Source organism: Sphingomonas parapaucimobilis NBRC 15100 (assembly GCF_000787715.1).
In the GTDB taxonomy this organism is placed as follows: domain Bacteria; phylum Pseudomonadota; class Alphaproteobacteria; order Sphingomonadales; family Sphingomonadaceae; genus Sphingomonas; species Sphingomonas parapaucimobilis.
In genome coordinates this window covers 1-51,373 of sequence record NZ_BBPI01000099.1, presented here as the reverse complement: position 1 = coordinate 51,373, position 51,373 = coordinate 1, and the positions used below count along the sequence as shown (strand labels likewise).

The 51,373-nt window shown below is 62.5% G+C and carries 53 protein-coding genes; 36 read left to right on the top strand and 17 right to left on the bottom strand.

Annotation, left to right across the window (positions count from 1 at the left end):
• The first annotated feature begins 62 nt into the window (after nucleotides 1–62).
• From SP5_RS17450 to SP5_RS17425, 7 genes are all read left to right on the top strand, one after another.
• Nucleotides 63–659 carry a recombinase family protein gene (locus SP5_RS17450; protein ID WP_042491119.1) on the top strand — a complete coding sequence of 199 codons (597 nt, stop codon included), beginning with the start codon at nucleotides 63–65 and terminating at the stop codon, nucleotides 657–659.
• A 74-nt stretch (nucleotides 660–733) separates the two neighbouring features.
• A complete protein-coding gene (locus tag SP5_RS19365; protein ID WP_157013795.1) occupies nucleotides 734–1,417 on the top strand; it encodes a hypothetical protein in 684 nt (227 codons plus the stop codon).
• 223 nt (nucleotides 1,418–1,640) lie between these two features.
• A complete protein-coding gene (locus SP5_RS17445) occupies nucleotides 1,641–2,219 on the top strand; it encodes a recombinase family protein (protein WP_042491116.1) in 579 nt (192 codons plus the stop codon).
• Complete coding sequence (locus tag SP5_RS17440) at nucleotides 2,216–3,322, top strand: DNA adenine methylase (protein WP_217995714.1); 1,107 nt, start codon at nucleotides 2,216–2,218, stop codon at nucleotides 3,320–3,322. Before SP5_RS17445 ends, SP5_RS17440 begins: the two co-directional genes overlap by 4 nt.
• Nucleotides 3,322–4,155 carry a DpnII family type II restriction endonuclease gene (locus tag SP5_RS17435; protein ID WP_042491113.1) on the top strand — a complete coding sequence of 278 codons (834 nt, stop codon included), beginning with the start codon at nucleotides 3,322–3,324 and terminating at the stop codon, nucleotides 4,153–4,155. Before SP5_RS17440 ends, SP5_RS17435 begins: the two co-directional genes overlap by 1 nt.
• A gap of 24 nt (nucleotides 4,156–4,179) precedes the next feature.
• Nucleotides 4,180–4,701 (top strand): KwaA family protein, encoded by a 522-nt coding sequence (locus tag SP5_RS19835; protein WP_042491110.1) that lies wholly within the window; start codon nucleotides 4,180–4,182, stop codon nucleotides 4,699–4,701.
• Nucleotides 4,701–5,567 carry a Kiwa anti-phage protein KwaB-like domain-containing protein gene (locus tag SP5_RS17425; protein WP_042491109.1) on the top strand — a complete coding sequence of 289 codons (867 nt, stop codon included), beginning with the start codon at nucleotides 4,701–4,703 and terminating at the stop codon, nucleotides 5,565–5,567. The genes SP5_RS19835 and SP5_RS17425 overlap by 1 nt, the downstream gene beginning before the upstream one ends.
• A gap of 388 nt (nucleotides 5,568–5,955) precedes the next feature.
• On the opposite strand, the gene SP5_RS17420 is transcribed toward SP5_RS17425, so the two are convergent.
• The 4 genes from SP5_RS17420 to SP5_RS17405 form a co-directional block, all read right to left on the bottom strand.
• Nucleotides 5,956–7,041, bottom strand: a complete 1,086-nt coding sequence (locus SP5_RS17420) for an ATP-binding protein (RefSeq protein WP_042491106.1) — start codon at nucleotides 7,039–7,041, stop codon at nucleotides 5,956–5,958.
• A 168-nt stretch (nucleotides 7,042–7,209) separates the two neighbouring features.
• Nucleotides 7,210–7,602, bottom strand: a complete 393-nt coding sequence (gene uraH / locus SP5_RS17415) for a hydroxyisourate hydrolase (RefSeq protein ID WP_042491104.1) — start codon at nucleotides 7,600–7,602, stop codon at nucleotides 7,210–7,212.
• Nucleotides 7,603–7,788: 186 nt separating this feature from the next.
• Nucleotides 7,789–9,138 (bottom strand): flavin monoamine oxidase family protein, encoded by a 1,350-nt coding sequence (locus tag SP5_RS17410; RefSeq protein WP_042491102.1) that lies wholly within the window; start codon nucleotides 9,136–9,138, stop codon nucleotides 7,789–7,791.
• A gap of 59 nt (nucleotides 9,139–9,197) precedes the next feature.
• Entirely contained in the window at nucleotides 9,198–9,800 is a 603-nt protein-coding gene (locus tag SP5_RS17405; protein ID WP_042491100.1) for an outer membrane protein, read from the bottom strand.
• A gap of 242 nt (nucleotides 9,801–10,042) precedes the next feature.
• On the opposite strand from SP5_RS17405, the gene SP5_RS17400 reads away from it, so the two are divergent.
• Together SP5_RS17400 and SP5_RS17395 are read left to right on the top strand one after the other, a co-directional pair.
• Nucleotides 10,043–10,429 (top strand): hypothetical protein, encoded by a 387-nt coding sequence (locus tag SP5_RS17400; RefSeq protein ID WP_042491099.1) that lies wholly within the window; start codon nucleotides 10,043–10,045, stop codon nucleotides 10,427–10,429.
• The gene (locus SP5_RS17395; protein ID WP_157013794.1) at nucleotides 10,423–10,677 is read left to right on the top strand and encodes a hypothetical protein; all 255 of its coding nucleotides are present in this window, start codon (nucleotides 10,423–10,425) and stop codon (nucleotides 10,675–10,677) included. The genes SP5_RS17400 and SP5_RS17395 overlap by 7 nt, the downstream gene beginning before the upstream one ends.
• Here SP5_RS17395 and SP5_RS17390 read toward each other — a convergent pair.
• Complete coding sequence (locus SP5_RS17390; protein ID WP_084220751.1) at nucleotides 10,649–11,707, bottom strand: ATP-binding protein; 1,059 nt, start codon at nucleotides 11,705–11,707, stop codon at nucleotides 10,649–10,651. The genes SP5_RS17395 and SP5_RS17390 overlap by 29 nt on opposite strands.
• Nucleotides 11,704–12,393 (bottom strand): response regulator, encoded by a 690-nt coding sequence (locus tag SP5_RS17385; RefSeq protein ID WP_042491094.1) that lies wholly within the window; start codon nucleotides 12,391–12,393, stop codon nucleotides 11,704–11,706. The genes SP5_RS17390 and SP5_RS17385 overlap by 4 nt, the downstream gene beginning before the upstream one ends.
• 140 nt (nucleotides 12,394–12,533) lie before the next feature.
• Here SP5_RS17385 and SP5_RS17380 point away from each other — a divergent pair, with 140 nt between their 5' ends.
• The 4 genes from SP5_RS17380 to SP5_RS17365 all read left to right on the top strand — a co-directional run bounded on the left by SP5_RS17380 (nucleotide 12,534) and on the right by SP5_RS17365 (nucleotide 19,563).
• A complete protein-coding gene (locus SP5_RS17380; protein WP_042491092.1) occupies nucleotides 12,534–13,673 on the top strand; it encodes an efflux RND transporter periplasmic adaptor subunit in 1,140 nt (379 codons plus the stop codon).
• 13 nt (nucleotides 13,674–13,686) lie between these two features.
• On the top strand, nucleotides 13,687–16,815 hold the full coding sequence (locus SP5_RS17375; RefSeq protein WP_042491090.1) for a multidrug efflux RND transporter permease subunit: 3,129 nt from the start codon (nucleotides 13,687–13,689) through the stop codon (nucleotides 16,813–16,815).
• A gap of 5 nt (nucleotides 16,816–16,820) precedes the next feature.
• Nucleotides 16,821–18,251, top strand: a complete 1,431-nt coding sequence (locus SP5_RS17370; protein ID WP_042491088.1) for an efflux transporter outer membrane subunit — start codon at nucleotides 16,821–16,823, stop codon at nucleotides 18,249–18,251.
• A 79-nt stretch (nucleotides 18,252–18,330) separates the two neighbouring features.
• The gene (locus SP5_RS17365; protein ID WP_167334736.1) at nucleotides 18,331–19,563 is read left to right on the top strand and encodes an MFS transporter; all 1,233 of its coding nucleotides are present in this window, start codon (nucleotides 18,331–18,333) and stop codon (nucleotides 19,561–19,563) included.
• A 125-nt stretch (nucleotides 19,564–19,688) separates the two neighbouring features.
• Here the strand turns inward: SP5_RS17365 and SP5_RS17360 are convergent, their stop codons facing one another.
• Nucleotides 19,689–21,008, bottom strand: coding sequence for a tetratricopeptide repeat protein (locus SP5_RS17360; RefSeq protein WP_042491082.1), 1,320 nt, complete (start codon nucleotides 21,006–21,008; stop codon nucleotides 19,689–19,691).
• Nucleotides 21,009–21,490: 482 nt separating this feature from the next.
• Between SP5_RS17360 and SP5_RS17355 the strand changes: the two genes are divergently transcribed.
• From SP5_RS17355 to SP5_RS17350, 3 genes are read left to right on the top strand one after another with little or no spacing between them, the layout of a single operon-like run.
• Nucleotides 21,491–22,138, top strand: coding sequence for an AAA family ATPase (locus tag SP5_RS17355; protein WP_042491079.1), 648 nt, complete (start codon nucleotides 21,491–21,493; stop codon nucleotides 22,136–22,138).
• 2 nt (nucleotides 22,139–22,140) lie between these two features.
• Entirely contained in the window at nucleotides 22,141–22,434 is a 294-nt protein-coding gene (locus tag SP5_RS20020) for a ribbon-helix-helix domain-containing protein (protein WP_369386101.1), read from the top strand.
• A gap of 46 nt (nucleotides 22,435–22,480) precedes the next feature.
• A complete protein-coding gene (locus tag SP5_RS17350; protein ID WP_042491076.1) occupies nucleotides 22,481–23,434 on the top strand; it encodes a replication initiator protein A in 954 nt (317 codons plus the stop codon).
• Between the two features lie 40 nt (nucleotides 23,435–23,474).
• On the opposite strand, the gene SP5_RS17345 is transcribed toward SP5_RS17350, so the two are convergent.
• On the bottom strand, nucleotides 23,475–26,444 hold the full coding sequence (locus SP5_RS17345; RefSeq protein WP_042491074.1) for a Tn3 family transposase: 2,970 nt from the start codon (nucleotides 26,442–26,444) through the stop codon (nucleotides 23,475–23,477).
• A 129-nt stretch (nucleotides 26,445–26,573) separates the two neighbouring features.
• On the opposite strand from SP5_RS17345, the gene SP5_RS17340 reads away from it, so the two are divergent.
• The gene (locus SP5_RS17340) at nucleotides 26,574–27,212 is read left to right on the top strand and encodes a recombinase family protein (RefSeq protein ID WP_037527897.1); all 639 of its coding nucleotides are present in this window, start codon (nucleotides 26,574–26,576) and stop codon (nucleotides 27,210–27,212) included.
• 74 nt (nucleotides 27,213–27,286) lie between these two features.
• Here the strand turns inward: SP5_RS17340 and SP5_RS18615 are convergent, their stop codons facing one another.
• Genes SP5_RS18615 through SP5_RS17325 form a run of 3 tightly spaced genes read right to left on the bottom strand, consistent with a single transcriptional unit; the run spans nucleotide 27,287 to nucleotide 29,161 of the window.
• Nucleotides 27,287–27,820, bottom strand: coding sequence for a DUF4142 domain-containing protein (locus tag SP5_RS18615; protein ID WP_052811626.1), 534 nt, complete (start codon nucleotides 27,818–27,820; stop codon nucleotides 27,287–27,289).
• A gap of 40 nt (nucleotides 27,821–27,860) precedes the next feature.
• A complete protein-coding gene (locus SP5_RS17330) occupies nucleotides 27,861–28,814 on the bottom strand; it encodes a DUF1259 domain-containing protein (protein ID WP_245613537.1) in 954 nt (317 codons plus the stop codon).
• A complete protein-coding gene (locus tag SP5_RS17325; RefSeq protein ID WP_042491069.1) occupies nucleotides 28,796–29,161 on the bottom strand; it encodes a Rap1a/Tai family immunity protein in 366 nt (121 codons plus the stop codon). The genes SP5_RS17330 and SP5_RS17325 overlap by 19 nt, the downstream gene beginning before the upstream one ends.
• 86 nt (nucleotides 29,162–29,247) lie before the next feature.
• Here SP5_RS17325 and SP5_RS17320 point away from each other — a divergent pair, with 86 nt between their 5' ends.
• The 7 genes from SP5_RS17320 to SP5_RS17295 all read left to right on the top strand — a co-directional run bounded on the left by SP5_RS17320 (nucleotide 29,248) and on the right by SP5_RS17295 (nucleotide 35,015).
• Nucleotides 29,248–30,195: a chromate resistance protein ChrB domain-containing protein gene (locus SP5_RS17320; RefSeq protein ID WP_245613536.1), complete on the top strand. Its 948-nt coding sequence runs from the start codon at nucleotides 29,248–29,250 to the stop codon at nucleotides 30,193–30,195.
• A 17-nt stretch (nucleotides 30,196–30,212) separates the two neighbouring features.
• Entirely contained in the window at nucleotides 30,213–31,439 is a 1,227-nt protein-coding gene (gene chrA / locus SP5_RS17315; protein WP_042491066.1) for a chromate efflux transporter, read from the top strand.
• Entirely contained in the window at nucleotides 31,367–31,999 is a 633-nt protein-coding gene (locus SP5_RS19360; protein WP_157013796.1) for an MFS transporter, read from the top strand. Before chrA ends, SP5_RS19360 begins: the two co-directional genes overlap by 73 nt.
• Nucleotides 32,000–32,131: 132 nt before the next feature.
• Entirely contained in the window at nucleotides 32,132–32,854 is a 723-nt protein-coding gene (locus SP5_RS17305; protein ID WP_042491065.1) for an SIMPL domain-containing protein, read from the top strand.
• 229 nt (nucleotides 32,855–33,083) lie between these two features.
• Nucleotides 33,084–33,731, top strand: coding sequence for a division plane positioning ATPase MipZ (locus tag SP5_RS17300; RefSeq protein WP_042491062.1), 648 nt, complete (start codon nucleotides 33,084–33,086; stop codon nucleotides 33,729–33,731).
• A 2-nt stretch (nucleotides 33,732–33,733) separates the two neighbouring features.
• On the top strand, nucleotides 33,734–34,015 hold the full coding sequence (locus SP5_RS20015) for a ribbon-helix-helix domain-containing protein (RefSeq protein ID WP_369386100.1): 282 nt from the start codon (nucleotides 33,734–33,736) through the stop codon (nucleotides 34,013–34,015).
• Nucleotides 34,016–34,061: 46 nt separating this feature from the next.
• A complete protein-coding gene (locus tag SP5_RS17295) occupies nucleotides 34,062–35,015 on the top strand; it encodes a replication initiator protein A (RefSeq protein WP_042491059.1) in 954 nt (317 codons plus the stop codon).
• Nucleotides 35,016–35,661: 646 nt separating this feature from the next.
• Here the strand turns inward: SP5_RS17295 and SP5_RS19585 are convergent.
• Nucleotides 35,662–35,910 carry a helix-turn-helix domain-containing protein gene (locus tag SP5_RS19585; RefSeq protein WP_042491057.1) on the bottom strand — a complete coding sequence of 83 codons (249 nt, stop codon included), beginning with the start codon at nucleotides 35,908–35,910 and terminating at the stop codon, nucleotides 35,662–35,664.
• Nucleotides 35,911–35,985: 75 nt separating this feature from the next.
• Between SP5_RS19585 and SP5_RS19580 the strand changes: the two genes are divergently transcribed.
• Both SP5_RS19580 and SP5_RS17280 read left to right on the top strand, forming a co-directional pair.
• The gene (locus SP5_RS19580) at nucleotides 35,986–36,267 is read left to right on the top strand and encodes a hypothetical protein (RefSeq protein WP_042491054.1); all 282 of its coding nucleotides are present in this window, start codon (nucleotides 35,986–35,988) and stop codon (nucleotides 36,265–36,267) included.
• Complete coding sequence (locus SP5_RS17280; RefSeq protein WP_157013793.1) at nucleotides 36,260–36,853, top strand: hypothetical protein; 594 nt, start codon at nucleotides 36,260–36,262, stop codon at nucleotides 36,851–36,853. Before SP5_RS19580 ends, SP5_RS17280 begins: the two co-directional genes overlap by 8 nt.
• 463 nt (nucleotides 36,854–37,316) lie before the next feature.
• Here SP5_RS17280 and SP5_RS17275 read toward each other — a convergent pair whose 3' ends face one another.
• A complete protein-coding gene (locus SP5_RS17275; protein ID WP_042491045.1) occupies nucleotides 37,317–37,583 on the bottom strand; it encodes a hypothetical protein in 267 nt (88 codons plus the stop codon).
• Between the two features lie 2 nt (nucleotides 37,584–37,585).
• A complete protein-coding gene (locus SP5_RS17270) occupies nucleotides 37,586–38,011 on the bottom strand; it encodes a helix-turn-helix transcriptional regulator (RefSeq protein WP_167334735.1) in 426 nt (141 codons plus the stop codon).
• A 116-nt stretch (nucleotides 38,012–38,127) separates the two neighbouring features.
• Here SP5_RS17270 and SP5_RS17265 point away from each other — a divergent pair, with 116 nt between their 5' ends.
• Both SP5_RS17265 and mobF read left to right on the top strand, forming a co-directional pair.
• Nucleotides 38,128–38,925, top strand: coding sequence for a hypothetical protein (locus SP5_RS17265; protein WP_042491041.1), 798 nt, complete (start codon nucleotides 38,128–38,130; stop codon nucleotides 38,923–38,925).
• Nucleotides 38,922–42,284, top strand: a complete 3,363-nt coding sequence (gene mobF / locus SP5_RS17260) for a MobF family relaxase (protein ID WP_052811624.1) — start codon at nucleotides 38,922–38,924, stop codon at nucleotides 42,282–42,284. The genes SP5_RS17265 and mobF overlap by 4 nt, the downstream gene beginning before the upstream one ends.
• A gap of 50 nt (nucleotides 42,285–42,334) precedes the next feature.
• On the opposite strand, the gene SP5_RS19355 is transcribed toward mobF, so the two are convergent.
• Complete coding sequence (locus SP5_RS19355; protein WP_157013792.1) at nucleotides 42,335–42,508, bottom strand: hypothetical protein; 174 nt, start codon at nucleotides 42,506–42,508, stop codon at nucleotides 42,335–42,337.
• A gap of 251 nt (nucleotides 42,509–42,759) precedes the next feature.
• Between SP5_RS19355 and SP5_RS17255 the strand changes: the two genes are divergently transcribed.
• From SP5_RS17255 to SP5_RS17245, 3 genes are read left to right on the top strand one after another with little or no spacing between them, the layout of a single operon-like run.
• On the top strand, nucleotides 42,760–44,202 hold the full coding sequence (locus tag SP5_RS17255) for an SIR2 family protein (protein WP_042491038.1): 1,443 nt from the start codon (nucleotides 42,760–42,762) through the stop codon (nucleotides 44,200–44,202).
• 34 nt (nucleotides 44,203–44,236) lie between these two features.
• Nucleotides 44,237–44,719: a TIR domain-containing protein gene (locus SP5_RS17250; RefSeq protein ID WP_042491036.1), complete on the top strand. Its 483-nt coding sequence runs from the start codon at nucleotides 44,237–44,239 to the stop codon at nucleotides 44,717–44,719.
• Nucleotides 44,720–44,733: 14 nt separating this feature from the next.
• Nucleotides 44,734–45,294 carry a toll/interleukin-1 receptor domain-containing protein gene (locus tag SP5_RS17245; RefSeq protein WP_076711807.1) on the top strand — a complete coding sequence of 187 codons (561 nt, stop codon included), beginning with the start codon at nucleotides 44,734–44,736 and terminating at the stop codon, nucleotides 45,292–45,294.
• Nucleotides 45,295–45,448: 154 nt separating this feature from the next.
• Here the strand turns inward: SP5_RS17245 and SP5_RS17240 are convergent, their stop codons facing one another.
• The gene (locus SP5_RS17240) at nucleotides 45,449–46,345 is read right to left on the bottom strand and encodes an NYN domain-containing protein (RefSeq protein WP_052811621.1); all 897 of its coding nucleotides are present in this window, start codon (nucleotides 46,343–46,345) and stop codon (nucleotides 45,449–45,451) included.
• Nucleotides 46,346–46,432: 87 nt separating this feature from the next.
• Between SP5_RS17240 and SP5_RS17235 the strand changes: the two genes are divergently transcribed.
• The 5 genes from SP5_RS17235 to SP5_RS17215 all read left to right on the top strand — a co-directional run bounded on the left by SP5_RS17235 (nucleotide 46,433) and on the right by SP5_RS17215 (nucleotide 50,798).
• Nucleotides 46,433–46,621 (top strand): ribbon-helix-helix domain-containing protein, encoded by a 189-nt coding sequence (locus SP5_RS17235; RefSeq protein WP_167334734.1) that lies wholly within the window; start codon nucleotides 46,433–46,435, stop codon nucleotides 46,619–46,621.
• A complete protein-coding gene (locus SP5_RS17230; protein ID WP_042491033.1) occupies nucleotides 46,621–47,790 on the top strand; it encodes a DNA cytosine methyltransferase in 1,170 nt (389 codons plus the stop codon). The genes SP5_RS17235 and SP5_RS17230 overlap by 1 nt, the downstream gene beginning before the upstream one ends.
• 49 nt (nucleotides 47,791–47,839) lie before the next feature.
• Nucleotides 47,840–48,703 carry a NotI family restriction endonuclease gene (locus tag SP5_RS18890; protein ID WP_167334733.1) on the top strand — a complete coding sequence of 288 codons (864 nt, stop codon included), beginning with the start codon at nucleotides 47,840–47,842 and terminating at the stop codon, nucleotides 48,701–48,703.
• A gap of 68 nt (nucleotides 48,704–48,771) precedes the next feature.
• Nucleotides 48,772–49,827 (top strand): ParB/RepB/Spo0J family partition protein, encoded by a 1,056-nt coding sequence (locus SP5_RS17220; protein ID WP_052811619.1) that lies wholly within the window; start codon nucleotides 48,772–48,774, stop codon nucleotides 49,825–49,827.
• Entirely contained in the window at nucleotides 49,827–50,798 is a 972-nt protein-coding gene (locus SP5_RS17215; protein ID WP_042491030.1) for a hypothetical protein, read from the top strand. Before SP5_RS17220 ends, SP5_RS17215 begins: the two co-directional genes overlap by 1 nt.
• A gap of 7 nt (nucleotides 50,799–50,805) precedes the next feature.
• Here the strand turns inward: SP5_RS17215 and SP5_RS17210 are convergent, their stop codons facing one another.
• Nucleotides 50,806–51,372 (bottom strand): recombinase family protein, encoded by a 567-nt coding sequence (locus tag SP5_RS17210; protein ID WP_042491027.1) that lies wholly within the window; start codon nucleotides 51,370–51,372, stop codon nucleotides 50,806–50,808.
• Between the last annotated feature and the right edge of the window lies 1 nt (nucleotide 51,373).

Sequence of the window (51,373 nt, the reverse complement as noted above, 5' to 3'; positions counted from 1 at the left end):
TCTCACATAGATAGTACCATATGTTTTGCGGTGACGGGGCCTTTTACGTTACACTTCGGTCTATGACGCAAACGCTGATCGGCTATGCCCGATGCTCGACCGACAAACAGGACCTTGCCGCCCAGCAGGAGGCGCTTGTGAAGCTCGGCGTCGCGGCCGATCGCATCTATACCGACAAGGGGTTCACCGGCACGAGCCGGGATCGGCCCGGCCTCGACCAGGCGCTGGCGGCGGTGCGCAGCGGCGACACGCTGGTGGTGCCAAAGCTCGACCGTCTCGCCCGATCGGTGCCGGACGCGCGCGCGATCGGTGACAGCCTTGCCGCCCGTGGAGTGAAGCTCCAGGTCGGCGCCAGCGTCCATGATCCGGCCGATCCAATGGGCAAGCTGTTCTTCAACATCCTCGCCACCTTCGCCGAGTTCGAGGCGGACCTTATACGGATGCGGACCCGCGAGGGCATGGCGGTCGCGCGCGCCAAGGGGAAGCTACGCGGCAAGAAGCCCAAGCTGTCCGATCGGCAGCAGAAGGAGCTACGCCGCATGTACGACACCGGCGACTACTCGATCAGCGATCTCGCCGAGGTGTTCTTGATATCACGGCCAACCGTGTACCGGACTCTAAGTCGCCAACCCGCCGTGCCTGCGGCTAAAGCGGCATGATCCACCGCAAGCATCGGTTTAAGATGGAAGCAACCCTCGGACGTCAAACAGTATCGCAGACAAGGGAGACTTAAATGGCGGAGAAAATAAAATCTTTGGCTATTCGCCAAATTTCTATCTGCGCAGTTCTTCTAAGCACGCTGTTGATGACTGAGGCGGGATACGGGCAATTACCCGGTCAGGGCTATGAGCCCCCCAGCTTTGACGATGGAAAAACGCACTATGAAAAGAGCGAGGATCATTTTGGCCAGTTTACCGTGGTACGTTATATTGAGGACTGTCGGGCCGTTCCCATGCTCGATTTTGGCTGTTGGCTAACGAAAGAAGCCAAGCTTGAGTGGCATGACAGTTCGGGCGCTATCGGGTTTTCATTTGTCGATAACGGCGCAAGCGTTAGATTTAAAGCCGAGGGCCAGAGCGCTGATGGTAAAACGATATGTATCAGTCAAGGCGTGCTTGTTGGATACGATCCCAAGCCAAGCCGAAGCGACAACTGGTACAAGCTCCAGCCCTTCATCCGCCAGCAGCTTCTTGCCTGTACAGCAATTGCGCCTGCCAGCATGATCCAAGCTACGAAGGAAATGGAGGCTTCCGGGACAGACTATGAATCGGCAGCGAACTCGTGGAAACGAGTTTCTGTTGAACTATTTGGGTCAAGTGGACGCCGTTGCATCGCAGAACGAATGATGAAGCCCTTTACAACGCCGCCGCGCTTCGAATGTGTGAAATACTCGCAGGCGCAACCGGCCGCCTCGTAATCAGGGGGCTGGAAGCGGGTTGAGGGCGCCGATTTCCCGTTTCCGGTCAACTCCAAGAATCCAGCGCCGCTTCGCAACGTGACATTTACTACTGACAGAACCATGCCAATTAGCGCTGATATCTACACGTTTGAGTGTAAGCAGGGCGATCCAGCCTCCTAAAACTGTCTCTTGTTTGGACGCCTCGAATCTGTGCATGCTGCAACGAGTTTCAGGAGGCGGCATGCTTGTCGGCTATGCGCGGGTCTCGACCCGCGACCAAAATCCAGCAGCGCAGATCGAGGCCTTGAAGGCGATCGGCTGCGACCGCGTATTTGTCGAGAAGCTGTCCGGAGCAAACCGCGACCGGCCAGAGCTGAAAGCCGCTCTCGACTACATGAGGGAAGGGGACACGCTTGTCGTCTGGAAACTCGATCGCCTGGCGCGCTCCGTGCGCCAGCTCGTCGAAACATCGGCTGCCCTAGACTCGCGTGGCGTTGGCCTCCGCGTCTTGACCCAGCAGATCGACACCACATCGGCTGGCGGTCGTCTCATCTTCCACGTTTTCGCGGCCGTGGCCGAGTTCGAGCGGGAGCTGATGCTCGAGCGCACCCATGCCGGCCTTGCAACGGCGCGCGCCGCCAATCGTCGCGGCGGCCGGCCGAAGGCCCTTGATGAGGCGCAGATCCGCCGGGCAAAAGCGATGCTCGCCGATCCGATGATAACCGTCGAGGAGGTAGCGCAGCAGTTAGGCACCGCCCCGTCGACGCTTTACCGACATATTCCAGGAGGCCGCAGCGCGGTCATGGGCGGAGCGGCATGAGCCAGGCATTGAAGATCAAGTCGAACGTCGTCACCCTCAAGACCGCGCGTCCAGAGGTTCGGCCGGTCCTGCCCGCGCTGCCGGAAAGGGCAGGGCGCTACCCCGAGCTGCGCTACATGGGATCGAAGACGCGGCTACTGCCGTGGATCCATAGCGTTCTTAACGGGCTGGATTTCGAAAGTGCGTGGGATCCGTTCTCTGGGACCGGCTGCGTCGCTTATTTGATGAAGGCGATGGACCGGCGCGTGATCGCGTCCGACTTCCTCAACTTTACCAGCACCGTCGCGCGCGCGACCGTCGAGAACAACAGCACTCACCTTGACGGGAAAGCCATTGCGCGACTGATCGATCGAACGCCGTCGACGCATCATTTCATCGAGAAAACCTTCAACGGAGTTTTCTACACGAAGCCCGACCTGCAATTCCTCGACCGCGTGTCGGGCAATATCGGCCAGCTACAGGATCCGCATCAGCAGGCGCTCGCTTATGCCGCACTGTTCCGGTCCTGTCTCAAGCGCCAGCCCCGCGGTGTATTCACGATCTCGGGCGACCTGTCGCACTATGACGATGGGCGGCGCGATCTCCGGTTGTCTCTCGAGGAGCATTTCCTCGAACAGATCGAGGTCTATAACGCTGCCGTCTTTGACAACGGGCGGAAAAATGCGGCGATCCGGTCAGACCTGTTCGATCTGCCCAGGCGGAAAGTCGATCTCGTCTATCTCGATCCGCCTTATGTCCCGCGGTCCGACGACAACTGCTACGTCAAACGCTATCACTTCCTCGAGGGGCTGTCCTGCTACTGGCAGGGCCTGCCGATCGACGAGAAGACGAAAGTGAAAAAGATCGCCAAGCGGTACACGCCGTTTAGCTATCGGCGCACGGCGGTCGAAGCGTTCGACCGCATGTTTGCCCGCTTCGCGAAAAGCCAGATCGTGCTGTCCTACAGCTCAAACGGCTTCCCTGATCTCGCACAGCTCGAGGCGCTGATGCGAAAGCATAAGCAGACCGTGCGTGTATTTGAAAAGCCGCACCGCTATCACTTTGGCACGCATAAGGGCGTCGAACGCGCCGCCGTGACCGAATATCTGATTGTGGGGAGCTGATGCAGGTTCGAGATCAGACGCTGGACGAGATCAAGGCCAGCCTTAGTCCACTCACCGTCGAGTGGATGGATGACGCTGCGCGGGAAGCGATGGCGCTTCTCGCCGAGCTGCCGGTCAAAGACACTTATGATCGGAACGACGTTGCAGCGATGCTCGATCAGGGTTTCGACCGCGGGATCCTGTGCGCCCGGCTGTTCCTGATGCTATCCAAGGACGCGATGACGACGGCGCTCTCGAAGGAGCTGCCAGAAGGCTATGGCGCGAAACGCTACAAGGCCGATCGCGAGACCTTTCTGGATGCCCTCGACCGGCTCGGACTACCCGATAAGATGGCAGCCACCATCAATTACCAACCGATATGGAGCGATATTCTCAAGGAGCGGCTGCGATCGGGCCGCGGATCCGCCATCCAGGGCCAGAAGCGGGGCAGGGGGCTTGAGGACTTCACAGAGGTTCTGGTCCGGGAGGTATTTGGCGACGCCTATGAGACACGCTGCACCTTCACCGGCGCAGACGGCAAAACCGCCAAATGCGATATCGCCATCCCTGATAAAAACCGCCCCCGGATCGTGATCGAGGTCAAAGGCTATAACGCGACCGGCTCGAAAATGACCGATATCATCGGCGACCTCGATGCCATCATCGACGCCAAGCGGCACGACACGACGCTCCTGTTCGTGACGGACGGGTCGACCTGGGCTGCGCGCCTTTCCGATCTCCGGAAGATCGTTGACCGCCAGAACCAGGGCAAGATCGCCCGCATCTACACGACCAAGATGCAGGCGGACTTCCTCGCCGATCTCGAGGGGCTGAAAGGCTCGATGGGGCTCTGATATGTCCCGCTCTCAACCTCAACCATGTTGAACGCTCTTGCCCGGATCCTGCTGACAAGTTCCGCCATCGCGCCGGTCGGCCTCACTTATGCATGGGTCGCCTACACACAGAATGATCTTCGTGCGGCGCTTTATATTGCGATCGGGAGCCTTGCGACAGTAGCGATCTGCCTGATGATGCTTCGCTATGCCAAAAAGAACCTTGAAATAACGTTGTTTCAGGCAAGCGAGGTTGAGGCGGCCGATCGGGAGAATATGGGCTTTCTCCTGTTGTATCTCCTGCCACTCTTTACATCACAGTTTAATACGTTGAACTGGCAGCTATGGATTCCGACCCTTGGTATCTTCGCCATTATTACGGCGACCGGGTATAACTATCACTTCAACCCCCTACTCGGCATCCTTCGATGGCACTTCTACAAAGTGAAGTCGCGGGAGGGCGTGACATATGTCCTGATTACCAAGAAGCAGATACGATCCGCCGCCAATCCCATTTCGGTCGGGCAACTGACGGAGTATATTCTAATCGACCTGGAGGATGCCTGATGGTGAACCTGTTTGCCCTGTGTCGACCGAGCGGGGCTCTCGAAGTGAAGCGTGTCGCATTGGCCCAGCCGGTTCAGGCAAAGGTTGGCGGGATATTCCAAGGTCAGGCCATCAATTTCCTGCAAAACGTCAACGAAGAGGTCGAGTTTTCTGGAGGCTGGAAGCCGGACGATGACGAAATTCTCGTCATGAATCCTCCGGCAGAAGCAGCTGTCATCGCCGCGGCGCAGACAGCCAACCCGATCAGCCTGCCCGAGATCGACGCATCGAATTTCATGGCGGAAGGGATCCGCGGTCTTTTCATCATTGATGGGGCCGGGCCAGCGCAGCGGGTTTTGATCCAGGCCTTTTCCGCCCAGCAGCTTCTCTCACGCCGGTTTACGCTGTTTCAGTCGGGTAATTCGTTCAAGGAACTCACCGAACCTGGCTTCACGCTCGACAACGGCATTGTGGCGATACTTGAGGCTGGAAAACTCAAGTTCAAGAGCTTCCACAGGGTTCGAGGTATCTTCGATCTCCAACAATTCTACCGCGAGGCGACCGACCAAGACCTCGATACATTCAGTCAGCACAGCAGCCTCGAGATCGCCGACGTGGCAGCTTTCAAGGTAGTGGCGGATCAGGGCATTCGGAAACTTGTTCACGCGATAACGAAGGCTGACGTCCTCAATAACCATCAGGTCGCGGTCATCGCTCAGAAGGCGGCCGGCCTTGGTATCAACGTCGTCGTTCAGAACGGAAAGCTCGTCGTGCCCGCGGATCGCAAGGCAATCAAAGACCTGTTCCGCTTTCTGGACGATGGTATTTATCAGGCTGCTTTGAGTTCATCTCGCTATGTGACTAATTCTAAGCGGCTTCTGCCCTAGGCGCGACGAGCGCCGCCATCGTGTGTTCTGATTTTACCGGATCGGGCGCTACGAGCATGTCCACACCGTCAAGATATCCTGCCGCCGTTGGAGATCGAGGAGGACGATCCTGGCCGTGGCGTAGCCAAGGCCACCCTGCCACATGCCCTCGCTACTCGAACGGCGAACATGATCAAAGCCCGTCTACGCTCGTTTGCGGAGCGTCCCGTTTCTCCATGTCCAACAGGAAATTTTGGGAAAACGCATTCGGGAACATGTTTCGGGAAAGCCGGTCGCTCACGACGCACGGGATCGGCGGGAACTTCCGACCTTCTCCCGCGCCCTTCCTAAATGGGAAAAAGGATTTGCCTGCTACGCTCAAAAGTGGGCGCTCATCGCTGAACGGCGCTTACCGAGCGATACTCCACTTGGCGGCCAACATGGCTTGCAGAAGGTCGACATAGCTCCACCCATCTGCGCGAGCGGCGATCGCCGACAGGCAGTCTTGGTTGTCGCGTCCCGGGCGGCCGGGACCGGTCATGTTGGGTTTCATATTGAGGTCGAACAATTTGAACGTGCCGTCGCGGTCAGCCCGACAGTCGATCCGAATGGCAGTACGCGCGTCGACCAGCGCAGCTGCCGCAACGCAAGCGTCGATCATGGCGACAATGGCCGGATCACTCAGGCGCCCGACGTCGATCGCGGTGCTGTTGGCGGTGACCGGTACGTCGCCGTTATACGGCGCGACCCCGGCATGCTGATCGAAGCGATAAACGGGCCGCAAGGCCCAGTGCGTCTGCGATCGTGTGTTGTCCGGGCGCGGTGAGGCCGGGGGCATGACCGTGACCGTCATCTCGTCACCGCCCAGGAACTCTTCCACCATCAGTATGTCGCCGAAGGTCGCAGCCTCGATCAAGGCGGCGGCAGCGTCGCGCAGCTCGCCAAAATTCTCTACTAAGGTAACGCCCTGGCTGCCGCGCCCCCGCACCGGCTTCACGATCATCGGAAAGGCTATGCCTCGGGACGCGCACGCCTGCTCGACATCGGTCAGCGAACACACGTCATCCCTGGCCGTGCCGGACAGCAGGAACGATCGGGCAACCGGCAAGCCGGCCTCCGCCAGCAACCGGTTGGTGGCGAACTTGTCATCGAACGCCTGCATGGCGGCGGGAAGCTGGCCGACAATCGCGAAGTCGGCGAGCGCTGCCTCCAGGGGGTGGCCTTCGAAAAGAACCGTGTTCGCCCACAGCACCGTTGCGCCAGCAGCGCCTGCGCTGCGGATACCCTCCATCGTGTCCGGGAACACCCAGTCGAGGGCGCTGGCAGGATCCGGTGCAGCAGAGGGAGTGACCACATCCACCCCTGCCCGGCGCAAGGCGTAGGCGATGTCGGCACCTCCATCGGAATAGCCGCCCGGCTTTGCATCCTTGCGCAACCCATCGATCATGGGCGGTGGAACAGCCTGGTACAGGATGGCTACCGGCGCTGCTGTCATCGGGAAACTCCTTTTCGGTGCCAATTAGCATGCGACCTAGGGTGAGGGCATGTCGGCAGGCATCCGTTCGATGTCGACTAACCTTCGTGCCGAAGATGCGGATGGTCTCTTTCCGCAAACCCACGCCTTCCCTTGTCTCCGAGTTTGGAAGGCGTGCAACGATCATGGTCAATTCCCTCGGTAGGTCGAATAGCCATAGGGGCTGACAACCACCGGCACGTGATAGTGACCAGACTTGTCAGTGACGCGGAACGTCAGCGTGATCTCGGGGAAAAATGGCGAGGCCGATGCGTCCGGGTAGCGCGTCATATCGAACTGAAGCCGGTAGATGCCGGTGTCGAAAGACTGTGCATCATTGAAGCTGCGAACTCGGCCGTTATCGTCGGTCGTCGCCGCGCCGACCTTCTGCCAGCTGCCGTCGGCGCTGCGCTTCGATAGCGTTACAGGTACAGCCTTGCCGCCCACGCCGCGGGCAAGATCAAGCACATGGGTCGAAATTTCAGCGGCCGCGGCCGGTGTCGCGACGGCGCCGATCAGCAATGCGAGGCCAATGGTCTTCATGAGTAGTGTCCTGAATTATGAAACGAGAAGAGCGAGGTTTTTAGCCGGGTATCGGCGCTTCCGCGGTGCCAGCATTCGCGATAACGAACGTTGTGCCATTTATGGCTCCACGACGTCGTGCCGACACAAAGTCCTCTACAGCGTTCAGCGTTTTCCAGCATGAATCCGTTGCGCGAACGGCATCTGTCAAAGGCCCAGCCTGATCTTGACATCATGTGCCGCACGTCGCCCGGACAGGATCGCACCGTTCATGGTTCCACTGAACTCATCGGCGGTTTCGGTGCCGGCCCAGTGGACCAGGCCCACCGGCTCCTTCAGAAATGGCCCGAAATTCGTCCATCCTTTCGGTTCCACAGCCGGGTTTGGACCACCTGCGGCGAACACGTCATTCCCCCAGGCAAAATCGGTATAGTCGATCACCTGCTTGGCACGCTCGCCATAGAGGTGTTCCAGTTGGTTCAGGACGAGTTGACGGCGTTCGGACGGATCCTTGCCGTCAAAAGCCCGGCCATCGCAGAACACCATCAGGATTCCCGGACCATCCGGTGCAGGGCTTACGTCAAAGGTGAGGAAACCGACCCCGTTATCGGTGACAGCAGAGCCTGAGAGACCTTCATCCCGCCAGAATGGATGATCGTAAGCGACGAATGCCTTGCTGAGCGCACCGAGCTTCCAGCTACGGGAGAGGCCATAATGCTGCTCAGGAAGTGGCGGTGAAAACTCGATCGTCGCCCGGTGCGCCGGCGACGCCGAAACGATGACGTAACGGGCTTCGAAAGCTCCCCGTACTGTCTGCACCAGCGCTCGATCACCAGTGGTTTCGATACGGACGACGGGTGAGTTCAAGTTGATTTCTGCCCCGATCGTTGCGGCAAATTTGCGGGTGAGGCCATGCGTGGTCCCAAGCAGGCGGTCCTGCTGGTCACCGCCTTCGACCTTCAGCATGACATCCACCCCGCCGATATTTCTGATGTAGCGGAGTGCGTTGAACAGCGAGACGGCTTCCGGAGGTGCGCCCCAATGCACCAGGCTGAACATGGTCAGGAATCTGCCAGTATTTTTGAGTGCCCAGTTCGAGACCGCCGCCCACTCCCCCAGCGACACTGAGTCCAGCGATACAGCATCGGGGTGTTTCCAGGGTTCTGAAACAGGCAGCTTGTCAGCCAATGCCTGCAAAGCGTTCATGATCCTGGTGATGTCGAGCACCGTCCACGGTGCCATCGCGAAAAGCCCTTCGACCTTGCGTGATCCGCCGAAGGAGATGACGCCTTTGCCGTCGTTGAATTGTGGGACAAGCTGACAATCAAGCCGGCTCGCCAGTTCGCGAAGGGCAGTGTGATGAGGGGCGACCCAGGTCGCGCCCGCGTCGACGGCAACACCTGCAATCTCCGCGTCGCGAACCCGGCCACCTATCCGATCGCGCCCTTCCAGCACGATGACAGTATATCCGGCCCGGGTCAGCTCGTCGGCTGCCGTAAGGCCAGCCAGACCCGCTCCAACGACGACGACATCGACATTCCTGGGGTTGCTGCTCATCGCATACTCCACTCAATACGCAGGTCTGCACCCTCCGCTTTCGCGGAGGGTGCTTCGGATCAGAAGTTGAAGCTCAAGCCGCCCATCAGCCGCGAACGCTTGTAGTAGTCGTTGAACTTGACCCGGTCGTATTCCGCCTTGAGCGACACGTTGTGCGAGAGCGCGACCTGCGCCCCGCCGCCCCACAGGAAACCATGCTCGGTGTCGCGGCTGGTGATGGTCGAACCGCCCGTCTGAGCGAGGCTCGTCGTTACGCGCTGCATCGCCCAGCCCGCCTTGCCATAGACCAGCAGACCATCGCTCGGCTTCACGCCGAACCGGGCTGCGGCATCAACCGTCAGACGGGGATCGAGAGTGAAGCGGTTATTGCCGCGGATGGTCTGGATGTCGCGTCCGCCGGTCCCGATCCCGACTTCGGCACCCACGATGGCGCTGTCACCCAGGGCAACGTCGTAACCGGCGCTGCCGCGCACGGCGACGCCGCTCTTGCGCGAGCGCTGATCGCCCGGCCCCGGCAGCACGTCCTTGGTCGTGCCACGGTTCCAACCGGCAGTGACATCGACATGGGCGCCGCTGAACGTCGGCGTCGTGCCCGCGGTCTGCGCCAGGGCGGGGGTTGCCGTAGCTGCAAACAATGCGAACGCGAGCGCTACTTTCTTCATGGTCTTAACTCCTGCTTTGACCGGAAATCTTGGTCGCAGGCCATTTGGAACCGCGCTGTCGCGTTCCGGTGGAAGTTGCGTGGAGGAACCGTGACGATCGACGTGCCGAGCGGTTTTCGTGCGTCTCCACGGAAGCTGCATCCAATCGCGACATTGTCACCATCGACATCATGCATGCCTTCATCTGCGCGCGGTCGCGGTGGAGATGGTGAGTGGTCGCTAGGATCGATGTTCCTCGGACAATGAGTTTCGACCTGGACAAAGGGTATGTGGTCGAGATTGCCTTCGTGCCCTACGGGTTACCGGACGACCATGCCTTGCGCGGACTGTACGACGATCGGTCGATCGCCGTACCCGCGACGGCGGGATCGCTCTGGATGACCCTCTTTACCGCTGACGATCAGCGGTGCGTCGGTGCCGCTACCTTCGCGGCAGACGCCTCCGCGGTTCGATGTGACAGCATCATAATCGGCTTGCGGTTCAGGCGACGAGGATTGGCTTCCTGCCTGTATGAACTGGCTGGTTCGCTCTTCGAAGCACCCGTCGTTCCAGGCGCGTTGCTCACTGCCGACGCCATCGCCTTCTGGCGGGCGCGACTGGCTGAAAACGTGGAGGCAGGGGCGTGCTGATCCCTATTTTGCGCGCCATCGCGATATCCACGCTGCTGGTCGTCATCGGTGCCGCGTCGTTCAATTTCGCACTCAGCGGCGGCCTTGACACGCTCATCTGTACGATCCTCTCGCTTCTGGCGATCCTGATGCTCCTCGTCATGGGGTCGAACCTGAACTCGCTGAGCCTGAGCAACGGCGGATGCAGGCGGAGCTACCGGAGTGCGCGCCGCAAGTCGGTCAATGCCAACGCGGAAGATCGAGGATAAAGGTCGATTGCCCGTCCTGGCGGCGGTAGGAAGCATCCCCGCCGTGAGCAACGGCTATGGCTTTGACGACCGACAGTCCCAATCCCGAGCCACGACGTTCCTTTGAGGCTTCGGCGCGCTCGAACTGCCCGAAGGCGCGGGGCACGAAATCATCCGGTAGCCCCGGCCCGTCATCGGCCACCTCGAACGCCACTCGATCCTCGGTCAGTCGCGTGCGGATCGCCAATCGCCCGGGGGGCGCGTGGATGCGGGCGTTCTCGATCAAGGCCAGGAGGGCTTGCCGCAACCGACTGGCATCAAGCATGGCTGCCCCGGCATCACCCTCATAGCTGATGGTAAAACCGGCTTCTGTCAGGCGCGGCCGCACGAGATCGATCAACCCCTGGACCTCCTCAGTCGGGCTGGTCTGCGCGACCTGAAGGTCGAGATGGCCACTGTCGGCCAAACTGACCACCCGCAGATCCTCAGCCAATCGCTTCAGACTTTCGACCTGCACCATGAGGTTGCCGATCAGGCGCTCGTCCGGCACGAACACGCCATCGACAACGCCCTGTAGCCTGCCGCTGAGGATGGTGAGCGGCGTGCGCAGCTCGTGCGCGATCTGCGCATTCCACGTCGAGATGTTTCGCGATGCCTGTTCGAGGCGATGCGCCATCGTGTTGAAGTCGTCGATCAGCCCGGCTGCCTCGCGAGGCCCATAATCGTCCTGTGTGGCACGCGCGGACAGATCACCTTCAGCGATCGACCGTAGCGCCTGCTCTACCGATCGAAGCGGCCGGAGGATGCGCTTGGCGATACGAACCGCAAACATTGAGGCGATCGTCACCCCAACGATTACGGACGTTACGAGGAAGCCGATATCGAGAGGTTCGAGATACAGCTCCTTCAGCGATCGAATGCCGGGCAGGCCCAGCGCATAGACGACCAGATAACCGATCTCAAAGGCTCCGACCGACAACGCGATGCACACGACAACGACGGTCATCATCGCGATGACGAGCTGCGTCGTCAGATCCCGGCGCGGCGTCACGACGGCATCAGCCGGTAGCCAACGCCCCTTATGCCTTCGGGCATGTCGGCAAGCCCCGCCTGCGCGAGCTTCCTGCGCAATTTGCTGACATGGCTATCGACCGTGCGATCCAGCGCATCGCTTCCCGGCAGGCAGGCGTCGACCAGTTCGCCGCGGCTGAAGACGCGGTGCGGGTTCTTTGCGAGATGGACGAGGAGGCGAAACTCGGTCAGCGTCAGGGCAAGCCGGGTAACGCTTTCATCCGCTTCAATCTTGCGAACCTCATGTGCTTCCTGATCGATCTCAAGCGGTCCGGCGCGCAGGACACCCCCGGCGCGATCACCGGCAGTCCGCCGCAGGACTGCCTTGGTCCGGGCAACGACCTCAACGGCGTTGAACGGCTTCACGACATAGTCGTCAGCCCCGATGCGCAACGCCTGAAGCTTGTCGATATCCTGATCGAGCGCGGTGACCATGATAACCGGTGTCGTCGAAGACTGACGAACGGCCGCAAGCACCTCCCATCCGTCCATGCGCGGCATCGATACGTCCAGCAGGATCAGGTCTGGCTTGAGCGCATGATGCAGATCGAGGGCGATCCGACCATCGGGAGCATGCACCGTTCGGAAGCCTTCCCGCTCAAGATAGGCGCGGATGATGTCCGCGATCTCGGGGTCGTCTTCGGCAATCAGGATAAGCGCGTTCATTCGTTTGATCTCCGCGTGAGATACTAATCGCTCCTGAGCAGCCCGCGCTACGGCCCTCCACACTGTCTCCACACAACGTCCACCGAACCGCGACGGTCATCGGCAAATGCACGATCGAACACGTTTCGGAGACCTGGAAGATGCTTCTGCGCGGACGCAGGATGAGAACCCTCTGCACGGCTACGGCCGCGTCGCTTGCGCTCGCCGCTTGCTCTGGTGAACCCGAGCAGAAGGCTGCCCCGCAGCCGGTCGAGGTGCAGGTCACGAAGGTGTCGCCGCAGGCGGTCGAGGTCGCCGACGAGCTGCCGGGCCGCGTCGTCGCATTCCGGACGGCGGAGATCCGTCCGCAGGTCGGCGGCATCGTCCAGCGCCGCTTCTTCGAGCAGGGCGCTTTCGTCCGCGCCGGTCAGCCGCTTTTCCAGATCAACCCTGCACCGTTCCGCGCCGATGCGAACAGCGCAGCCGCCTCATTGGCTCGGGCACAAGCAGCCTTGGGTCTCGCCAGTTCGCAAGCCGAGCGCCTGAAGCCGCTGGTCTCCGCGGATGCGATCAGCCGCCAGAGCTATGACAATGCGGTCGCACAGCGCGCGCAGGCGGCTGCCGAGGTTGCGCAGGCCCGCGCCGATCTCAGCCGTCGTCGGCTCGATGTCGGCTTCGCGCGTGTCACATCGCCGATCTCCGGGCAGATCGGCGCAACGCTTGTCACCGAAGGCGCGCTGGTCGGCGCGCAGGACACGAACCCGCTCGCGATCGTCCAGCAGATCGACAAGGTCTATGTCGACGTCCGTCAGCCTGCTGAGCGCTTCGATGCGCTGTTGCAGGCACGTCGCGACGGCAAAGGACCGGGCACCGATGGCGTCGACATCCTGTTTTCGTCAGGCACCCCATACCCGATCCGCGGGCGCATCCTGTTCTCGGGTGTGACGGTAGAGCCGGGCACCGGCAATGCTGTCGTCAGGGTCGAGGTGGATAATCCGCAGCGTCGCCTGCTGCCGGGTATGTTCGTGCGCGCCAGACTGCCGCGATCCAGCGTGCCAGCGGCGCTGACCGTACCGCAGGAGGCCGTTACACGTGACGACAACGGCAATGCGACCGTCGCCATCCTCGACAGCCAGGGCCGCGTTCACGATCGCCGGGTGAGCGTCGGCGACGTCGTCGATGGTCGCTACGTCGTCCAGTCGGGCCTGAAGGCTGGCGAAACGATCATCGTGGTCGGCCGGGATCGCATCCAGGGCGGCGTGCCGGTCAAGGCACGCGCCTGGCAACCAGCGAAGCGCTGAGGAGATCGCCATCATGCCTCAGTTTTTCATCAATCGTCCGATCTTCGCGTGGGTGATCGCTATCGGCATCATCCTCGCCGGCCTGATCGCAATCCCGCAGCTTCCTGTCGCGCGCTTCCCCTCGATCGCGCCGCCCTCGGTGACCATCAGTGCCACCTATCCGGGCGCGACCCCGCAGACGATGAATGACGGCGTGGTCGTCCTTATCGAGCGCGAGCTGTCGAGCGTAAAGAACTTGCTCTACTTTGAGTCGACTACCGACACGTCCGGCCTGGCGACGATCACCGCGACCTTCCGTCCTGGCACCGATCCCGACCTTGCGCAGGTCGACGTGCAGAACCGCTTGAAGACGGTCGAGCCGCGCCTTCCGCAGACGGTGCGCCAGCTCGGCGTCAACGTCGGGGCTGCCTCGTCGGGCTTCCTCATGATGGTGTCGCTGACGTCCGAGAACGGTAGCCTCGATGAAGTCGCGCTGGGTGACTATTTCAGTCGCAACATCACCGAAGAACTAAAGCGGATCCCCGGCGTCGGTCGTGTCCAGAACTTTTCGGCCGAGCGCGCGATGCGGATCTGGACCGATCCCGCCAAGCTCGTTTCCTACAACCTGTCGATCGGTGACGTCACGTCGGCCATTGCCGAGCAGAATGTGCAGCTTGCCCCCGGCAGCCTTGGCGGCTCGCCAACGGTCAAGGGCCAGCGCGTCCTCGTGCCGCTGACCGCTGATGGTCAGCTCAGCACGCCCGAGCAATTTGCCGGTATCATCCTCAAGGCCAATCCGGACGGCTCCAAGGTCACGATCGGCGACGTCGCGCGTGTCGAACTCGGACCGCAGAATTACTCTTTCTCGACGCGCGAGAACGGCAAGGTGTCGGCGAGCGCCGCGGTCCAGCTCGCGCCCGGCGCGAACGCCGTTGCGGTTGCCAAGGCCGTCGAGGGCCGGATGACCGAACTTGCCCGCGCAATGCCGGCAGGCATGAAGTGGTCGATTCCGTTCAACACCGCGCCGTTCGTCACCATCTCGATCGAGAAGGTGCTGCACACGCTGGTCGAGGCGATGGTCCTCGTTTTCCTCGTGATGTTCCTCTTCCTCCAGAAGGTTCGCTACACGCTGATCCCGGCGATCGTCGCCCCGATCGCGCTGCTCGGCACGTTGGCGGTGATGCTGCTGGCCGGCTTCTCGATCAACGTGCTGACCATGTTCGGCATGGTGCTGGCGATCGGCATCATCGTCGACGACGCGATCGTCGTCGTCGAGAACGTCGAGCGCATCATGCACGAGGAGCATCTGTCGCCGAAGGAAGCGACCTCCAAGGCGATGCGCGAGATCACCGGCGCGGTGATCGGCATCACCGCCGTGCTGACCGCGGTGTTCCTGCCGATGGCGCTGTCCAGCGGCTCGGTCGGCGCGATCTATCGCCAGTTCACGCTGTCGATGGCGGTCTCCATCCTCTTCTCTGCCTTTCTCGCCCTCTCGCTGACGCCGGCGCTGTGCGCCACGCTCCTGAAGCCGGTCACCGGGCACGAAAAGAAGAACCGCTTCTTCACCTGGTTCAACGATCGCTTCGATCGCATGACGGCAGGCTACGAGCGTTGGGTCGTTGCCGTGCTGAAGCGCACGGGTCGCGCAATGCTCGTGTTCGTTGCGGTTCTCGGTCTGGTCGGCGTGGCGTTCGCCAATTGGCCCACGTCGTTCCTGCCGGAAGAGGATCAGGGCTATTTTCTGACCAGCATCCAGCTTCCCCCGGATGCAACGCAGGAGCGCACCGACGAAGCGATGCGCACCTACGAGCGCTATGTTGCGAGCCGTCCCGGCATCAAGACCAACGTCGCGATTCTTGGATATGGCTTCGCCGGGGCAGGCCCCAACGTCGCCACGGCCTTCACCGTTATGAAGGACTGGAAGGATCGTAACGGCGCAACGGTCGCCGACGAGATCGCACACGCGACGGAAGCCGCCAAGGCGATCCCCGAAGGCACGGTCATGAGCCTGTCGCCCCCGGCGATCGATGAACTCGGCACGTCGGGCGGCTTCACCATGCGGCTCGAAGACCGCGCCAATCAGGGCTATGCCGCGCTGATCGCTGCCCAGAACAAGCTCGTGGAACTCGCGTCCAAGAGCAAGGTCGTGACCTTTGTCTATCCGGATGGCTTGCCCGCCGGCACCAACGTCCGGCTCGCGATCGACCGCGAGAAGGCGCAGGCGATGGGCGTGCCGTTTCAGGCGATCAGCGATGCGCTGTCGGCCTCGATGGGATCGGCTTACGTCAACGACTTCCCCAACAAGGGCCGGATGCAGCAGGTCATCGTCCAGGCCGACGCGACCGCCCGCATGCAGCTTGGCGACGTGCTGAAGCTGAACGTCCGCAATGCGAACGGCGAGATGGTGCCCTTGGCGCAGGTCGTCCGCCCCGTGTGGGAGAAGGGTGCACTTCAGATGATTCGCTACAATGGCTATCCGGCCGTGCGGATCGCGGGCTACCCAAATTTGGGCGTGTCGAGCGGAGCGGCGATGGCCGAGATGGAGCAGCTTGCCAGCCAGTTGCCCAAGGGCTTCGCGGTCGAGTGGACCGGTGTGTCGCTTCAGGAAAAGCAGGCCGGATCGCAGACCACCATCCTCATGGCGTTCTCGATGCTCGTCGTCTTCCTGGTGCTGGCTGCCCTCTATGAGAGCTGGGCGATCCCGTTGTCGGTGATCCTCGTCGTGCCACTGGGTCTGATTGGTGCGTTCGCTGCGATCATCCTGCGCCAGCTCGCCAGCGACGTGTTCTTCCAGGTGGGCCTCATCACCATCATCGGCCTCAGCGCCAAGAACGCGATCCTGATCGTCGAGTTTGCCAAGCAGTACGTGGAAGAAGGCAAGGACGTCGTTGAGGCGGCCGTCGAGGCAGCAAAGGTCCGCCTGCGCCCCATTCTGATGACCAGCCTTGCCTTCACCCTCGGCATCGTGCCGCTGATGATTGCAGCCGGTGCCAGCGCCGAGACCCAGCACGCGATCGGCACCGGTGTGTTCGGCGGCATGATTACCGGCACGGTGCTGGCGATCTTCCTGGTTCCTGCCTTTTTCGTCGTCGTGGTGCGTCTCGCCGCGCGGCTCCGCGGCAAGCGGGCCGAAGAGACTGTCGCCACCCCCAACGAGGCTTGATTACGATGGCTCGCAGATATCTCCTCGCCGCGCTTCCCCTGCTGCTCTTGGCAGGAGGTTGCTCGATGAACCCCCGTCTGAACATCCCGGCACCTCCTGTTGCTGCGACCTATCCGGGAGCGACCGCAGCCGACGCGGTTACCTCGGCAGACATCCAGTGGCGCGCCATGTTCGGTGACGCCCGCCTTCAGCGGCTGATCGAGATCGCGCTGTCTGAAAACCGCGATTTGCGGGTTGCGACCCTCCAGGCCCAGGAAGCGCGGGCGCAGTTCCGCATCGCACGCGCGGCGATTCTGCCGACGGGCGAGATACAGGGCATCTATACCCGCAACCGCGTACCCTCGTCCGTCGCTGGCGCTGGCGTTGGTATCGATCCGAACGAGGGCGCGACGCGTGGTGTCGAGTTCGGCCAGTTCGGTGTGCAGGCAGCCCTGACGTCATTCGAGATCGACCTGTTCGGGCGCATCCGCTCGCAGACGCAGGCTGCCTTCGAACGCTATCTGGCGACCGATGAGGGTCGGCGTGCAGCTCGCATCACCGTCATCGGCGCGGTGGCTGACGCCTATCTCAATGAGCGTCTGGCGGCAGAGCAATTGCGATTGACCGAAACCACGCTGACCGATTGGCGGTCCTCGCTCGACCTCACGCGCAAGCTGCATGATGCCGGTCAGGTCGGGGGGCCTGAAGTCGCGCAGGCGGAAGGACTGGTGCGACAGGCCGAAGCTGATCGGGAACAGCGGGTTCGTGAAGTGGCGCAGGCAGCCAATGCACTGACGCTTGCGGTCGGCTCGCCTGTCCCAACCGATCTTCCCACGGCGATCGGTCTTATGGACCAGCCCGTTCGTACCCAGATCGCGGCAGGACTCCCCTCTGACCTCCTGCTGCGTCGCCCTGACATCCTGCAGGCCGAGCACGAACTGCGGGCCGCCAACTACGATGTTGGCGCCGCACGGGCCTCGCTCTTCCCGCGCATCTCCCTGACGGGTGCCTTCGGCTTTGCAAGCTTAGGCTTGAGCAACCTGTTCAGCGGCGCCAACCAGAACTGGAACGTGTCGCCGCAGGTCTCAATCCCCGTCCTCCAGCCCCAAGCCCCCGGCGCGCTTGCGGCGGCCAGGGTGCGGACGAACATTGCGGTCGCGAACTACGAGCGCGCGGTCCAGACGGCATTCCGTGAGGTTGCCGATGGTCTGGCCGGTCGTGAGACGTTCCAGCGCCAGCGGACCGCTCAGGGAGAGGCGGCAAGTGTGGCGCAGCGTCGCCTGATGCAGACCAACCTGCGCTTCCGTGCCGGCGTCGATAGCCGCCTCGAACTGCTTGACGCGCAGCGGACCGAATACACCGCGCGTCAAAATCTGCTTGAGGTGCGGCGCGCCGAACTTTCGAGTGCAGTTGCCCTGTTCCGGGCACTCGGAGGCGGTGCCGACGAAGGCAGGTAAGCGCGCCGCGCAAGGGCAGAGGTAACCCAGCTTGATGAACGACATGGCGGCTACGGCCCCTTCCAGCGCAGGTAGCGGCATGGACCATCACGATCCCGGGCCGGGATGGCGCATCCGCTATTGGTCGGTCTTTGCCGGTCAGGCGGTATCGCTGATCGGCTCGGCGCTGACCCAATTCGTGTTGCTGTGGTGGATCACGGACACGACAGGCAGCGTCTCGGCGCTGGCGACAGCCGGGCTTGTCGCCTTGCTGCCACAAGCTTTGCTGGGGCCGCTTGGCGGCACGCTGGCGGACCGGTGGAGCCGGCGTGCGATCATGATCGGTGCGGATCTGGTCAGCGCAGCATGCATGGTCCTCCTGATCGCCCTGTTTTTGAGCGGGTCGGTCGAACTCTGGCACCTGTACGTGATGATGTTCGTCCGGAGCGCGATGCAGGCGTTCCAGCAGCCGGCCGCCACGGCAAGCACCGCCATGCTGGTGCCGGCAACCTTCCTCGGTCGCGCGGCCGGATTGAACCAGTCGCTCACCGGCATCATGACCGTCGCCGCAGCCCCCTTGGGGGCACTTGCCATCAGCCTCATGCCGATCGGCTATGCGCTTGCGATCGACGTCGTCACCGCGGTGCTCGGCATCGTGCCGTTGCTGATCTTCGCCATTCCGCAAAATCGCTTCTTGTCAGACGGCGGGCCGAGCCTTTGGCGCGAGTTTCGTGAAGGTCTCGATCTCGTCTGGAGCAACCCTGGCCTGCGAAGGATGTACGCCCTACTCGGCGCCATTGTCCTGATCGTCATGCCGTCGTTCACGCTCGTTCCTTTGTTGGTCAAAGAGCATTTTGGCGGCGCGGCGCCCCAGGTTGCCCTGATCGAAAGCATCGGCGGTATGGGAATGGTCGCAGGCGGCCTCCTTGTCGCAGCCATATCGCCAAAGAGGCATGTGCTTTGGGTGCTGTGGGGTTTCGCGATTTCCTGCCTGAGCCTGGCGCTGACCGCCCTGACTCCTGCGCAGATGTTTCCGGTCGCGGTGGCTATGTGGGCGGTCAGCGGCGTCACCTACATCGCCGGCAACGCGCCGTTCACGGCGCTGCTACAGTCGATCGTTCCCAACCACCTCCAGGGCCGCGTCCTGTCGCTTCTTGCCACCATCATGGGACTGGCGTCGCCGATCGGCCTCGCTATCGCGACGCCGCTCGGCGAATGGATTGGTGTCCGATGGCTCTTCGTCACGCTGGGGCTATTGGGTGCGGTCGTCTCGCTATTGGGCTTCACCTCGCCGATTTTGCGGCGAATGAACCAGCATGGGCAGCGTCGATAGTGTTGGGACAGCCGCAAGGCCGTGCCCGATGATCGTGCCGGCTGCATAGACGACAATCGGGTTCGCGGCCGTGAGCGCTCGGTTGATCGCTAACCGTGCGACATCCGCACTCCCGATCCGCGCCATCATGCAACAAGGCTTTCTTGCCAACGCGAGTCCCGCGGCGACGGACGCCGGTGAAGTCGACGGTCGAGCAAGGCCCGCGCCTTAGCCGCTTCGCCTGCACGCATGTAGGCGACGAGCAACGTGTCTTCGACCACCTCGCGCTGCGCACCCGAACCCCCTATTCGCGCAACGTCGCGGGTCTCAGGTTCCAACAACGCGATCGTGCGCGGGTAATCGGCATCGGCGAAGGCCAACATTGCGCGAGCTATCGTCGGCACGACTTTCCCCGCGCCAAGGGTGCCATTGCCTGCCATCGTATCGAGCGTGGCGGTTCGCGCATTGAACGCGGATCGATCGCCAGTCATCGCCTCGATCATCGCCATGTGGGTGTCGATGAAAGCGTGTCCCGCTTTCGGAAATCGGGTCGCCGCATAGCTGCCGATTGTGCTCCATAAGCCCTCCGGCACCACATGGCTGTATGCGGCGATTCTCCAAAGCAGCGAAGCCGCATCACTGACGACATTGATCGGCATGCCGTGCGATACCGAGGGCTGCACGTGCGTATCATAGATAGTGAGTGCCCCAGCGGGATCGCCGCGCTCCAGCGCCACCAAGGCAGCGTGCCAGGCGATATGACCGTGCAGGATGCCGCTACGATCATAGTTGGGCAGCCACGCCTTGATGAGCGCATCGGCATCGTCGCCAGCACCTCCCTCGTACATCGCATGGGCGAGCGCATGGGCACCGTTGGCGTTCTCTTGGCGCAGGTCCATGCTGCGCTCAAGCATGGTGCGACCGCGTGCGACCTCGCCATTCTCTGCGAGCGCCCATCCATGATAGGTCAGGAACCACCAGTCATCCGTGTCGAAATGCGGCCCTAGCCGCTCAACCAGATCGACCCGCGCCTGATCGTGATCGGCCATACCGGAAAAAGCGTAGAGGCCGAACGCTCCCAGCGGCAGCGAAAGGATGATTACATCACGTGGCCATTGTTCAAGGTGCGCGATGGCTCGTGTCAGCGCTTCCTTAGACTGCCCAGTCACCGCATAAGTGATGACGTCGACGTGGCTCCGCTCGCGCTCGGTGCCATGCACAGCGACGAGTGCTGCCGCCCGATCCACTGCTTCTTTGGCATTCGCTCCTTCCGCCAAGATGGCGTGAAGCCGTGCACGAGCGGCATGCGCGAGGGCGAAGTCCGGATCGGCAGAAATCGCCACATCCAGCTTCGCCGCGGCACCCGGCCATGCAGCGAGCATCAAGCGGACGCCGTCTCGGTAGGCCATTGCTGCCATGTCGGAAGCGGTGGTCAGTGGAAGATCGTAATCATCGAAGTAGGGCATTGTCACTTCCGGAGCATTGCTGGTGAACGGTATCACGCCTCACTATAGCCCTATCGAGATGTGTCAGCTTTCGATCAAATGCCGAAGAATGTGGAATACCCATCAAATAGGGGCATTACATAGACCGAACCAGATGTATGCGAACGGCGGTCCACTCGGTCAGCGCATCGTTGGTATCTTGATTGAGAACTTTTTTCGAGAGCATCGCCTATTTCTCTGAGGGAGGCAGATCGTCGAACAGCATTCCAGATGGGTCGCTTCAAAGCCACTCTTGCTGCGTTCCACTAGATCGAAACGCCATTGCTGCCCGCGCCTTAGCTCAGTGAACCCAGCGCGTTCTGCCGCGCGCAAACGTCCCGTGGCTAGTCAGTCGTTGGCGTAGTCCCTGCCCTCCCCTGCGTATTAGGCACTCCCACAATAGCAGTTGTGCGATCTTTCCATTCTGCATATCATCAAATTGGCATTATTGAAGGTGTGCACACTTGCATATTATCACGCTTGCAGCGCAGAAGGGGGGCGTCGGAAAGACGACGCTGGCAGTAAATCTGGCGGTTGCCGCTGAAGCAGTCGGGATCAAGACGGCTCTCTTTGACCTAGACCCGCAGGAGAGCGCGACCGCTTGGAGCGAGCGACGGACGGCCGAGCTGCCCCACGTTGAGCCGATCAGTGCGAGACGCCTTGACCAGGCGATTGATGCGGCTGAGGCCAACGGCTTTGCGCTTACCATCATCGACACACCGCCAGCGGCGGGCGCGGAAGCCGCCGCAGCGGCGCAGCGTGCCGATCTAGTCGTTATCCCCTGCCGTCCATCGTTGATCGACCTTGATGCGATCAAGCGTACGGCGCAGCTTATCACCAGTACTGGGCGAACGGGCGTGGTCGTGCTGAATGCCGCCCCCCCTACCGCAACCACGTTGCTGGACGATGCCAGAACGCTTGCCGAGGCGACCGGCTTGCGGGTGGCGCGTGCCGTAGTACGGGAGCGCAGCGCCTACCGAGCGGCATGGCCTTATGGCTTGGGCGTCATCGAGCATGAGCCGAAAGGCAAGGCCGCCTTGGAAATTGCAGCCTTGCAGAAGCGCATTTTTGATGATGTGATGAATTGCACACCTGCAAATGTGAAGGCTTGATTATGGCGAAACGGACTTCCCTGTTGGGGCCGGCAGTAGCGTCCCCCTCCCCTCGCGAACCCGAGCCGGATCATCAGCCGGCTCCTTCGGCCTCACCGTCGAGTGTAGGACGGTCGAGTGGCAAGCGGCCAGGAAAGTATCACCTCGGGGCATATTTCGATCCGGCCGATCCTACGGCGGAGGCATTTCGTGTTCTGGCAGCGCGGACCCGGCGCAGTCACCAAGACCTCCTTGCCGAAGCGATCAGCGAACTGGTCGCCAAGTATGACGCCGACAAGCAATTCGGACGTGCGTGATAATGTGCACATCTGCAATTGTGCAGAACGGCAGGATTGAAGAGGCATGACTAAACGCCAGAATCCCAATCCCGAATTTGATCTGTTCATCCCGTTGATGGGCGACCTCCCGCTGAAGGATCAGCGGGAGACGATGGAGCGGCCGTTCTTCTCGCTTCAGAAGCGCAAGCGGGTGAAGCCTATCGAGTATAGCAGCCCGGACGGCGAGACGTGGGTGAAGATCGAGGCGATCCCTGCCTATGGCATGGCGACGATCTGGGACGCCGATATTCTGATATGGGCGGCGTCCACGCTCAACCGGATGCGGGAGCAGGGCGTAAACGACCTTCCCCGGACACTTAAAACAACGTCCTATGACCTGTTGCGGGCGATCAAGCGCGATACCAGCGGCCGGGCCTATCAGGAGCTGCAAGCTGCACTCCAGCGGCTTCAGACGACTTCCATATCGACATCGATCCGCGCACCCAAGCGGCGCACCAAGGCCGGTTTCAACTGGCTCGACAAATGGACGCTGGAGGTAGATCCGGACACCGACCAACCGCGCGGGATGACTATCACGCTGTCGGACTGGGTGTATGAGGGCATTATGGGAGAACGGTCGCTTCTCACCATGCATCAAGATTATTTCCTGCTGACCGGCGGGCTAGAGCGAGCGCTGTACCGGATCGCCCGCAAGCACGCCGGTAACCAGAAGGGTGGGTGGACGTGTCGCGTGGAGGTGCTTCGGGACAAGACCGGCAGCGATAGCAAACCAAAAGAGTTCAACCGGATGCTCCGCAAGGTGGTGGAGGCTGACCAGCTCCCTGATTATGCGATGCAGATGACCGCAACAGCCGATGGCAGTCCTGCCGTACTGTTCCGGCTCCGGGGAGAAGCGGAGGCATTGGCGCTGACAGCCAGGTTGGAGGCCGAGCAGGAGCGGCGGAATCGGTTCGATGCCGATCGCCGCCGCGCTGTCGAGGTGGACAACCTGATGGACAAGCTCGCCGGAGAAGGCTGACTATCGTGGGGACCGGTGAGAGGATGGTCGAAAACGTACGCTAAGCGTCCCGGCTTTGCTGGTGGAGGCGCAGCGGCCTGAACCGCTCGCGAGGTTTGTCGATCTCGCCCCAGAGATAGTCGCCGGTGAGGCCGATATGCTCCCAGCCCAGAGGGGCGACGTGGGCGAGCAGCTCGTCGGGCACGTCGACGCCGCTGCCGCGCAGATGACGGACAGCTCGGTCGAGATAGACGGTGTTCCAGAGCGTCATGGCCGCGGTGACGAGGGTCAGGCCGGAGGCGCGATGGCGCTGGTTCTCGAAGGTGCGGTCGCGCAGTTCGCCGAGGCGGTTGAAGAAGATGGCGCGGGCGAGCGCGTTGCGGGCCTCGCCCTTGTTGAGAATGCTGCCGGTGCGACGACGCTGGTCGGGATCATCGAACCAGTCGAGCATGAACAGGGTGCGTTCGATCCGACCTATCTCCCGCAGCGCGCGGGCGACCGAGTTCTGACGCGGGAAGCCCGCCAGCTTGCGGAGCATGACCGAGGCGCTCACCGTGCCGGCGCGGATCGAGGCGGCAAGGCGCAGGGTTTCGTCCCAGTTCTCCTCGATCGCGCGGATCTTGACCGGACCGGCGACGAGCGGGCGCAGCGTCGGCCACGAGTCGAGCGGCGACAGGCTGTAGAGCCGGCGCTCGTTGAGGTCGCGGATGCGGGGCGCGAAGCGGAAGCCGAGCAGATGGCACAGGCCGAAGACATGATCGACCGCGCCGGCGGTATCGGTCGCATGTTCGCGGATGACCAGCTCGCTTTCATGGTCGAGCAGGCCGTCGAGGACATGCGCGGCCTCGCCGGCATTGGCGGCGATGACCTTGGTGTGGAACGGCGTGAAGCGGTCGGTGACGTGGGTGTAGAACAGCACGCCTGGTTCGGTGCCATAGCGGGCGTTGTGATCGGCGCGGGCCTCGCCCTGACCACCGGCACGAAAGAACTGCCCGTCCGACGACGATGTATCGCCCGGTCCCCAGACCGCCGCGAGCGGATGCGCGGTATGGCAATCGACGATCGCCGCCAGCGCCGACAGATAGGTTTCGTCGCGCACATGCCATTCCGCCGTCCAGCGCAGGCGAGACAACGTCAGCCCGCGCGAGCTTTCGGCCATGCGGCCCAGGCCGAGGTTGGTCGCATCGGCGAGGATCGCACCCATCAGCGCGGACTGGTCGGAGGCGGGGGCGCCGCTGCGCGCATGGACGAAACGGTCGGCGAATCCCGACCATGCGGCGACCTCGACCAGCAGATCGGTGATTCGGACGCGCGGCAGCATCGCGTAGAGCCGGGCCTTTAGCGCATCGGCATCGTCGGACGGGGATCGCCGGATCGACGATATGAGCAACTGCCCGCGTTCGATCGTCACATCGACCAGCTCGCCCGCTGCGGCTGCGCGCTCCACCTCCGTCATGCGCCGGGCCAACAGGGTGCGGCGTTCCTCGTACCATTTGGAAAAGTCGGTCGGCACAACCAGGCGCAGATCGCCGCTCGCGCGCATCGCTTCGAAGGCGGGCATGGGCAGCTGATAGTCGTCGAGCGTGCGATAGGCGCGGCTGCCGTCCACCCAGATGCTGCCCGAGCCGAGCCGCTCGCGCAGGTGGGCGATCACTGCGATCTCATAGGCGCGCCGGTCTATCGTCCCTTCCGCCGGCTGCACGACCTTGCGCCAGCGCGGCTTGATGAAGCTGGTCGGCACTCGCTTCGGCAGGACCGATCGACCGTCGCGGTACATCGTGCGCAGCACCTCGATCGCGCCGAGCAGCGGATCAGCCAACCGCGCGGTGCGGAAGGTGAAAGCGGCGAGAAACGTCGGGGCGAAACGCCGCACGGCGGGATAGCGTTCGACCACTTCTTCCAGCCCGTCATCGGCCGAGCGCGTCAGATCCTCGGCAAAGCGGATGCTGCGTTCGAGCTGATCCCAGCCCATCTTCGCGTCGATCGCGCGGAAGGCGTCGCGCCCGCTCGCACGAGCATCTACCAGCAGGCGACCGAGCCGGGCATGGAAACGCGCGGTGTCCTTCAGCATCCGTGCCTGGCCGAGCAGCCGATCGGAGCGGGTGCGGTCGGCACGGCGGAACAGCGCGCCCACCATCTTCTCCACCATGACCAGCGCGGCGTCGGTCAACGTCGCTTCCATCTCGATCACGGAAGCTACGAGCATGGCGAGCCGGCGCGGACGTTCGAGACGCCGCAGGTGCTGGGCGGTGACGATGCCGGCGGTCCGCGCAATGACGGCATAGCGAGCAGCATGGATACGTCGTGCTCGATCAGCCGCGATCCCGATGCCGCGCACGGTGTCGAGCCGTTCGACGATTCCCTTCAGGTTCGCGGCCGATGGTGCTTCCGGCCATTCGCGTATCCATCCTAGCCGGGTGCGCCCATCATCGTCGGAGGCGATCATGTGTTCGAGTGCGGCTTCCTGTTCGGTCGAACAGTCGCGGATCAGATTGGAATGGGCCGCCTTGCGCGCCCGTGTCCGCACGATGAGGGCGAGCCGTTCCAGCGTCGATGTCGCCGGCAGTACGATCCGGTCCGCCCGCAAGCGATCGACCATGCCTGTGACGATCGTCTCACCTCTATCAGTCGAAGCGGCAATCTCCGATCCCAGCGCCAGCATCGCCCGTACATCCACCCGCGCGAAGGCGCGCAGACCGAGCAGAGCTTCGATCTCGGCCCGGTGTTCGCGCAATGTCGTGGGGCGCGTGGCATAGCCGGTGAAGTCGTCGGCTACGCACCCGATCTGATCGGCGAGCAGCGCGAGCATGGCGGCGGGCACCGCATCCCCCGTCAGTAGCCTGCGACCGGGATGACGCAGGTAGCAAAGCTGCACCGCATAGCCGAGCCGGTTCGCCCCGCGCCGACGTCGCGCCACCTGTGCCAGATCGTCGGGACCGAGCGTATAGAGCCGTTCGATCGTCGCGCGATCGGCAGGCGGGTCGAAGATCACAGCACGCTGCGCGGGCGACAGGATGGTCTTGGTCGGCATCGGCTTCCTGTTCGTCACGAAACAGGAAAGCGTACCCGTTCATGGAGCATAGACCAGAAGACGGGTTATGTGACATTATCGCGATTGATCGACGGGCAATGCCGCTCCGTCACGTGAACGGACGAATATGTGACAACGCTCATCGGCTATGCACGGGTCTCGAAAACGGACGGCAGCCAGGTCCACGATCTGCAGCGCGACGCGCTGATCGGCGCCGGGGTCGATCCCGACCACATCTACGAGGATACGGCCTCGGGGCGGCGCGACGATCGCCCCGGTTTAGCGGGCGCGCTCAAGGCGCTCCGCTCAGGCGATACGCTCGTCATCTGGAAACTCGACCGGCTCGGGCGCGACCTGCGCCACCTAGTCAATACGGTCGGCGATCTAACCAAGCGCGGCGTTGGCCTGAAAGTGCTGGCGGGGGAAGGCGCGTCGATCGACACCACCACCGCCAATGGTCGGCTGATCTTCGCGATCTTCGCCGGACTCGCCGAATTCGAGCGCGAACTGATCGTCGAACGCACCAAAGCGGGCCTTGCCTCGGCACGCGCCCGCGGCAGACATGGCGGGCGACCGTTCAAGATGACGCCCGCCAAATTGCGGCTCGCCCAGGCCGCGATGGGGAAACCGGAAACTAAGGTGGGTGAGCTGTGCGTCGAGCTCGGCGTCACGCGTCAGACGCTCTACCGGCATGTCACGCCCGATGGTCAGATCCGCTCCGATGGTGAGAAGCTGCTCGAGCAAAGATCGCTACGTACAACTGCCTGACGGTCATATGATCATTCTCGATCGGAGCGACTCACCAACTGGATAGTTGCGCTCGCGTGCCGGCCGAAACTGTTTCAGGCTCCGGGCAGCTTCCGCGCTTTATCGAGGTGCTTCCGGGTCACGAGCCCGCCCGCTTTAGCCTTCTCCCGCACCGCCGCGTTACTACCCTTCGTCGCGTAGGCGTTATGGACCTTCAACGCTTCCTCGTGCGCCGCGATCTGTCCCCGCTTGTACGCCGCGTCGAATTCGGCGCGGGGCGTGTTCTCTAGCGTGTCCAGCATCTGAGACAGAGGCCCGACCAGCGCGCTTCCGGAATCGGTGGCGGCGGGCATGCTCAGTACGCTGGCGTGCTCCGCCATCATACGGGTGTGATGGTCGACCATCGTTTGCGCAAACAAGCGTGAAGCTTGGGATTGGGATCTGGTCAGCACGAGCCGGCTCGCATCGACCTCGTACCTACTCAGCGCGTGCATGGCACCGAGATAATCCCTGGTTTCGACAGGAGCAGGGTTCGTGCTGATCCCGGCCTGCGCGAGGGACGCCGACAACGGCGCAGCAAGACACGCCACCGTGATCGCGGTCAGAGCCGCGCCGACTGACTTTCGCATTGGTCCACCTCCTGATTTTCGTTCTTGTTCATGCATGTGCTCAACTCGCGCCGGGCCGTGCGACGTTGGTCTTGTCCAGCGCCGCCCGGAGTCCGCGCGCAAGCTTCGCCGCGTCATCGATCGCCCAGAAGTGCATAAAGAACAGCCGCGGCTGGTCATCAAGCATGTGATTGTGGAGCGCGGTCACCTCGATCCCGTTGGTGCGCAACGCCTTGAGCACCGGGTCGACCTCGGCCGCGGTCAGCACAAAATCACCCGTGATCGCCGCCCGCCCGGAGCCGGTCGGCTGGAAGTTGATCGCGGTCGCCGTCCCCATCGAGGCGGGCGCGGGCATCCCGCCGTCGGTCAGCTTCTCGGCGCGCGGAAAGCTGAACTGATATACACCGCCGTTCGGCTTGCCCTTGATCCCCATCACCTGGTCGAGCGCCGCGGTGTCGAGCGCGATCGGTGATGACGAGCCCGCGCCGGCCGAAGGTGGCTGCGAGTCCCTGGACGGGGCCGCGAGAGGGGTTCGGCTGGCGGCGAGCGCTTCGCGAAGCGCGGTCGCGAGCTTCACCGGGTCGCCATGGCCGCCGATGTGCATATACATCGTCGCCGGCGCGGAACGGAGCAGGTGGTTGTGGAGCGCCGTGATCGTGAACCCGCTCGCCAACAGTCGGCTCATCACCGGGTTCACTTCCGCATGAGTGAGAACCAGGTCGCCCATGACCATCACCTGATCACCCATCGGCTGGAACGCCGCCCAGGAGCCCAGCGCCAAGGCGGGCTTCACGGCAACGCCGTCAAGCGTCACGTTAAGGTCCGATCGTGGAAAGCCGTAGCGACGGACGCCGCCCGCCTGTTCGGTCCCGACGCGGCCGAGCGCGCGGTCGACCGCGGCCCAGTCGGGGGCGGCCGACGCCGGCGCGGCAAAGGTCACGGCGACCGCGACCGCCAGGGGGAGCATTAGGTGGCGCAAAACTTCTCTCCTCGATCTCAACTGGTCGGCCGGCATGGAAAATGCTGGCGCAACGCTATCGTCACACCCGCAAGCCGGGGCATGTTCGCCATTTGCCGGTTGTCGGCCGCCCATGCCAGAAAGATGCGGCTCAACTCACCGGCCCTGACACCCCGCCCGCAAATGCCGGCCTCGCTGCCGCCGTTGCCGAACGCGGAAAGCGTCTCGGCCGCGCCGGCGAGGTACGCCTCGCAACGACCGTTCACCTTTTTCTTCTGCTCGTCGGCGCACATCTGGTGAAACTGCGCCACCGTCTCGTAACGTGGTTGCGCCAGAGTGGGCGAGGCGGTCGCGAGCGCGAGACCCGCCAGGATGGCAGAAGCACTTGATTGGACGGTTTGCATCAAAGTCTCCTCGCCCCAAGCTTTAACTCGCCACCCTCAAACGATACAAGTGTACGGTTGTATCCGCCTCATGATACAGGCGCTGCATGGCTGATGCTTCTCCATCTACGCCGCACGACTGGCTGCTGCTGATCCCCCAACTCCCGGCTAAGCCCGCCTACCTGCGTGTTCGGGTGTGGCGGCGCTTGCAGGCGATCGGTGCCGCCGCGCTCAAGAACGCCGTCCACGCGCTTCCTTCGCGCGACGACACGCGCGCGCTGTTTGAGGAGCTGAGAACGGAAATCATCGCAGGCGGCGGCGAGGCGCTGATCCTGGAAGCGCGGCTCGTGGATGGAATGACGGACGCAGAGCTTCGCGCCGTGTTCGATGCGGCCCGCGACGCCGACTATGACGAGCTTACGCGCGAGGCGCGCTCGCTGAGCGACGCCGGCGACGCGACCGACACTCGGCGCTTGCGCAAGCGCCTGGACGAGATTGCCGCCATCGACTTCTTCGGCGCGCATGGTCAGCAAGTAGCGTTGGCGGCCCTCGCAGATGCGGACCGCCGCGACCATGAACATCCCGACGTGAGCGGGGCGGGTGCGCCGGAGCTGATGCCCGCGGAGTTGAAAAGCCGCACCTGGGTCACGCGCCGACACGTCCATGTCGACCGCATCGCGTCTGCTTGGCTGATCCGGCGGTATATCGACGTGGATGCCAGCTTCAAATTCGTGGACGGCAAGGAATACACCCCCCAGCCGAGCGAGCTGCGATTCGACATGGCGGACGCGGAGTTTACGCATGAAGGCGACCGCTGCACCTTCGAGACGCTGGTGTCCCGCACCGGGCTCGATGGCGACCAGGCGCTCCGCGCGCTCGCCGAGATCGTCCATGATCTCGACATCGCCGATGGCAAGTTCGGTCGTCCGGAGACGGCGGGCATCGGCGCGCTCATCAACGGCATCTGCGCTGGCACGGACGACGACATTGAGCGCATCGCGCAAGGATCGGGCGCGCTCGACGGCTTCTACGCGCACTTCGCCAAGCGGCGCTGAACAGATGGGAGTTGATCATGGCGAGCATCGAACAACCCGTTCCGACAAGCGCGGTCGGCGATGACACCCGCCCGCCCGACCTGAGCTATCCCGCGCTATTTGTCCGATTCCTACGCTTCGGCATGATGGCGTTCGGCGGTCCTGTTGCGCAGATCGCGATGATCCGGCGCGAGCTGGTCGACGAGGAACGCTGGATCGGGAGCGACCGGTTCAACAAGCTCTTGGCCGTCATGCAGGTGTTGCCCGGGCCGGAGGCGCATGAATTGTGCGTGCATCTCGGCGTCCGGGCCAAGGGGCGGCTGGGCGGCTTGCTCGCCGGGCTCGGCTTCATGCTGCCGGGCTTGGTCCTCATGCTCGCGCTGGCATGGCTCTACACTCGGCTGCCGATCCAAGGAACGCTACTCGGAGCGGCGCTCCTCGGCGTCCAGGCGGCGGTGATCGCGGTAATCGTCCGCGCGGTGCATAGGATCGGCGAGCACATCCTGCTTGACCCATGGCTCTGGGCTGCGGCTATCGCCGCAGCGATCGCCTCGCTCGCCGGTGTCAGTTTCTGGATCGTGCTGCCAGCCGCAGGCGCTGCCTATGCGCTCGCATCGACCGGGCGCTACGCGCTCCCTGCGGTCGTCGTCGCGATCGCCGTTGGCTTGGCGGCCCTGACCTGGGCAGGAAGCCTCGGGAATGCCAGCGTGGCGGTCGCTCGGGAACCGGCGCCCACGGTCGCCGCGCTCTTTTGGACCGGGCTGAAAGGCGGGCTGCTGACGTTCGGCGGGGCCTATACCGCCATTCCGTTCATCCGGAACGACACGGTGGGCCGGGGCTGGATGACGGACGCGCAGTTCCTCGACGGCTTAGGGTTGGCCGGCATCCTGCCAGCCCCACTCGTAATCTTTGCGACCTTCGCCGGCTGGATCAGCGGCGGCCTCGCCGGGGCGCTCGCGATGACGGCCGGCATGTTCCTCCCCGCGTTCGCCTTCTCGCTCCTACTCTACGACCGGTTGGAAGCGGTGGTAGAGCACAAGCGGCTGCAACTCTTCTTGGCGGGCGTCGCGGCCGGGGTCGTTGGCGTTATCGTGGTGACGGTCACGGACCTCGCCCGGACCACGGCCGCACGCACCTCAAGCCCAATCGCGAGCGCGCTCATCTTCGCCATCGCGCTGGCCATCATGTACCGCTGGAAAAGCAAGCTCGCCACGCCGGTTGTCCTGGCGATTGGGGCAGTGATCGGGGCATCCGCCCTGAGCTAGAAGACCGTGCGGTCGCCGTAAGTCGAGGTCTCGATAATCGATCGATACCAATTCACTTAGCGTACGTTTTCGGGCCTTCTCTCACCGGCCCCCTCCTTGCCGGCAAGGGATTGCTGGCACCCGATCAAGCGGGCCTTGGATATAGTGTCTTCGCTATTGCGATGACCGCAGGGCGGCTCACCGGCGATCGGGTGGTGGCTCGAATTGGTGATCGTCAGACCATGTTTTGGGGCGGCTTGCTGGCGCTCATGGGCTACGGGATCATGCTGCTCGCACCGGTTGCCGTGGTCGCCATGTTGGGTCTGATGTTGATCGGACTTGGTGCATCGAACACGGTGCCGGTATTGTTTCGCCAGGCTGGCGCACAGAACGCGATGCCGCCTGAGCTTGCCGTCGCCTCGATTACGACGGTTGGCTACGCCGGCATCCTGGCAGGTCCGGCTGCGATCGGTTTCGTCGCGGGGCATACCGGCCTAACGGCCGCTTTCTGGATGCTGGCGGCTCTACTCTGCCTTGTACCACTATGCGCGAGAGCGGCAGTGGCAAAAGCTTCAGCTTGAGGATGGCGTAGTTATAGGAACACCTATCCTGGGCTGACCTTTCGTTGTCCCAAAATTAGCATCCCAATGGGAAAACCTCGACCGTATCGATAGACGTGTCTTCCAGGTAGAGAACGAGAAGGAAGAACGCGGATGAGGAGTCTGATCTGGGTCGCGCCGCTATGCGCTGGTCTCGGCGCTTGCAACGCCACCCCCGATCCGATCGGCCTTCAGCCGGGCGAGACGCTGTTGTCGGTGACGGGCACCGGCCGCACCGAGGCGACGCCTGACCAGGCGCTGTTCACCGCCGGCTTGTCGAGCATCGCCGCGGATGCCCGCGGCGCGTCCGAACGGAACGCTCGCACCATGACCGCGATCACGCAGGCACTGGCAAAGTTAGGCGTCGCCCAACGGGATATCCAAACTCGCAATCTGTCGGTGAACCGCATCACTTGGGGCGCGAACAAGGGACAGTACGAGGTCGCCAACAGCGTCACCGTTCGGATGCGCGACACCGGCAAAGTAGGCGCGGCGATCGCCGCCGTCACTGACGCCGGTGCCAACATCGTGTCCGGCCCCGACCTTTCGGTCGCCGATCCGGAAAAGGCGAACCTCACCGGCTACGGAAATGCCTACAAAACCGCACGCGCGAAAGCGGACGCATATGCCGCCGCGGCCGGGCTGCATATCGTGCGGGTGCTTTCGATCCGGGATGGCGGCACTGGCGGCGAATTACCGCAGGCCGGCGATATGACGGCGATGCCCGTAGCACCGCCGCCCGTGGTCGCGATGCAGAGCGCCGCCCCGCCCGTCATGGCCGGCACGAACAACGGCGTGGTCGCGGCGCGGGTCGATTTCGCGCTCGCGCCGAAGTGACCAACAGTCGTTCGGATATCACCAGCACCCTTAGACATAGGTTTTGAGAAGCCGACTACATTCTCTCTTCACCATCCCCAACGGGATAGCCGTAGGCGAGGCCCGTGGCTGGTTAGTCGTTGGCATAACCCCCTACCCTGCCCTGAGCATCAGGTAGTTGCGCAATAGCAGTTGTGCGATCCTGCCATTCTGCATACCATCAATTCAGCATTATTGAGGGTGTGCACACTTGCATATAATCACGCTTGCAGCGCAAAAAGGGGGTGTCGGTAAAACGACGCTAGCGGTGAATCTGGCGGTTGCCGCCGAAGCGGCCGGGATAAAGACCGCTCTTTTCGACCTCGATCCGCAGGAGAGTGCGACTGCTTGGAGCGAGCGACGGACAGCCGAATCACCCCATATCGAACCGATCAGCGCGCGCCGCCTCGATCAGGCGATCGACGCCGCAGAGGCTAACGGCTTTGGGCTTACGATCATCGACACACCGCCGGCAGCGGGTGCGGAAGCCGCCGCAGCGGCGCAGCGTGCCGATCTGGTCGTCATCCCCTGCCGTCCGTCATTGATCGACCTCGATGCGATTAAGCGTACGGCGCAGCTCATCACCAGTACCGGGCGAACGGGCGTGGTTGTGCTGAATGCCGCTCCCCCTACCGCAACCACATTGCTCGATGATGCCAGAACGCTTGCCGAGGCGACCGGCTTGCGGGTGGCGCGTGCCGTATTGCGGGAGCGTAGCGCCTACCGGGCGGCATGGCCTCACGGCTTGGGAGTTATCGAGCACGAGCCGAAGGGCAAGGCCGCCCTAGAGATTGCAACCTTGCAGAAATACATATTTGATGATGTGATGAGTTGCACACCTGCAAATGTGAAGGCTTGATTATGGCGAAACGGACTTCCCTGTTGGGGCCTGCAGTGGCGCCCCCCTCCCCTCCCGAACCCGAGCCGGATCATCAGCCTGCTCCGTCGAGTGCAGCACGATCGAGTGGCAAGCGGTCGGGGAAATATCACCTCGGGGCATATTTCGATCCGGCCGATCCCACAGCGGAGGCATTTCGTGTCCTGGCGGCGCGAACCCGGCGCAGTCACCAAGACCTCCTTGCCGAGGCGATAAGCGAGCTGGTCGCCAAGTATGACGCCGCCAAGCAATTCGGCCGTGTGTGAAAATGTGCACATCTGCAATAATGCAGAACGGCAGGATTGAAGTAGCATGACCAAGCGCCAGAATCCCAATCCCGAGTTTGATCTGTTCATCCCATTGATGGGGGACCTCCCGCTGAAGGATCAGCGGGAGACGATGGAGCGCCCGTTTTTTTCGCTTCAGAAGCGCAAGCGGGTGAAGCCTATCGAGTATAGCAGCCCAGACGGCGAGACGTGGGTGAAGATCGAGGCGATCCCTGCCTATGGCATGGCGACGATCTGGGACGCCGATATCCTGATATGGGCGGCGTCCACGCTCAACCGGATGCGGGAGCAGGGCGCTAACGACCTTCCGCGGACACTTAAAACAACGTCCTACGACCTGTTGAGGGCGATCAAGCGCGATACCAGCGGCCGGGCCTATCAAGAGCTGCAAGCCGCACTCCAGCGGCTTCAGACGACTTCCATATCGACCTCGATCCGCGCACCCAAGCGGCGCACCAAGGCCGGTTTCAACTGGCTCGACAAATGGACGCTGGAGGTGGACCCGGACACCGATCAACCGCGCGGGATGACCATCACACTGTCGGATTGGGTGTATGAAGGCATCATGGGGGAGCGGTCGCTTCTCACCATGCACCAAGATTATTTCCTGCTGACCGGCGGGCTGGAACGCGCCCTGTATCGTATCGCGCGCAAGCACGCTGGAAACCAGAAGGGCGGATGGACGTGTCGCGTTGAGGTGCTGCGCGACAAGACCGGCAGCGACAGCAAACCCAAAGAGTTCAACCGGATGCTGCGCAAAGTGGTGGAGGCCGACCAGCTCCCTGACTATGCGATGCAGATGGCGGCAACGGCCGATGGCAGTCCTGCCGTGCTGTTCCGGCTTCGGGGCGAAGCGGAGGCGCTGGCGCTGACTGCCAGGTTGGAAGCCGAGCAGGAGCGGCGGAACCGGTTCGATGCCGATCGTCGCCGCGCCTCCGAGGTGGACGACCTGATGGACAAGCTCGCCGGAGAACGCTGACTATCGTGGTATCACACACCGCAAGGCCCATCCGTATCGATGGAGGCGGTGGGCAGCGGACGTTGAGAGTGGTGTTCGACCAGTAATAGACCCGCAAAGCCACGATCAATCATCGTGGGATCACACACCCGACCGTCGTGGGATCACACACCGCACTATCGTGGGATCACACACCGAATCACGTGGGATCACACACCAGCCATCTTATTAAGGCATTGCGAAAGCGCGGTTTTTTGTCTGCTTTTCGACACTTAACCTTCTTAACGATTCCTATTTAACAGAATCACTTAACCCCACAGCACAGGTCCGATGGGCAGAAAGAATGCAGGATTGCCAAAGGCAATGCGCCTTCGTTGCGTGCCGGCTATCGCCGTCACAAGAGCGGCCTAACGGCCGCAGGCTTCCGAGAGAGGCTAAGCCGATCCGGCGGTGTGTACCTGTCAGCGTGACGCTCGTTGAAAGGGTAGGCTGGGGAGATGCCCCGAACCGATCGTCGGTTTTCGCCGGTGTGTGCGATCGCGCTGGATCGTAGAAGGCATCGAACTCGCATTCGGCATCGTAGCAGATGTTCGCGACGTTAATCGGGTGGGCGTTATCGTCGGCAGATGCGCCTAGGCACGCCTCGATGGGCGGTCCTGAGCTGTGATTACGAGCAGTTTTGAGAGAGAAGCTCGCCGAGCAAGGCTACCGGATCGACCCCGATCGCCAAGGCGACCGCGACATATTCATCCACGCTTAACTGACGCTCGCCGGTTTCGTAGCGCGATACATAGGCCTGCTGCCATCCGAGCCGCTTCGCGAGGTCAACCTGACGAAGCTTGGCGCCCCGCCGTGCCACGGTCAGCGCAGCAACGATGCGGGCGTGCAGATCAGATGGGACTGGGGAGGCGGGCACCCCAAAGCATCTAGACCGGCTTGAGAGATATACGGAAAGCGTATATCGTGCAGACTTCCGATCGGGAGTGCTGACATGAGGCTGTTCGAGCGCATCGCCACCTGGTTCGACGACTGGACGCTCCCGGGCCGCTCGGGAATTGGCAGCGACGGCACGGATATCAATCCGGCGACCGGATTGCCGACGATCGCTGGAGCGGGGAGCCCCGACGTCGCCGGCAATCCCTACGGTTCTACCCGGTCGCACGATTACGAGTCCGACTGGCAGCGCCACGATCGCTGGGACAGCGGTACTCATGACCACTTCCAGCATCACGATAGCTGGTCGGCCAGCAGCCATGATCCCTGGCGTGACTGAGCGCGTCCCGGTGGGTGACCGGCTGATCGCACGGTGGGAGGTAAGCCAGCTGAACGTCGTCCCTTATGCGATCAGCGTCATGGTCTTCCTGCCGATGCTGATCGTGACGATCGGTATCGCCAAGGCGATCGGCGCCAGACCGGTCGTCGCCGGACGGGGCATGCTCGTCCTCTGGGTGGCCCTGCTCGTTACCGAGATGGGGCGAGGGATCTGGACGCTGCGGCACCGTTACGCCTCGCCGCGCTGGCTGCGCGCGGTTCACGCCGCAATCGGAGACGACCTCGCCGTTCACACGCTTGCCGAGCTGATGCGCCAGCATCGGTACGAACCCGATTACGTCCTTCTGAGATCCGACATGACCAGCGCGGTCCAGCAGGAGCGCGCCAGGCGCAAGGACGTGGTCCGACGTGCCAAGGGAATCCGGATGATGGAGGAACCCGATCCTGCCCCCGGTTTGGAGGTGGAAGGCGGTGATCCCCGAATAGGCGAGGAGCGACGCGCCCAGGCGCGCGAGCGTCGTGCCGCTGAGAAGATTCTGGCAGCGGCAGCGCCGGTGACAGGCGATATGTCCCGCAGCTCGCGCTGAACCGCTACCGCACCGCTGAAAAGGCGAGCTGCGTAGAATGACAGTTCGCTTGCTGGCCGGCTGACACGCCGGCCCGGGTGCCCCGCCGGAAGCCGGAATGAATACCGGAGCACCACGGCATCGATACGCCAGCATCCGGATCGTGCAGGGAAGGAGCACACACCACGCTATGGATAGCGGCCATGTTCAGAGCAAAAAGCCGTGATTTACCATTGCTGTAGCAGGATATCGGCTGTGCTGCGGGTTCCGCGAAAGCTGCCTTCTGACGTGCTACAAGGATGCTACGGCGCTACGGACGCCGTGATTTACCGGGCTGCGCAGCGACATGAGGATCGCAAGCAAGCGATCCGTGCACTGCTCCCTTTGGGGCACGGGCTCATCTCTCGTCGGGCGTCATGGACAATATCGGTGCGCCAGCAGCGGCCGATGTCGAGCCCGGATGCTCGCCTCTGCTTCCGTGCGGTCAGGATGTGCCGGACGGCCGTGCGCGGAAGCGGCGCGGGTCGAAGAACCAGATCAGCATGACCGCGCCGGTAACAGCTGCGGCGATCCAGCAGACAGCCGCGAGGGCAGGGGCATAGCCCAGTAGACGGGCCGCTAGCCCTGCCAGCAGCAGTCCCGTGCACAGCGCCGCCAGTCGGCGTACGACTGGCCAGTTGCGCCGCTTGAATCCGACCCGCCGCGTCTCGACCGTCCAAGCCGCCAGCTGTTCATCTCTGGATCTGCTCATCTTCAGGCCCCCAGCGACAAGGCGAGCAGCGTACCGCGCAGCTGCTTGCGGTTGGCAGCGCCCGCGTCCGCTCCTCCGTCGTATATCACGCGCGCGAGCGCCTGACTGCGTTCGTCAGGCAGTTCCAGCCCGACGTCCCTGCAGACGGCGTCCACGTCGGCGCGCAGGCGATCGAGCCTGTCCCAGTCGACCGGGCCGTAGTAGCTTCGAGGAATGGTATCCTCGCCCAGGATCACCCATTCGGGATCGACATCGTAGTCGCGCCGGAGCTTCGCCATCAGAACCACCGGCGGCTCGGCCCCGCCCAGCTCCCAGCTGACCAGCGCGCGCTTGGAATAGCCCAGCGCCTTCGCGAACGCGTCCTGTCCCAACCCGGTCCTGAGCCGTACCGCCTTGATCCGCTCGCCGATAGTGGATGCGCCGCTCACGTCGCCATGACCTATTGCTTTATCCTGCTCATTATGGCGCAATCGTGCCACTATGCTATCATGGCACGGGAGTGGTGCCGGCGACCAGTATTACGCCGGACAGGGGCAGGGAATTCATGGGCGGTCAGGTCAATTTGCGGCTCGGGGACGATGACGATGCGGATCTCACCCGTTGCGCGGCCGAGCGCGGCGTCGAGCGCACGACACTCGCCAAATCGTTCGTTCGGGAATGTCTCGATGCGTGGCGGGAGGGGCGGGCCGTATTCGACCGGCCCGAGCAACTGGGCCCCGGTGACGTCGTCGCCTTCGGCACCAGGTTGGACAAGGCGGTCATGGAGATCGACCGCATCGCCCAAAGCTGGGCGGCGCATGAGAGCGACATGCACAGGCTCGAGCGCGAGGACCAGCTGGCGCTGACGCGGGCCCGGACCGAGTTCATCAAGGGCTTGCCGGAGCGCATCACCGCCAGCTTCAATCCGATCAGAGCGGAGATGCGGCTGCTTGCCGAACGGATCGACAGGCAACCTCGTCTGGATGCCATCGACGAACGGCAGCGCGATCACACCGAGGCGTTGCGGGAGAACACCGCCGCCATCAGGAGCCTCGAGCAGCAGCCCCGGACGAAGGTCAGCTACACCGTCTGGGACAGGGACTGGTCGGGTCGCAAGGTCGGTGCGGCGCTGTCGGTCGTCTGGTTACTCTGCGTCGGCAGCTACTTCCTTGCGGCGATGGCGCTGCCGCTATCGTGGGTCGCCGTCCGCTCGGCCAATTTCCTGCTGGGTGGCGGGGATCAGGCGGTCTGCGCGCTGGTGAACTACCGGCTGGCGACCGATAGTTGTCGGACGCAGTTCGCCGGTCGACCGGGCAAGGTTGTGGTGCGGGCGAGGCCCGGCGCCCCGCAGGGCCGACCGTGATCTCGGTTGCTGCAGTCGGTTCGGCCTCCGACGCAGCCGCCTATTACGCCCGGGACAATTACTACACCGCCGATCAGGCAGAAGGTGCCAGTGCCTGGGCAGGCGAGGGAGCGGTCGAGCTGGGCCTGTCCGGTCCGGTCGACACCGACCGGTTCGAACAGGTGCTCGCCGGCGAACTGCCTAACGGCGTTGTACTCGACGCCAAACGGGGTGAGCACCGGGCGGGATGGGACGTCACCATGTCGGTGCCCAAGTCGGTGTCGATCCTGGCGCTGGTGGGCGGTGACACGCGGTTGGTGGTCGCAGTGCACGAAGCGGCTGCGGCGACCCTCGCCTGGACGGAGCGCAACATCGCGGAAGCGCGGGTCTGGAACGGCAGGGGCCAGGTGCCCGAGGTGACCGGCCGGTTCGTCGCCGCAACTTTCCTTCACGACGTGAACCGCAGCGGTGAGCCGCAGCTCCACGTCCACAACGTCATCGCCAACGCGACCCGTACCGCCGACGGCAAGTGGCGGGCGCTGCACGCGGACCAGCTGTACGAGCGCCAGCACGTCATGGACGCGGTGTTCCTGTCTGCGCTCCGCAGCCGGGTCGAGACGCTCGGCTTCGCCACCATTCCCCGACACGACGGCCGCAACGGCGCTTTCGAGATCGCCGGCGTGTCGCGCGCGGTGGTGGAAGCATTCTCCGTCCGCTCGGCCGAGATCGATGCGTACATCAAGGCGCGCGGATTGGAGAACACCCCGCAGACGCGCGAATATGCGGCGCTGGCGACGCGCGACCCCAAGTCGCCCGAACTCGCCCCGGAGCAGCGCGCGGAAGGGTGGCGGCGTTTGGCCGCGGAGAAGGGGCTGGATCCGGCAGCGTTGGTGAAGGTCGCGCTGGTGGAGGCGGGACGGGGGCATGATGTATGGACGCGCACGGTGCGGGGCGTGCGCGGAATAGGGGAGCGCGGTCTTGCCATCGCCGGACGCATGGGACTGACCCCGCGCGATGGCGACCCACTGGTCCCTGAGCGACTGGGGCGACTGGAGCCGCGCGCCTATGCCGCGGCGCAGGCGGTCGCATCGGCGGTGCGCGACTTGGGCGAGCGGGAGGCGGCGTTCGACCGGCTTGAGCTCATCCGCGAAGGCCTGTCGCGCGGCGGACCGGTGACGGTTGCCGATATCGAGGCCCGGCTGGCGCTGCTACAGGCGAAAGGCCTGTTGCTCGGCGACGGCGATCGCATGGTGACGACGCAAGGGTCGGTGCGGCTCGAGCAGGCGTACCTTGCCGCAGTCGAGGCGGGGAAGGGGCAGTCCGCTCCGATCGTTCCGCCGGTTGATGCCGCAATCCGTGCGCAGGAGGCGGCACGCGAGCTGGGGCTGCATCGCCTCAACCCGGGTCAGGAAGCCGCGGCCGTGTTGATGCTGTCCTCGTCCGACCGCGTGGTCAACGTGCAGGGCGGGTCGGGACGCGGCAAGTCCACCGCGATGGCGCCGGTAACGGCGGTAGCGAAGGCCGAGGGCCGGGGGGTGATCGGCCTGGCCATCGCCAGCGTGAAGGCGAGCGAGTTCGGGCGCGACACCGGCGCCGACGTGAGCACGGTCGCCCGCTTCCTGGCGCGTCATGCCCGCGTGATCGACGGCACGGCCCGGCCGGAACAGGTCGCGCGCGTGAAGGCGCAGCTGTCGGGTGCGATCGTCATGGTCGAGGAGGCCGGGCAGCTCGGTACGCGCGACATGGAGCGGATCGTGCGGCTTGCCAACATCACCGGCGTCGCGCGTGTCGTGCAGACCGGCGATACCCGCCAGCTGACGGCGATCGCGGCGGGCAAGCCGTTCGAGGCGAGCCAGAAAGCCGGCGTCGCCACGGCCCATATCACCGAGAATTTGCGTTCCCGGTCCGATCAGATGAAGGCGGTCACCGCCGCGCTCGACCGCGGTGATGTGTCGGGCACGTTCGAGATACTCAGGGCTGCCACGACCGAGGTGCCGGGGAACGCGGTGGCAATGACCGCCGCGGTGCACTGGGTAGCGCTGCCGCAAGAGCAGCGTGACGCCACCCTCCTGCTGACCGCCGGCCGCGCCATGCGCAGCGAGGCCAATCAGGCGGTGCAGGCCGAACTGAAGGCGAGCGGCGAGATTGCTGCCACGGGCACGCCGTTCACCGTGCTCGACCGGGTCAACGCTACCAGGGAAGGCGCGCGGCTGATGCGCGCCTACCGGCCCGGCCATGTGGTCGAGGTCCGCACGAACCTGCCGAGCCAGAACCTGAAGCACGGTGATCGCGGTATCGTGACCGGCGTCGATGGCGATCGGGTGCGGCTCGGCATGGCCGACGGGACCGAGAAGTCGCTCCGCCCCGACCGCTTGGCGAAAAACCTCGATCGCGATGCCGTATCGATCTTCGCATTGAAGCAGGTCGAGCTGCACGTCGGCGACCGTATCCGCTGGAGCGACAACGACCGGACCCGCGGTCTCGATAACGGCGCGATGGCGCGGGTAGAAGAAGTGGGGCGGGGCAGGTTGGTCGTGTCCTCGCTCATCGACGGCACCGTGCACGAGATCGGGTCGGGTGATCGCATGGCCGAACGGCTGGACCTCGCCTACGCGATCAACGTCCATGTCGCGCAGGGGGTCACCACCGAGCACGGCATCGTGGCGATGCGGTCGTCGGAGCGAAAGCTGTTGACCGAACGGTCGTTCCTGGTTGCGCTGACCCGCGTGGCGGACAAGGTGGCGCTGGTGGTCGACGACGGGCGGAAGGTCGAACGGCACATTACCCGCAACACCGGCGACAAGACCTCGGCGCTCGACGTGGTCGAGCGTGGCCAGGCAACCGACGCCATCCGGTTGCCGGATGCGGGCTCCCCGCTCGACCGGGCGCTGGAGCGTTACGCCCAGTTGTTTCTGGCAGCCGAGCGGATGCGCGAGGACGGGCGGGGGCTGTCGTCGTCCCAGGTGCGCGAGCTGGACGCAGCCTCGGCCGCGCTCGACCGGGTCCGGTCCTCTGCGGCCGAGGATCTGCGGATCGTGCTGGACCGCAGCGCCGACCCGGTACGCGGTCTGGAGCAATCTGCTCCCGGCGAGTTGCGGCAGGTCTGGGAGGAGGAGGGGCAAGCGCGCGCCGATCCTCGCGCCTATGCCGACCGGTTCGTGGCCGACTGGCGGTCGGCGTCGGGTGACCGGGGTGCGGGCGAAACGCCGGGGATCGAAGACCGGGCCGAGCGACGCCTGGAGCGGCTCGAGGACCGTATGGCGCGGCAGCCCGCGCTGGAGAAGGCGCTCGACGCCCGCATTCCCGAGCGGCAGCTACGGCTCGATGGCCCCGGCATGGGCGGAGGTGGTCGCGAACGGGATCGGGAAATGGAGATGTGATTCGAGGTGGATAGGTATGTTTCGGGTGTGGCATGCTCACCCGGCTTCGCTCAATCTTCCGCAGCTTCCGCCCTGTCGAGTGCGACGAGGCGCTCATATTCTTCGACCGGCACGATGGCGATCATGGGCGATCCGTCGCGTTCGACCGCGATCGCGCCTTCAGCTGCCAGCGCAAGGCATTCACGGGCCTCGGCGGGTGTGCGGGGAAAGGGGACCGTGCGCATGGCCGTGTCATATCACTCGGCAGGAGCTGCATGCTAGGGCTGTGCTGCGTCAAACACCCAATCAGGCGGTGGTGATGAAGGCAGCTATCTCGAATGACATAGCAGCGGTGAGGCCGGCGAGATCACCGATTGGATCGATACGCATTGCGCGCCGCGGCTGGTCATGGTCGACGGCAGACCGCGCGACTTGAAACGTTTTTCGGAAGAACGTATTGTGAACGAATGATGCTGATAATCTTCGCCGGTGCCGTTTGAGCGATCGCGATGTATTTTTGAGAGAGTACACCTCAGCGCTTGCTGAGGATGGTGCTTCGGTTCTTGTCGGTGCCGGCACTTCCATGGCCGCCGGGTATCCCTCGTGGAAGGGGTTGCTGCAGGAAATTGCTGGTGATCTCGGCCTCGAAATCGAGGACGTCGACGATCTTACGGCAGTTGCTCAATGGGCGATCGGTGCGGATCATTCGAACCGCACGACCGTGCTAAATGCCATACGGGAGCAGATAGAGCCGGATCATGCCATCCCCTCGGCGCTGCTGTCGCTGGCAAGGCTGCCGATCCGCGAGGTGTGGACGACGAATTACGACCGGCTGATCGAGCGTGCGTTCGGCGAGCTTGGGCGGCCGATTGATGTTCGGGCCAACCAGGAGCAGTTGGCACTGCGCAAGCGCCGCGCGGGAGCGGTCCGCATTTACAAGATGCACGGGACCATCGATGCAGTTGATGATCTCGTAATTTCCACCGAGGATTACGAACTGTACCGGCAGCGGCGCGGTGCATTTTTGGGTCTGCTGCACGCTCATTTGACAGGAATGACCTTCCTGTTCGTGGGCATGAGCCTGACGGACCCGAACGTCCGCCACGTGCTTGCCTTGCTGCGTGAGCATTTTCCAACGACCCCGCCCCGACACTTCATGATCGCACGGCGGCCACAACGGGCGGATTTTGGGTCTAATGATGCCCACGCCGCCCGGTTGAAGCGGCATGACTATTGGGTGCGCGACTTGCGACGCTATGGTCTTGTCGTCGTTGAGATCGATGCGTTCGCTGAAATTGATGAATTGATGGATGAACTCGAACGGCGTGTGGCACGTCGTCGGATATGGGTGTCGGGTAGCTGGCCGCTCGATGCCGGTGATACTAGCGCGGGGTTCGTTCACGATGTAGCGCGCGCGATCGGGCGTAGGATCGGATCGACAGATCTTTTCATGCTATCCGGGGCCGGGCTGTTGGTCGGATCAGCCTCGCTGTCAGGGTTCCTCGAAACCATGCAGGGGCGCGGTGAGTGGGACTTTGATCGGCGGTTGGTTGTTCGTCCCTTTCCGCAACCGGTCGGTGACGCTGAGCCGGATCGTCAGCATTGGGCAGAGTTGCGTGGTGAGTTGGCGCGCTTGGCGGGTATCGTGGTTTTCGTGGGCGGTGCGAAGATCGAGTCCGGCGGACTGGTGTCTGCCACCGGTGTGTTCGAAGAGCGCGCCCTCGCCGATGGTAGAGGTGCATTTCTATTGCCTGTTGGAGCCACCGGAGGCGCTGCCTCGGTTATCGCCAATGAGTTGCTGACGTCAGCCCTTCCGTCGGCTGGCAGTAATGCCCGGCGCCCCACGGACGATGAGTTGCGCATATTGTCAGACGCCTCGGCAACGCCAGATCAACTCGCTGATGCGGTTTTGAAAATCATTAAGCGGATCGCACGCTGAAAATCGTTTGTGATGAACATTTTGGAGAACGGCATTGGCGAGGCGGGTATTCTTCAGCTTTCACTTCGCGCGAGATGCATGGCGCGTGTCGCAGGTCCGCAATGCCTGGATGCTCCCGGGAAGTCGTGATTCCAACACTATTGTCGACCATGCGTCGTGGGAAGAAATCATGCGCAAGGGCCCGCAGGCGATCCAGAACTGGATCGATACGCAGATGAACGGCAGTAGCGTGGTAGCGGTACTGATCGGTCGCGATACGCATACGAGGCCGTGGGTGGAGTATGAGATCCGCAAGGCCCACCGCGAGGGACGCGGCATCCTTGGTGTGCACTTAGCTGGCATGAAGGATAGTAACGGCACCGTTGATCCGGCCGGGGCCGATCCGATTGCAAAGCTTGCGCTTACCGATCGGTTCGGGACCAGAGTGACTTACCCTACCTATTCCTGGTTGCAGGGTGACGGCAGAAAGAACTTTTCGTCATGGGTTGAAGCCGCTGCCCAGCGCGCCGGTCGTTAAAGGCGAGATCGATCATGTCCTACGTTACCGAATCTGAGGTCCGGGCTGCCGCTGCTCGTGCGAAAGCAGCTACGTTCAAGTCTGCGGGCATTTTGTTGCGCGAATCGCGTGACACATACCAATCTTCCTTCGATGTATTCCTGTCGCATTCTTTCATGGATCAGGAACTTGTCCTTGGAGCCAAGCAGCTGCTCGAGGAAAAGGGGCTGTCCGTCTATGTCGACTGGATCGACGATCCGCTGCTAGACCGTACCGCCGTAACGCGGGCGACCGCCGAGAAGATCAGAGGGCGGATGCGCCAGTGCCGGACGCTGCTCTATCTGCATTCGGCGAATGCCACCAAGTCCAAGTGGTGTCCGTGGGAATTGGGCTATTTCGATGCCTTCACCCATCCGTCCCGGCGCGTTTTCATTTTCCCCGTCACCGCTGCGGATCGATCATATACGAGCCAGGAATATCTTAATCTCTATGATACGGTCGACATGGCTTCGATCGGCGTAGCTACACGCAGGCGCGATGATATCAGGGTCAAGGGCGCGGATAGTAGCTTCAGAGCGTGGAGCGTTGCCGCCTGATCGATCATCCCTTGAGCTTTTCGGCGACCGCGAACGCGGCATCAGGAGGCGGGTAGAGTCAGCTACTTTCGCCATGGCGCACACGGGTTGCCATTATCGGAGGTAGAAAGGTCTACCTTTCTGCCAAACTAGCAAGCGACCAAGAGCGTGGTACCTAACCCAGATGCTCCTGATCGGGTGGCAGGTGATCCTTGTCACCAGATGATGGTGCAGCGGCTTGCGGGGTGGCAGGCGCCACATGCCTTTCTGCGTCCCAAAGCTGATTATTAAGGAAACGGACGTTCGGCAGCGCCAAGCCGTCAAGAGCCTTTCGGAAAGTGCCTTTACCGAACCAATCACTGGATTTCGCATCAGCCCATTTGTGTTTTGCTTCGTGAGCTAGCGTAGCGAGATTAAGCGGCCCGGTTGCGGCCTTGTATCGCTGGCGAATAAAATGCCCGAAAGCTCGCTCATCCTCCGACATGCCAGTTTCGTTTGCATTCACTTTGGCTGGATCGGGTACGTCGCCACCGGTTTCGGTGAGCAGCGTCTCGAGCGTATCAAGCCCCAGTACGCGTTCCGCAACCGATGTGTAGGCCGCTGCCAGATGCCCCGGCGACAAAATGGTAGTTCGACGGTCTTCCGCCCTTAACCGGTGCAGCAGAGGAGTGAAGTCGGAGTCGCCGGAAAGGAACACGAACTCACCGAAGCGAGTGCGATGGCCCAGCAGGTCGAGCACGTCGATGACCATGCGGATATCAGCTGCGTTTTTGGCGCCCCATGTAAGCGGCGGGCAGTCGATCACCTCAAAACCTGCCCGAACGAAGTTCGTGCGGAAATTAGAGAACCAGAGACGATCGTTTCGCTCCCCAGGTGCGCTGACGTTCCCTCGTGGGTTCATGTAGCAACGCGCGACGAGCCAACGCCGGGGCTCATCGGTATCAAGCGTTCCCAAGCGTGTAAGCCAATCGGCCGGGTCGGATGCGAACCGGATCGCTAAACCTTCATCGATGCCCCACAGCGCGGTGAACACGTTATCGAAATCAACAAAAATGGTGCTTCCGATTTGCATGTGACCATCTCCGTGTATCTAGCTTGCCGATTATCCGAAAACACGATAGCTGCATAGTGCAGCACCATGCCGCATAGTGAGTCGGATATGACCTCGAAAAACAGGCTGACTGTCAACCTTTCAGATGATGAGGCCGATGCGCTGGCGCAAATCGCCGAAAAATCGAAGGTGTCCAAGGCTTGGCTTGGACGCCATGCCATCTGTGCGCTGTTGGAGCGCGCGAAGGAAGATGACGGTCAGATACCGCTGCCCTTGGCAGCAGTAGGGGGACGGTGATGATCGCCGATACCGCGAAAACGGTGATTGACCTCTTCTGTGGTGCAGGGGGGCTTTCCGAAGGGTTCCGACAGGCTGGCTTCCATGTTTTGGCCGGCCAGGATTACGACGACATGGCAGGTCGCACATTCTCGGCGACCCACCACGAGGCGCGTTTTATCGGCGGGCCGATCGAGCAGGTGACGCCGCAACAGTTGCTGGATGCGGCCGGCAAGAAGCGTGGTGAGATCGACGTAATTTGCGGAGGGCCGCCTTGCCAGGGCTATTCCGTCTACAATCACCAGCGCGGCGCGAACGATCCCCGAGCCGGGCTGTTTCGCCAGTACCTGCGCATTGTCGAGGGTATCATGCCGCGCTGGCTCGTCATGGAGAACGTGACGGGCATCACATCGATCGCCGGTGGCGCGATCGTGCGCCAGATTTACGAGGAGATGAACCGTCTCGGCTACCAGGTCGAGATGCGTGTGTTGCGCGCCGAGGATTATGGTGTGCCGCAGGAGCGCCGCCGCGTCGTGTTTATCGCAAATCGGGTCGGAGCGCCCATTCTGTTTCCCGAGCCCACCCACGGCAAGGGCTTGCAGCCGTTCGTCACAGTATGGGATGCGATCTCCGATTTGCCGAAGTTGGAGAATGGTGAGGACCGTGGCCTGCCATCCTTTGGCGGGCGACCAAAGACGGCCTATCAGGCCATGCTGCGCGGGGATTGCCGCCTCGCCTATAATCACTCGGCGACACGGCTGGCGTCCATCAATCTGGAACGGATGCGCCATATTCCCCCCGGCGGCTCGTGGCGCGACATTCCGCACGATCTGCTTCCTGCTGGTATGAAGCTCGCCAAGCGTAGCGATCATACGAAACGCTATGGTCGACCGCGCAAGACTGATCTTGCCTGCACGATCCTGACCAAGTGTGATGTGCATTGGGGCGCCTATATCCATCCGGTTCAGAATCGCTCCTTCACCGTGCGAGAGGCCGCCCGGTTGCAATCGTTCCCCGATTTCTTTGATTTCAAAGGCAGTCGGACCGAGCAGTTCGTGCAAGTTGGCAACGCCGTTCCGCCTTTGCTCGGCAAACGCATTGCAGAAGCGTTGCTCCGCGCCGATACCGTTACGCCAGGCCGTAGCCGGCGAGCGGGCCACGGCGCGGAGGACCTTGCGATTGCCGTGTAACCCTGAGCAGATTGTTGGTGAGGTATTAGGATGGCGAGCGCAGAAGGGTGTGAACCCGGCAGCGCTTGCTTTCGAGTGTCCGTTCATCAAGTCGCGATGCCCCAAACGCAGCACGCAGCTCCCTGATGAGCCCTATCCCGTTTGTAGCCTATGGAAGCGCACCGACGGCGATGCTGACCCGGTGCAGGACCTCATTTTCGTTTGCCCGAAACGGTTCTACGCAGTCGATTTTCTGACTGAGGTGATCGCGCATTGCTGGCCAGGGGCGAAGCCTGTGAACCCCCAGGTTGCACCCGAGGTGAAGATGGCGGGCTTCGGCAATGTCGATTTCGTGATCGCCGATGTCGGTGCCGACAATGAGATCGAGCAATTCCTGTCGGTTGAGTTGCAGGCGATCGACATAACAGGTTCGGTGTTCAAGGCGTATCAGGCGCTGCGCGCGGGTGAGGATCTCGACAAGCGCCCGACCTATGGGTTCAACTGGGACAACGTCTACAAGCGGTATATCACCCAGCTAATTCGTAAGGGCTATTTCCACCATCATTGGAAGACGAAGATCGTCGCGGTCATTCCCGAGCAGGTTTACCAGTACATCCTGGGTCGTGCGGCTTTTATGAAGACTGCCGATGTGAAGAACGATCCGCAGGTCAACATCATCTTCATGACCTATTGCTTGGAGAGCGATCCGACGCGACCTGGTGAGTTCCGGCCCCGTTTGGTGACGGTTGAAGGGACCAGCCATACCAACTTGCAAAATGCGATCCTTTACAAGGATGCGCCGCTCAAGGAAGCATTCACCGACCAAATTAGGAAATCTTTGGTTCGCGCTGTTAATCTAGCTGATCTGATCGACGCGGGTGACATTCCTGAGGGGTTGGAAGAGCATGAGAATGAAGGCCCTTTGAACTCGTAAACGCGAGGGGCTGGGACTGTTAGTTTTGGCGCTGTTCTGCGCTGCGTAGTTAAGGGGCAGTAAGGGTAATGAGTGACACAAGGGATATCAGCCTAGACCAGCTTTTGTTGGACGAGCAAAATCCCCGTCTGCCGACTACGATCGGTCGTCAGCAGACGACAATGATTACCTATATCGCTCGAACGACCTCAATCGCAGAGATCATGACGGCCATAGCCGAGAATGGCTTTTTTCCCGGCGAGCCGCTGATCGTTATACCGGGCGACGGCAATAAGTTCATCGTTGTCGAGGGCAACAGGCGGCTGACAGCGCTGAAATTGTTGCAGCAGCCTGAGCTGTACGCGAAGAGTCGAAAAATTCGCGAGATCGCGGATGAGGCCGAGCATCGACCGACGAGCATACCATGCGTCGTGTTTCCAGATCGGGACGACGTAATAAATTACCTTGGCTATCGACATATCACCGGCGTTAAACAGTGGGAGCCACTCGCAAAAGCACGCTACATAGCCAACTATTTCCAGCATCATACCGATGATGGTGCGAAGCCCTATCCCCGCTATGTTGAAGTGGCGCGCGGGATCGGCAGTCAAGCACCCTATATCAAGCGGCAACTTGACGGTTTGGCGATCTATGAAGCGGCAGAACGTGCAGATTTCTATGCTATTCCCGGCTTGGACGAGGAGAACATATCATTCTCGCTTGTCAGTACCGCGGTCGGCTACGACAGCGTATTGGACTTCGTTGCTTCATGCGGTGATCCATTCGTCGACACAGATTGCCTTCGCAAGAAGAACGTTGAGCATCTCATCCGGTGGATGTTCGAGCAGGACAGTGAGGGCGAAACCCGACTCGGTGACTCTCGAAACATTCAGAAGCTCGCCGTCATCCTCGCCGATCCCGAGGCGACAAAGCGGCTGATTGAGGGAGAGAGCCTCGATCGTGCTTACGGGCGCACGAAGGGCTTGTCTGACGATTTCGCTTCGGTTCTAGCGGCGGCCGAGATGCAGGTGACGAAGGCTGTCGGCATGATCGCCCTTGTCGAACTTGATAATTCGCACATCACGCGCATCGGCAACATATTCAAGCAGGCGAAATCGCTCCGCTCACTCGCGGACGATAACTGATGCCGGATTATGGCGTTATCAACGACCGCTCGCCTCATATCGTCGCTGATCTTTGTGAGATCATCGCGTTATTCGAGAACACCCCTATCTCGCGAGGCGATATCGAGTCCTTTGTCACTGCCAAGGGCGGTGAAGGCCTGTTCCGGGAACTCGATGCCGCCAATGATGCGGAAACGAACGAGCGCATCCAGGCTCTGACGGAGGACGCCTTTCAGCACCTTCGATACCGACAGATCGCGTTTGGGCGCTGGTATCCCTTTGTGGTCGAGCACGACGTAATCGAGCTGAAGGCCGAATATGATGATTATCATCGTGTCTATGCGGCACTGCTAAGTCAGTCGCGTCTCAAGATGTTTGACAGGCCCGATCGGGCTAGGGCCGCAGCGGAGTTTGAGGCGTTGTGCCGGGAGGCGCTGCCCGGACTCTACCCCGCTTGGAACGTCTATCACTTCGGTGCCGGCGGCCTGGATCGCCCTCAGTTCGGCAATAAGCTCAAAGACGCACTGAAGGCGCTGGCGGACAAGACGCGGGATAAGCTCATCCTAGATCATGTTAATGAGTTGTCTGAGCAGAATGTCGGCGACGCTGGCATCGATCTTGTGGCTCTGTACGAATGGAAGGATGCGGCGGCAGCAGTGCCTTCAGTTTTCTGCCAATGCGCGGCCCAACAGGAGGGATGGCCGGAAAAACGCTTCGAGGCGAGTCCGTGGAGCCTGGAACGCTTCTTCAACTTTTTCCATAAGCCCGCCACGGTTCTCTTTATTCCGATCTGCTATCGCGTTCCCACGGGGCGGTGGGTTGGCTCGGATGCCCACCAGAGCATCTTGATCGATCGGCTGCGGTTGACCGAGCTGCTGGATCGCCGACTGGATGGGGGCGACCGGACCATTGCTGACATAGTGGCGGTCATGGCAGCGCCGATCGAACCTGGCGCTTTCCTTGCGGATCAAGCGCAGCAGCAGGCTGCATAACTGACCTCTAGGTCAGCTCAACGCGCTCGCTGGCAGGAAACTGGCGATAGAAGGTCGAGAGGCCGACGCCGAGTACCTTCGCGACACGCGCTGGCTTCTCGCCCACGGCGAGCAGCTTGCGGGCCGTGTCGATCCTGTCGGGCGTCATCACCAGCTTGCGCCCTCCCCCCGTGCTGCCCTTCTCGCGCGCTGCCGCCAGTCCGGCGATCGTCCGCTCCTTCACCAGCTCGCGTTCCATCTCCGCGACCGACGCGAGGATGTGGAACAGTAGCCGGCCTGAGGCGGTGGACGTGTCGAACCCGTCCGTCAGCGATCGAAAGTCGATCCCCCGCTCCGACAGGTCCGCGGCCAGTGCGATCAGGCCCTGGATCGAGCGACCGAGCCGATCGAGCTTCCAGATCACCAGCGTGTCGCCGGCGCGCGCAAAGCCCAGCGCCTCGATCAGCCCCGGCCGGTTGATCTTCGCGCCGCTCGCCTTGTCGGTGAACACCTTCTCGCACCCGGCTTTTGCCAGCGCATCGAGTTGCAACGTCAAATCCTGATCGGCCGTCGAAACACGCGCATAGCCGATCAGC

Bases quoted from the DNA above. Each gene is read 5' to 3' on its own strand.
- SP5_RS17425 (WP_042491109.1), top strand. From the start codon at position 4,701: ATGGTGAACCTGTTTGCCCTGTGTCGACCGAGCGGGGCTCTCGAAGTG.
- SP5_RS17360 (WP_042491082.1), bottom strand. From the start codon at position 21,008: ATGCCCTACTTCGATGATTACGATCTTCCACTGACCACCGCTTCCGAC.
- SP5_RS17215 (WP_042491030.1), top strand. From the start codon at position 49,827: ATGCCGGATTATGGCGTTATCAACGACCGCTCGCCTCATATCGTCGCT.
- SP5_RS17275 (WP_042491045.1), bottom strand. From the start codon at position 37,583: ATGAGCAGATCCAGAGATGAACAGCTGGCGGCTTGGACGGTCGAGACG.
- SP5_RS19835 (WP_042491110.1), top strand. From the start codon at position 4,180: ATGTTGAACGCTCTTGCCCGGATCCTGCTGACAAGTTCCGCCATCGCG.
- SP5_RS17375 (WP_042491090.1), top strand. From the start codon at position 13,687: ATGCCTCAGTTTTTCATCAATCGTCCGATCTTCGCGTGGGTGATCGCT.
- SP5_RS17435 (WP_042491113.1), top strand. From the start codon at position 3,322: ATGCAGGTTCGAGATCAGACGCTGGACGAGATCAAGGCCAGCCTTAGT.
- SP5_RS17440 (WP_217995714.1), top strand. From the start codon at position 2,216: ATGAGCCAGGCATTGAAGATCAAGTCGAACGTCGTCACCCTCAAGACC.
- SP5_RS17305 (WP_042491065.1), top strand. From the start codon at position 32,132: ATGAGGAGTCTGATCTGGGTCGCGCCGCTATGCGCTGGTCTCGGCGCT.
- SP5_RS17345 (WP_042491074.1), bottom strand. From the start codon at position 26,444: ATGCCGACCAAGACCATCCTGTCGCCCGCGCAGCGTGCTGTGATCTTC.
- SP5_RS17370 (WP_042491088.1), top strand. From the start codon at position 16,821: ATGGCTCGCAGATATCTCCTCGCCGCGCTTCCCCTGCTGCTCTTGGCA.
- SP5_RS17325 (WP_042491069.1), bottom strand. From the start codon at position 29,161: ATGCAAACCGTCCAATCAAGTGCTTCTGCCATCCTGGCGGGTCTCGCG.
- SP5_RS17245 (WP_076711807.1), top strand. From the start codon at position 44,734: ATGTCCTACGTTACCGAATCTGAGGTCCGGGCTGCCGCTGCTCGTGCG.
- SP5_RS18615 (WP_052811626.1), bottom strand. From the start codon at position 27,820: ATGCGAAAGTCAGTCGGCGCGGCTCTGACCGCGATCACGGTGGCGTGT.
- SP5_RS17445 (WP_042491116.1), top strand. From the start codon at position 1,641: ATGCTTGTCGGCTATGCGCGGGTCTCGACCCGCGACCAAAATCCAGCA.
- uraH (WP_042491104.1), bottom strand. From the start codon at position 7,602: ATGAAGACCATTGGCCTCGCATTGCTGATCGGCGCCGTCGCGACACCG.
- SP5_RS19365 (WP_157013795.1), top strand. From the start codon at position 734: ATGGCGGAGAAAATAAAATCTTTGGCTATTCGCCAAATTTCTATCTGC.
- SP5_RS17405 (WP_042491100.1), bottom strand. From the start codon at position 9,800: ATGAAGAAAGTAGCGCTCGCGTTCGCATTGTTTGCAGCTACGGCAACC.
- SP5_RS17450 (WP_042491119.1), top strand. From the start codon at position 63: ATGACGCAAACGCTGATCGGCTATGCCCGATGCTCGACCGACAAACAG.
- SP5_RS17230 (WP_042491033.1), top strand. From the start codon at position 46,621: ATGATCGCCGATACCGCGAAAACGGTGATTGACCTCTTCTGTGGTGCA.
- SP5_RS17385 (WP_042491094.1), bottom strand. From the start codon at position 12,393: ATGAACGCGCTTATCCTGATTGCCGAAGACGACCCCGAGATCGCGGAC.
- SP5_RS17420 (WP_042491106.1), bottom strand. From the start codon at position 7,041: ATGACAGCAGCGCCGGTAGCCATCCTGTACCAGGCTGTTCCACCGCCC.
- SP5_RS19355 (WP_157013792.1), bottom strand. From the start codon at position 42,508: ATGCGCACGGTCCCCTTTCCCCGCACACCCGCCGAGGCCCGTGAATGC.
- SP5_RS19580 (WP_042491054.1), top strand. From the start codon at position 35,986: ATGAGGCTGTTCGAGCGCATCGCCACCTGGTTCGACGACTGGACGCTC.
- SP5_RS17235 (WP_167334734.1), top strand. From the start codon at position 46,433: ATGACCTCGAAAAACAGGCTGACTGTCAACCTTTCAGATGATGAGGCC.
- SP5_RS17220 (WP_052811619.1), top strand. From the start codon at position 48,772: ATGAGTGACACAAGGGATATCAGCCTAGACCAGCTTTTGTTGGACGAG.
- SP5_RS17240 (WP_052811621.1), bottom strand. From the start codon at position 46,345: ATGCAAATCGGAAGCACCATTTTTGTTGATTTCGATAACGTGTTCACC.
- SP5_RS17400 (WP_042491099.1), top strand. From the start codon at position 10,043: ATGAGTTTCGACCTGGACAAAGGGTATGTGGTCGAGATTGCCTTCGTG.
- SP5_RS17380 (WP_042491092.1), top strand. From the start codon at position 12,534: ATGCTTCTGCGCGGACGCAGGATGAGAACCCTCTGCACGGCTACGGCC.
- SP5_RS17410 (WP_042491102.1), bottom strand. From the start codon at position 9,138: ATGAGCAGCAACCCCAGGAATGTCGATGTCGTCGTCGTTGGAGCGGGT.
- SP5_RS17330 (WP_245613537.1), bottom strand. From the start codon at position 28,814: ATGCCGGCCGACCAGTTGAGATCGAGGAGAGAAGTTTTGCGCCACCTA.
- SP5_RS17265 (WP_042491041.1), top strand. From the start codon at position 38,128: ATGGGCGGTCAGGTCAATTTGCGGCTCGGGGACGATGACGATGCGGAT.
- SP5_RS17365 (WP_167334736.1), top strand. From the start codon at position 18,331: ATGGACCATCACGATCCCGGGCCGGGATGGCGCATCCGCTATTGGTCG.
- SP5_RS20015 (WP_369386100.1), top strand. From the start codon at position 33,734: ATGGCGAAACGGACTTCCCTGTTGGGGCCTGCAGTGGCGCCCCCCTCC.
- SP5_RS17295 (WP_042491059.1), top strand. From the start codon at position 34,062: ATGACCAAGCGCCAGAATCCCAATCCCGAGTTTGATCTGTTCATCCCA.
- SP5_RS20020 (WP_369386101.1), top strand. From the start codon at position 22,141: ATGGCGAAACGGACTTCCCTGTTGGGGCCGGCAGTAGCGTCCCCCTCC.
- chrA (WP_042491066.1), top strand. From the start codon at position 30,213: ATGGCGAGCATCGAACAACCCGTTCCGACAAGCGCGGTCGGCGATGAC.
- SP5_RS17350 (WP_042491076.1), top strand. From the start codon at position 22,481: ATGACTAAACGCCAGAATCCCAATCCCGAATTTGATCTGTTCATCCCG.
- SP5_RS17320 (WP_245613536.1), top strand. From the start codon at position 29,248: ATGGCTGATGCTTCTCCATCTACGCCGCACGACTGGCTGCTGCTGATC.